At 62.0% G+C, this 54,754-nt stretch carries 59 protein-coding genes (2 of these 59 cut by a window edge); 31 read left to right on the forward strand and 28 right to left on the reverse strand.

Annotated elements, in window-relative coordinates:
- From ispH to CUJ84_RS03330, 4 genes are all read left to right on the forward strand, one after another.
- Positions 1–508, forward strand: the 3' portion of a protein-coding gene (gene ispH / locus CUJ84_RS03315; RefSeq protein ID WP_003545997.1) for a 4-hydroxy-3-methylbut-2-enyl diphosphate reductase. Its footprint begins 494 nt before the window's first position; the window shows 508 of its 1,002 coding nt (coding positions 495–1,002); the start codon falls outside the window, past its left edge; it ends in the stop codon at positions 506–508.
- A gap of 70 nt (positions 509–578) precedes the next feature.
- A complete protein-coding gene (locus CUJ84_RS03320; RefSeq protein WP_105005167.1) occupies positions 579–1,544 on the forward strand; it encodes a homoserine kinase in 966 nt (321 codons plus the stop codon).
- Positions 1,541–1,996 carry a ribonuclease HI gene (gene rnhA / locus CUJ84_RS03325; protein ID WP_105005168.1) on the forward strand — a complete coding sequence of 152 codons (456 nt, stop codon included), beginning with the start codon at positions 1,541–1,543 and terminating at the stop codon, positions 1,994–1,996. Before CUJ84_RS03320 ends, rnhA begins: the two co-directional genes overlap by 4 nt.
- Positions 1,997–2,078: 82 nt before the next feature.
- Positions 2,079–2,465: a hypothetical protein gene (locus CUJ84_RS03330; RefSeq protein WP_105005169.1), complete on the forward strand. Its 387-nt coding sequence runs from the start codon at positions 2,079–2,081 to the stop codon at positions 2,463–2,465.
- Between the two features lie 180 nt (positions 2,466–2,645).
- Here the strand turns inward: CUJ84_RS03330 and CUJ84_RS03335 are convergent, their stop codons facing one another.
- From CUJ84_RS03335 to CUJ84_RS03345, 3 genes are all read right to left on the reverse strand, one after another.
- Positions 2,646–3,731 (reverse strand): zinc-binding metallopeptidase family protein, encoded by a 1,086-nt coding sequence (locus CUJ84_RS03335; RefSeq protein ID WP_105005170.1) that lies wholly within the window; start codon positions 3,729–3,731, stop codon positions 2,646–2,648.
- A 148-nt stretch (positions 3,732–3,879) separates the two neighbouring features.
- On the reverse strand, positions 3,880–4,071 hold the full coding sequence (locus CUJ84_RS03340) for a CsbD family protein (protein WP_105005171.1): 192 nt from the start codon (positions 4,069–4,071) through the stop codon (positions 3,880–3,882).
- Positions 4,072–4,169: 98 nt separating this feature from the next.
- A complete protein-coding gene (locus tag CUJ84_RS03345; protein WP_105005172.1) occupies positions 4,170–4,775 on the reverse strand; it encodes a YqgE/AlgH family protein in 606 nt (201 codons plus the stop codon).
- Positions 4,776–4,916: 141 nt separating this feature from the next.
- Between CUJ84_RS03345 and CUJ84_RS03350 the strand changes: the two genes are divergently transcribed.
- The gene (locus tag CUJ84_RS03350; protein WP_105005173.1) at positions 4,917–5,780 is read left to right on the forward strand and encodes a protein-disulfide reductase DsbD domain-containing protein; all 864 of its coding nucleotides are present in this window, start codon (positions 4,917–4,919) and stop codon (positions 5,778–5,780) included.
- A gap of 86 nt (positions 5,781–5,866) precedes the next feature.
- Positions 5,867–6,352 (forward strand): peroxiredoxin, encoded by a 486-nt coding sequence (locus tag CUJ84_RS03355; protein ID WP_011650769.1) that lies wholly within the window; start codon positions 5,867–5,869, stop codon positions 6,350–6,352.
- A gap of 242 nt (positions 6,353–6,594) precedes the next feature.
- Here CUJ84_RS03355 and CUJ84_RS03360 read toward each other — a convergent pair whose 3' ends face one another.
- From CUJ84_RS03360 to CUJ84_RS03370, 3 genes are all read right to left on the reverse strand, one after another.
- Positions 6,595–7,059 (reverse strand): nuclear transport factor 2 family protein, encoded by a 465-nt coding sequence (locus CUJ84_RS03360; protein ID WP_105005174.1) that lies wholly within the window; start codon positions 7,057–7,059, stop codon positions 6,595–6,597.
- Between the two features lie 40 nt (positions 7,060–7,099).
- On the reverse strand, positions 7,100–8,575 hold the full coding sequence (locus CUJ84_RS03365) for an MFS transporter (protein WP_105005175.1): 1,476 nt from the start codon (positions 8,573–8,575) through the stop codon (positions 7,100–7,102).
- A 113-nt stretch (positions 8,576–8,688) separates the two neighbouring features.
- Positions 8,689–9,597 carry a LysR family transcriptional regulator gene (locus tag CUJ84_RS03370; protein ID WP_105005176.1) on the reverse strand — a complete coding sequence of 303 codons (909 nt, stop codon included), beginning with the start codon at positions 9,595–9,597 and terminating at the stop codon, positions 8,689–8,691.
- Positions 9,598–9,717: 120 nt separating this feature from the next.
- Between CUJ84_RS03370 and CUJ84_RS03375 the strand changes: the two genes are divergently transcribed.
- Both CUJ84_RS03375 and CUJ84_RS03380 read left to right on the forward strand, forming a co-directional pair.
- Positions 9,718–10,101, forward strand: coding sequence for a nuclear transport factor 2 family protein (locus tag CUJ84_RS03375; RefSeq protein ID WP_158686900.1), 384 nt, complete (start codon positions 9,718–9,720; stop codon positions 10,099–10,101).
- A gap of 11 nt (positions 10,102–10,112) precedes the next feature.
- Positions 10,113–10,697, forward strand: coding sequence for an NAD(P)H-binding protein (locus CUJ84_RS03380; protein ID WP_105005178.1), 585 nt, complete (start codon positions 10,113–10,115; stop codon positions 10,695–10,697).
- A gap of 43 nt (positions 10,698–10,740) precedes the next feature.
- Here the strand turns inward: CUJ84_RS03380 and CUJ84_RS03385 are convergent, their stop codons facing one another.
- Both CUJ84_RS03385 and CUJ84_RS03390 read right to left on the reverse strand, forming a co-directional pair.
- Positions 10,741–11,316: a peroxidase-related enzyme gene (locus tag CUJ84_RS03385; RefSeq protein ID WP_105005179.1), complete on the reverse strand. Its 576-nt coding sequence runs from the start codon at positions 11,314–11,316 to the stop codon at positions 10,741–10,743.
- A complete protein-coding gene (locus CUJ84_RS03390) occupies positions 11,313–11,795 on the reverse strand; it encodes a CMD domain-containing protein (protein WP_105005180.1) in 483 nt (160 codons plus the stop codon). Before CUJ84_RS03390 ends, CUJ84_RS03385 begins: the two co-directional genes overlap by 4 nt.
- A gap of 160 nt (positions 11,796–11,955) precedes the next feature.
- Here CUJ84_RS03390 and CUJ84_RS03395 point away from each other — a divergent pair, with 160 nt between their 5' ends.
- The 10 genes from CUJ84_RS03395 to CUJ84_RS03435 all read left to right on the forward strand — a co-directional run bounded on the left by CUJ84_RS03395 (position 11,956) and on the right by CUJ84_RS03435 (position 20,666).
- The gene (locus CUJ84_RS03395; protein WP_105005181.1) at positions 11,956–12,954 is read left to right on the forward strand and encodes a LysR family transcriptional regulator; all 999 of its coding nucleotides are present in this window, start codon (positions 11,956–11,958) and stop codon (positions 12,952–12,954) included.
- The gene (locus CUJ84_RS03400; RefSeq protein ID WP_105005182.1) at positions 12,951–14,441 is read left to right on the forward strand and encodes an NAD(P)-binding domain-containing protein; all 1,491 of its coding nucleotides are present in this window, start codon (positions 12,951–12,953) and stop codon (positions 14,439–14,441) included. Before CUJ84_RS03395 ends, CUJ84_RS03400 begins: the two co-directional genes overlap by 4 nt.
- Positions 14,434–15,174: an amino acid ABC transporter ATP-binding protein gene (locus tag CUJ84_RS03405; RefSeq protein WP_105005183.1), complete on the forward strand. Its 741-nt coding sequence runs from the start codon at positions 14,434–14,436 to the stop codon at positions 15,172–15,174. Before CUJ84_RS03400 ends, CUJ84_RS03405 begins: the two co-directional genes overlap by 8 nt.
- A 16-nt stretch (positions 15,175–15,190) precedes the next feature.
- The gene (locus CUJ84_RS03410) at positions 15,191–16,015 is read left to right on the forward strand and encodes an amino acid ABC transporter substrate-binding protein (protein WP_105005184.1); all 825 of its coding nucleotides are present in this window, start codon (positions 15,191–15,193) and stop codon (positions 16,013–16,015) included.
- Between the two features lie 53 nt (positions 16,016–16,068).
- Positions 16,069–16,776 carry an amino acid ABC transporter permease gene (locus CUJ84_RS03415; RefSeq protein WP_105005185.1) on the forward strand — a complete coding sequence of 236 codons (708 nt, stop codon included), beginning with the start codon at positions 16,069–16,071 and terminating at the stop codon, positions 16,774–16,776.
- Between the two features lie 19 nt (positions 16,777–16,795).
- The gene (locus CUJ84_RS03420) at positions 16,796–17,488 is read left to right on the forward strand and encodes an amino acid ABC transporter permease (protein WP_105005186.1); all 693 of its coding nucleotides are present in this window, start codon (positions 16,796–16,798) and stop codon (positions 17,486–17,488) included.
- Between the two features lie 518 nt (positions 17,489–18,006).
- The gene (locus tag CUJ84_RS39155; RefSeq protein WP_012756348.1) at positions 18,007–18,135 is read left to right on the forward strand and encodes a hypothetical protein; all 129 of its coding nucleotides are present in this window, start codon (positions 18,007–18,009) and stop codon (positions 18,133–18,135) included.
- On the forward strand, positions 18,132–18,881 hold the full coding sequence (locus tag CUJ84_RS03425; protein ID WP_105005187.1) for a metal ABC transporter ATP-binding protein: 750 nt from the start codon (positions 18,132–18,134) through the stop codon (positions 18,879–18,881). The genes CUJ84_RS39155 and CUJ84_RS03425 overlap by 4 nt, the downstream gene beginning before the upstream one ends.
- Positions 18,878–19,750, forward strand: a complete 873-nt coding sequence (locus tag CUJ84_RS03430) for a metal ABC transporter permease (protein ID WP_105005188.1) — start codon at positions 18,878–18,880, stop codon at positions 19,748–19,750. Before CUJ84_RS03425 ends, CUJ84_RS03430 begins: the two co-directional genes overlap by 4 nt.
- Before the next feature lie 16 nt (positions 19,751–19,766).
- The gene (locus CUJ84_RS03435; RefSeq protein ID WP_105005189.1) at positions 19,767–20,666 is read left to right on the forward strand and encodes a metal ABC transporter substrate-binding protein; all 900 of its coding nucleotides are present in this window, start codon (positions 19,767–19,769) and stop codon (positions 20,664–20,666) included.
- Positions 20,667–20,702: 36 nt separating this feature from the next.
- On the opposite strand, the gene CUJ84_RS03440 is transcribed toward CUJ84_RS03435, so the two are convergent.
- From CUJ84_RS03440 to thrC, 6 genes are all read right to left on the reverse strand, one after another.
- Positions 20,703–21,011 carry a Dabb family protein gene (locus CUJ84_RS03440; RefSeq protein ID WP_105005190.1) on the reverse strand — a complete coding sequence of 103 codons (309 nt, stop codon included), beginning with the start codon at positions 21,009–21,011 and terminating at the stop codon, positions 20,703–20,705.
- Positions 21,012–21,148: 137 nt separating this feature from the next.
- Complete coding sequence (locus CUJ84_RS03445; protein ID WP_105005191.1) at positions 21,149–21,574, reverse strand: hypothetical protein; 426 nt, start codon at positions 21,572–21,574, stop codon at positions 21,149–21,151.
- Between the two features lie 473 nt (positions 21,575–22,047).
- Positions 22,048–24,960 carry a sensor domain-containing phosphodiesterase gene (locus tag CUJ84_RS03455; RefSeq protein ID WP_027685703.1) on the reverse strand — a complete coding sequence of 971 codons (2,913 nt, stop codon included), beginning with the start codon at positions 24,958–24,960 and terminating at the stop codon, positions 22,048–22,050.
- Positions 24,957–25,571, reverse strand: a complete 615-nt coding sequence (locus CUJ84_RS03460) for a GNAT family N-acetyltransferase (protein WP_027685702.1) — start codon at positions 25,569–25,571, stop codon at positions 24,957–24,959. The genes CUJ84_RS03455 and CUJ84_RS03460 overlap by 4 nt, the downstream gene beginning before the upstream one ends.
- Before the next feature lie 29 nt (positions 25,572–25,600).
- Complete coding sequence (locus CUJ84_RS03465) at positions 25,601–26,899, reverse strand: M16 family metallopeptidase (RefSeq protein WP_105005192.1); 1,299 nt, start codon at positions 26,897–26,899, stop codon at positions 25,601–25,603.
- 3 nt (positions 26,900–26,902) lie between these two features.
- Entirely contained in the window at positions 26,903–28,327 is a 1,425-nt protein-coding gene (thrC, locus tag CUJ84_RS03470) for a threonine synthase (RefSeq protein WP_105005193.1), read from the reverse strand.
- A 275-nt stretch (positions 28,328–28,602) separates the two neighbouring features.
- Between thrC and CUJ84_RS03475 the strand changes: the two genes are divergently transcribed.
- Positions 28,603–29,250, forward strand: coding sequence for a hypothetical protein (locus CUJ84_RS03475; RefSeq protein WP_105005194.1), 648 nt, complete (start codon positions 28,603–28,605; stop codon positions 29,248–29,250).
- Positions 29,251–29,295: 45 nt separating this feature from the next.
- On the opposite strand, the gene CUJ84_RS03480 is transcribed toward CUJ84_RS03475, so the two are convergent.
- The 7 genes from CUJ84_RS03480 to CUJ84_RS03510 form a co-directional block, all read right to left on the reverse strand.
- Complete coding sequence (locus CUJ84_RS03480) at positions 29,296–29,880, reverse strand: hypothetical protein (RefSeq protein WP_105005195.1); 585 nt, start codon at positions 29,878–29,880, stop codon at positions 29,296–29,298.
- A 106-nt stretch (positions 29,881–29,986) separates the two neighbouring features.
- On the reverse strand, positions 29,987–30,349 hold the full coding sequence (locus CUJ84_RS03485) for a pentapeptide repeat-containing protein (protein ID WP_105005196.1): 363 nt from the start codon (positions 30,347–30,349) through the stop codon (positions 29,987–29,989).
- Positions 30,350–30,526: 177 nt separating this feature from the next.
- Positions 30,527–31,216, reverse strand: a complete 690-nt coding sequence (locus CUJ84_RS03490; protein WP_105005197.1) for an HAD family hydrolase — start codon at positions 31,214–31,216, stop codon at positions 30,527–30,529.
- A 187-nt stretch (positions 31,217–31,403) separates the two neighbouring features.
- Positions 31,404–33,236: a methyl-accepting chemotaxis protein gene (locus CUJ84_RS03495; protein WP_105005198.1), complete on the reverse strand. Its 1,833-nt coding sequence runs from the start codon at positions 33,234–33,236 to the stop codon at positions 31,404–31,406.
- Positions 33,237–33,471: 235 nt separating this feature from the next.
- Complete coding sequence (locus CUJ84_RS03500; RefSeq protein WP_105005199.1) at positions 33,472–33,915, reverse strand: hypothetical protein; 444 nt, start codon at positions 33,913–33,915, stop codon at positions 33,472–33,474.
- 9 nt (positions 33,916–33,924) lie between these two features.
- Positions 33,925–34,269 (reverse strand): hypothetical protein, encoded by a 345-nt coding sequence (locus CUJ84_RS03505; RefSeq protein WP_105005200.1) that lies wholly within the window; start codon positions 34,267–34,269, stop codon positions 33,925–33,927.
- A gap of 52 nt (positions 34,270–34,321) precedes the next feature.
- Positions 34,322–34,789 (reverse strand): hypothetical protein, encoded by a 468-nt coding sequence (locus tag CUJ84_RS03510; RefSeq protein WP_105005201.1) that lies wholly within the window; start codon positions 34,787–34,789, stop codon positions 34,322–34,324.
- Positions 34,790–35,162: 373 nt separating this feature from the next.
- On the opposite strand from CUJ84_RS03510, the gene CUJ84_RS03515 reads away from it, so the two are divergent.
- Together CUJ84_RS03515 and CUJ84_RS03520 are read left to right on the forward strand one after the other, a co-directional pair.
- A complete protein-coding gene (locus CUJ84_RS03515) occupies positions 35,163–35,594 on the forward strand; it encodes a hypothetical protein (RefSeq protein WP_245457515.1) in 432 nt (143 codons plus the stop codon).
- An 813-nt stretch (positions 35,595–36,407) separates the two neighbouring features.
- Complete coding sequence (locus CUJ84_RS03520) at positions 36,408–38,720, forward strand: autotransporter outer membrane beta-barrel domain-containing protein (protein ID WP_105008077.1); 2,313 nt, start codon at positions 36,408–36,410, stop codon at positions 38,718–38,720.
- Positions 38,721–38,723: 3 nt separating this feature from the next.
- On the opposite strand, the gene CUJ84_RS03525 is transcribed toward CUJ84_RS03520, so the two are convergent.
- The gene (locus CUJ84_RS03525; RefSeq protein ID WP_105005203.1) at positions 38,724–39,410 is read right to left on the reverse strand and encodes an ArsR/SmtB family transcription factor; all 687 of its coding nucleotides are present in this window, start codon (positions 39,408–39,410) and stop codon (positions 38,724–38,726) included.
- A gap of 72 nt (positions 39,411–39,482) precedes the next feature.
- Between CUJ84_RS03525 and CUJ84_RS03530 the strand changes: the two genes are divergently transcribed.
- From CUJ84_RS03530 to CUJ84_RS03545, 4 genes are all read left to right on the forward strand, one after another.
- Positions 39,483–39,812 carry an NIPSNAP family protein gene (locus tag CUJ84_RS03530; RefSeq protein WP_075224706.1) on the forward strand — a complete coding sequence of 110 codons (330 nt, stop codon included), beginning with the start codon at positions 39,483–39,485 and terminating at the stop codon, positions 39,810–39,812.
- Positions 39,809–40,159 (forward strand): antibiotic biosynthesis monooxygenase family protein, encoded by a 351-nt coding sequence (locus tag CUJ84_RS03535; protein WP_105005204.1) that lies wholly within the window; start codon positions 39,809–39,811, stop codon positions 40,157–40,159. The genes CUJ84_RS03530 and CUJ84_RS03535 overlap by 4 nt, the downstream gene beginning before the upstream one ends.
- Positions 40,160–40,474: 315 nt before the next feature.
- On the forward strand, positions 40,475–40,732 hold the full coding sequence (locus CUJ84_RS03540; protein WP_226532118.1) for a hypothetical protein: 258 nt from the start codon (positions 40,475–40,477) through the stop codon (positions 40,730–40,732).
- Positions 40,733–40,911: 179 nt separating this feature from the next.
- Positions 40,912–42,054, forward strand: a complete 1,143-nt coding sequence (locus CUJ84_RS03545; RefSeq protein WP_075224704.1) for a site-specific DNA-methyltransferase — start codon at positions 40,912–40,914, stop codon at positions 42,052–42,054.
- 157 nt (positions 42,055–42,211) lie between these two features.
- Here CUJ84_RS03545 and CUJ84_RS03550 read toward each other — a convergent pair whose 3' ends face one another.
- The 3 genes from CUJ84_RS03550 to mutY are packed head-to-tail and all read right to left on the reverse strand — an operon-like array spanning position 42,212 to position 44,303.
- Positions 42,212–42,577 (reverse strand): nuclear transport factor 2 family protein, encoded by a 366-nt coding sequence (locus CUJ84_RS03550; RefSeq protein ID WP_105005205.1) that lies wholly within the window; start codon positions 42,575–42,577, stop codon positions 42,212–42,214.
- Between the two features lie 5 nt (positions 42,578–42,582).
- Positions 42,583–43,197, reverse strand: coding sequence for an HAD family hydrolase (locus CUJ84_RS03555; RefSeq protein WP_105005206.1), 615 nt, complete (start codon positions 43,195–43,197; stop codon positions 42,583–42,585).
- Between the two features lie 2 nt (positions 43,198–43,199).
- Positions 43,200–44,303 carry an A/G-specific adenine glycosylase gene (gene mutY, locus CUJ84_RS03560; RefSeq protein ID WP_105005207.1) on the reverse strand — a complete coding sequence of 368 codons (1,104 nt, stop codon included), beginning with the start codon at positions 44,301–44,303 and terminating at the stop codon, positions 43,200–43,202.
- 108 nt (positions 44,304–44,411) lie between these two features.
- Between mutY and CUJ84_RS03565 the strand changes: the two genes are divergently transcribed.
- On the forward strand, positions 44,412–44,909 hold the full coding sequence (locus tag CUJ84_RS03565) for a DUF721 domain-containing protein (RefSeq protein ID WP_105005208.1): 498 nt from the start codon (positions 44,412–44,414) through the stop codon (positions 44,907–44,909).
- A 27-nt stretch (positions 44,910–44,936) separates the two neighbouring features.
- Here CUJ84_RS03565 and CUJ84_RS03570 read toward each other — a convergent pair whose 3' ends face one another.
- Positions 44,937–45,302 carry a hypothetical protein gene (locus tag CUJ84_RS03570; RefSeq protein WP_105005209.1) on the reverse strand — a complete coding sequence of 122 codons (366 nt, stop codon included), beginning with the start codon at positions 45,300–45,302 and terminating at the stop codon, positions 44,937–44,939.
- Positions 45,303–45,360: 58 nt separating this feature from the next.
- Here CUJ84_RS03570 and relB point away from each other — a divergent pair, with 58 nt between their 5' ends.
- From relB to ppdK, 4 genes are all read left to right on the forward strand, one after another.
- Complete coding sequence (relB, locus tag CUJ84_RS03575) at positions 45,361–45,585, forward strand: type II toxin-antitoxin system RelB family antitoxin (RefSeq protein ID WP_105005210.1); 225 nt, start codon at positions 45,361–45,363, stop codon at positions 45,583–45,585.
- Positions 45,586–45,798: 213 nt separating this feature from the next.
- Positions 45,799–46,569, forward strand: a complete 771-nt coding sequence (locus CUJ84_RS03580) for a DsbA family protein (RefSeq protein WP_432444905.1) — start codon at positions 45,799–45,801, stop codon at positions 46,567–46,569.
- A 96-nt stretch (positions 46,570–46,665) separates the two neighbouring features.
- Positions 46,666–50,127: a chromosome segregation SMC family protein gene (locus tag CUJ84_RS03585; protein WP_105005212.1), complete on the forward strand. Its 3,462-nt coding sequence runs from the start codon at positions 46,666–46,668 to the stop codon at positions 50,125–50,127.
- Between the two features lie 903 nt (positions 50,128–51,030).
- The gene (gene ppdK / locus CUJ84_RS03595; protein WP_105005214.1) at positions 51,031–53,736 is read left to right on the forward strand and encodes a pyruvate, phosphate dikinase; all 2,706 of its coding nucleotides are present in this window, start codon (positions 51,031–51,033) and stop codon (positions 53,734–53,736) included.
- A 37-nt stretch (positions 53,737–53,773) separates the two neighbouring features.
- Here ppdK and CUJ84_RS03600 read toward each other — a convergent pair whose 3' ends face one another.
- A complete protein-coding gene (locus CUJ84_RS03600; RefSeq protein ID WP_105005215.1) occupies positions 53,774–54,052 on the reverse strand; it encodes a hypothetical protein in 279 nt (92 codons plus the stop codon).
- A 264-nt stretch (positions 54,053–54,316) separates the two neighbouring features.
- Positions 54,317–54,514 carry a hypothetical protein gene (locus tag CUJ84_RS03605; protein WP_003546062.1) on the reverse strand — a complete coding sequence of 66 codons (198 nt, stop codon included), beginning with the start codon at positions 54,512–54,514 and terminating at the stop codon, positions 54,317–54,319.
- Positions 54,515–54,669: 155 nt separating this feature from the next.
- Here CUJ84_RS03605 and CUJ84_RS03610 point away from each other — a divergent pair, with 155 nt between their 5' ends.
- Positions 54,670–54,754, forward strand: the beginning of a protein-coding gene (locus tag CUJ84_RS03610) for a hypothetical protein (RefSeq protein ID WP_003557210.1). It continues 161 nt past the right edge of the window; the window shows 85 of its 246 coding nt (coding positions 1–85); the start codon lies at positions 54,670–54,672; its stop codon lies beyond the right edge, outside the window.

Consider the following 54,754-nt stretch of genomic DNA (forward strand, 5'->3'; position numbering starts at 1 on the left):
TGATCCCGATAATCTCGGCTATGTCACCCAGACGACGCTGTCGGTTGACGACACGGCCGGCGTCATCACCCGCCTGCACGAGCGCTTCCCGAACCTGACGGCGCCGGCAGCGGACTCGATCTGTTATGCGACGACCAACCGGCAGGAAGTGGTGAAGCAGGCAGCTCCCGGCTGTGATCTCTTCATCATTGTCGGCGCGCCGAACTCTTCCAATTCCAAGCGCCTCGTTGAAGTGGCGCTCAGGGCAGGGGCGAAGAAATCCATCCTCGTGCAGCGCGCCGCCGAGCTCGACTGGGACGAGATCGGCGCGATTTCGACGCTCGGCCTCTCCGCCGGCGCCTCCGCACCCGAAGTCATCGTCAACGAGATCATCGAGGCTTTCCGCGCCCGCTTCGACGCCCGCGTCGAACTGGCCGAAACGGTGCAGGAAACCGAAAATTTCCTCGTCAACCGCGAACTGCGTAGCATCGAGCTGACGGCGGCCGACATGGCTTTCGTCAACGGCTAGATCGGCCTTTCGGCCTGGCGTCCACTCCGGCAAATCCAATATCAACAAGGCATGAAGGGCGAGACCTCACTTGGCAGTCTATACCGATATCGCCGAAGACGATCTGAAGTGGTTCCTGACGGAATATGACGCAGGCACGCTGCTCTCCTACAAGGGGATCGCCGAAGGCGTCGAAAACTCCAACTTCCTGCTTCACACCTCCAAGGATCCGCTGATTCTGACGCTCTATGAGAAGCGCGTGGAAAAGAGCGACCTGCCTTTCTTCCTCGGCCTGATGCAGCATCTTGCCGCCCGCGGTCTGTCCTGCCCGCTGCCGCTGCCGCGCCGGGATGGCGCGCTGCTCGGCTCACTCTCCGGCCGTCCGGCGGCGCTGATCTCCTTCCTCGAAGGCATGTGGCTGAGAAAGCCGGAAGCAAAGCACTGCCGCGAAGTCGGCAGGGCGCTCGCCGAGATGCATGTGGCCGGCGATGGTTTCGAGTTGAAGCGGGCGAATGCACTGTCGATCGACGGCTGGCGGGGGCTCTGGGAGAAATCCGAGGCGCGCGCCGGCGAGGTCGAGCCCGGCCTGCAGACCGAGATCCGCAACGAACTCGATTTCCTCTCCACTGCCTGGCCGAGTGGCCTGCCGGCCGGCGTCATCCACGCCGACCTCTTCCCCGACAACGTCTTCTTCCTCGGCGACCAGCTCTCCGGCCTGATCGATTTCTATTTCGCCTGCAACGACCTGCTCGCCTATGACGTCTCGATCTGCCTGAATGCCTGGTGCTTCGAGAAGGACGGCGCCTACAACATCACCAAGGGCACGGCGATGCTCGAGGGTTACCAGAGCGTCCGGCCGTTGAGCGACGCCGAAATCGCTGCCTTGCCGGTACTGTCGCGCGGATCCGCGCTGCGCTTCTTCCTGACCCGGCTCTATGACTGGCTGACGACGCCGGAAGGCGCCATGGTCACCAAGAAGGACCCGCTCGAATATCTCCGCAAGCTGCGCTTCCACCGCCAGATCAAATCGCCCGCCGAATATGGATTGAGCCTATGAAACACGTCGATATCTTCACCGACGGCGCATGCTCCGGCAATCCCGGCCCCGGCGGCTGGGGCGCGGTGCTGCGTTATGGCGCTGTCGAAAAGGAGCTTTGCGGCGGCGAGGCGGACACGACGAACAATCGCATGGAACTGCTGGCGGCGATCTCGGCGCTGTCGGCCTTGAAGAGCCCTTGCGAGGTCGATCTCTATACCGACAGCGCCTATGTCAAGGACGGCATCTCCAAGTGGATATTCGGCTGGAAGAAGAACGGCTGGAAAACCGCGGACAAGAAGCCGGTGAAGAATGCCGAGCTCTGGCAGGCGCTGGAGGCGGCCCGTGACCGCCATAAGGTGACGCTGCACTGGGTCAAGGGCCACGCCGGCCATCCGGAAAACGAACGCGCCGACGAACTCGCCCGCAGGGGCATGGAGCCGTTCAAGAAGGGCAAGGCGGTTTCGTTTTAAGTCAGTTCGCATTTTACCCGAGTTCGAAAGCCTGCCGAAATTTCCATCGGATATAGTATGGATCCGACACAGGGGTTGGCTGATGACGCTTGGTGGCCTTTTCGGGCGCATTGCCCTTCAGATGTTTTTCGGCTTTGTGCTCGTTCTTTTCGCCGGGGGAGGCTTGTACTGGATACTCGCCTTCTTTCTCGCGGTGCCGGCCATCGGATTGTCACTCGTTATCTTTGCACCTGTGGAGTATCTTTCAGCAAGGTTGGGTGTCCGTTGGCTTGCCTGGATCGCCATACCCTTCGTGGGCGCGCTATGCCCGCGGCTCGTCGCGCTTGTCGACTCGAATCCGAACTTTGCCGCTGGCGTTCACGACCTCTCATATCTCTCCACCATGGCAGGCGTCTTTTGGACCCTATCTTCTGTGATAGTCGCATATCTTCAACTTCCGATCGTGCCCGACAAACGGCTTTTTGATTAGTTCGAGCTGAAAACGCGATTGCGTGCCGGCGCATGGATCGCTGTGATGCGGTCAAAGCTAGCCGATCTTGCATTGACTCTTTCACCGCGCCGACGCGCGGTGGCTGGATTCCTGTGACGAGCACAGGAATGAGGGTGGAGATATTGTGACGCCTCACGATAGCGACAGCTTTCCAGCTCCTCAAGCCGCCTGTTGCTGCGGTGCCGTCGCGGCGCCCTGGATCAGCCGGTGCAGATATTCGAGCTTTGCCACGACAGTCGAGGACAGCACGAAGGGGTAGGAGTCCGGCTGTCCCATGCTGCGCTGGATGGCGTTGATCGCCAGGCTGAGCGGCACCCAGGCGCTGACCAGCTGTTCGGCGCTTCTTGCCCGGTAAGGGATGAAATCCACCTCGCCGGCGATTTCCTCATGGCCGCGCGGATCGATGGCGATGCCGAAGGCACGCGCCGTTTCGAGCGTATCGACGATATGGAGGTAATGCGCGAAGCATTCGGCGAAATCCTCCCAGGGGTGCGACGCCGCATAGGCGCTGATGAAATTGTCCTGCCATCCCGAGGGCGCGCCGCCGGCATAATGGTTCTGGAGGGCTGTCGCATAGTCCTGCCGTTCGTCGCCGAAGACGGCGCGGAAATCGGCAAGGCCGCCCCGATCGCGCACCAGCTTGTTCCAGATGAAATGGCCGGCCTCGTGGCGGAAATGGCCAAGCAGCGTGCGATAGGGTTCGTTCATCGAGCTGCGCGCCTGTTCGCGCGTCGCATCGTCGGCCTCTGCGGCGCGGATGGTGATCAGGCCTTCCTCATGGCCGGTCATGGCCGGCACGATATAACCGTTGCTCTCTATCGAATCCTCGAGGAAATCGAAGACCAGGCCGCCCTGCGGGTCTTGCGCCCGATCGGGATGCGGCAGCTTCCAGCGCAGCAGCGAATAAAACAGATGGCGCTGGGCCTGGCTGATGCGCCGCCAGCGATCGATACCGTCCTGGGTATCGGTGTTCGGAACCAGCCGGTTATGGCGGCAGGCAACGCAGAATTCGCTCTCGCCGTCACCGTCCACCAGCCAGTTGCAGATGTCGAGGCTGGCATTGGCGCAGAAGCGGACGTCGCGATCGGGATTGGAAACGAGCTGCCAGAGTGTCTCGTCGCGCGGCTCCAGCGCATGCATCGCCAGATCGCCGGGCAGGAAGCCAAGGCGATGATTGCAGCGCACGCATCGACGGTTGTCGAAGTGGACGACCTGATCGCAGTTATCGCAGGCAAAAAGCTTCATCGTATCTATCTCTGCAGAGCATGAGGGTGACGGATTAAAAATGCCTGCCGCGCGAGGGCGCAGCAGGCATGGTGATAAAGGATGAGCGTCGACTGCGCATTCCTTAAATCGGAAGCACAGCGTCCTTTGCGCGTCTTAGTGCTGTCGCTCAGAGCCGATCGACGGCGCCCTTGAGCTTGTCCTTGACCTTGCCGGTTGCGACCTGTCCCTTGCCCTTGGCTTCCTGGACGGCGCCCTTGGCCTGCATCTCGCGATCGTCCGTCGCCTTGCCGACGGCCTTTTTGGTCTTGCCGGCAATTTCGTTTGCCTTACCGGAAATCTTGTCGCTGGTGCTACCCATGTGTGATGTCTCCTTGGTCGGCATGGGCCTTTTGTCCATGCTTGCCGAAATGAAACGTCACTCTTGGCTATTCGTTCCCGCTGCCGTCAGGCCAGCTTTCAGGCATGGCCGGCTTCGGCCGAAAGCATCGCAGCGGTTACGCCCATGCCAGCGAGCGCCCGCTCGTATTTGTCGTCGAGGCTGCGGTCGAAGATCAACTCCTCGTTGGCCGGGCAGGTGAGCCAGCCATTGTTGACGACCTCGCTTTCGAGCTGGCCGGCCGACCAGGAGGAATAGCCGAGCAGCATCGTCGCCCGCGTCGGCCCATTTCCCTTGGAGATGGCGCGCACGATATCGAGCGTCGCCGTCAGGCAGATGTCGTCGCTGACGGGAATGCTGGAGTCGCTGGAATAATCGTCCGAATGCAGCACGAAACCACGGCCGCTTTCCACCGGGCCGCCGGTCTGGATCGGGAATTCGCGCGCCCGCTTTGGCAGCACGATCGAATCTTCCTGCTTGATCATGTCGAGATGCAGCAGCACATCGGTGAAGGTGAGGCTCTGTGGCCGGTTGATGACGAAGCCCATGGCGCCGGCATCCGAATGCGCGCAGATGTAAATCACGGTGCGCGCAAAATTGCGGTCTTCCATGCCCGGCATGGCGATGAGGAACTGGCCATCGAAGAAGCCACGTTCCCGTCTGTTCTTCAGGGTCAATAAGGACATCGTTCCTCCTGCTGCTAGACCGCACCAAGGCCTCGACAAAAGAAACATGGGCCAATGTCACACATCAATCAACTGAAAATGAAGATTTAAATCGCCGCGACTTCTGGCGGCCAAACACCACATTCGGTAAACCTTTGTTCCATGATGATTATTTCCTCAGGCCCGCGCAGGCTTTTAATGGCGGTTGTGTCGGTGGCCGCAGCCCTTGTGCCATTTTATTCCGCCCATGCGGAAATGAGCGCCTGGGCGGACAACGAGGGCGGGCGCATGCGCCTCGTGGCGCTCGCACCCGATGCCGCCGGCAAAATCCGCGCCGCCCTTCAGATCGAGCCGAAATCCGGCTGGATCACCTATTGGAAAGAGCCCGGCGGCAATGGCATTCCGCCCCAGATCACCATCGCGGCGGAGAGTGGCGTCACGCTCGATGCCATCGCCTATCCCGTTCCCAAGCATTTTTTCAACGGGACGATCGAGGATATCGCCTATGACGCGCCGGTGACGCTGCCGCTGTCGCTGACGGCGGCCGGCAAAGGCCCGGTTGCGATCGACGCTGCCGCCTTCATCGGCATCTGCAAGGATATCTGCATTCCTTTCCAGGCGAATTTTCAGCTGAAGCTTGGCCCCGCCATCCAGTCGCACCCGCAAGAGGAGGCGATCCTTCAGGCCGCCGATGCGAGCCTGCCGAAGCCGCCATCGCAGGATTTCGACGTAATCGCGCATGCGATGTCGCCCGATAGAAAGACGCTGTCGTTGACGCTGGCTTTGCCGGGTGAGGGGCCGGGCGAGGGGCCGAGCGAAGGGAAGGCCGCGCCGGATATCATCGTCACCGGCCCGAGCGGCCATGCCTTCACCAAGCAGATCGGCGGCAAGCGCGACGGCGCCACCTTCAAGGTCGATGTCGCTATCGGCAAACTGCCTAAGAATTACGACATATCCGGCAAGCGCTGGGGCGTGCTGGTCATCGACGGCGAAAGGGCCATGGAGACCACTCTTGCCTTTCAATGATGGGCTCCTATAGTCGCCGCAGATCCCCTGCGGCGCCCGCCGCCGCCAAGCCGGAATTCCCAAAGCCAGAACTCAAGGAGAAAACCATGACCATCGCGATCGGCGACAAGCTTCCTGCCGCCACCTTCAAGGAAAAGACGGCTGACGGCCCGGTCGAAATCACCACCGATCAGCTCTTCGCCGGCAAGCGCGTCGTGCTCTTTGCCGTGCCGGGCGCGTTTACGCCCACCTGCTCGCTGAACCACCTGCCGGGTTATCTCGAAAACCGCGACACCATCCTTGGCAAGGGCGTCGACGACATCGCCGTCGTCGCCGTCAACGACTGGCACGTGATGGGCGCCTGGGCGCAATCATCCGGCGGCATGGGCAAGATCCACTTCCTCGCCGATTGGGATGCCGGCTTCACCAAGGCCGTCGGCCTCGACGCCGACCTCTCCGCCGGCGGCCTCGGCCTCCGCTCCAAGCGTTATTCGATGCTGGTGGAAGACGGCGTGGTGAAAGCCCTCAACGTCGAGGAAAGCCCCGGCCAGGCAACCGTCTCGGGCGCTGCCGCGATGCTGGAACAGCTCTGAGCGTTCGAACAAGATCTGCCCCTCACCCTAACCCTCTCCCCGTAAACGGGGCGAGGGGACGTGCCCTGCGAGGGGCCGGTGGGGAACAGAGAGGTCGCGGCATTGTCCCTTCTCCCCGCAGGCGGGGGTCCGAAGGACGGGTCGAGACCCGTGGCTCGCCCCTGGTTGGTGGCGGCAGTCGGATGAGGAGCGGGGCCCAACGGTGTCGATACAGCCAGGCGCGTCGGCACCCTCTATCTCGGTCAGGCAGTGACCATCTCCATCGTGTCACGCCATGTGAAATGCGACGTGCGCTTCGAGATCAGCCACCGACCATCCTGGCGCACATACTCGTCATTATAATAAACGCCGTTGGTATTTCTGATCTTTTTGCCATCGACTGTGTTGACGAGGACAACCAGGCAATAGTGCACTGCCGTTGCGCGGTCTCCGTCAATTTCGGCGGTATGCTGACCATTGATATGGTAGGCCGTCTCGAAATTGGCCATGAAGCCGGTAAAGGTCTCCTGAATCTCCTTGCGGCCTTTGAGCGACGCAAAAAGCTGTCCTTCGAAGTAGGTGTCGACGACGGCGTCTTCGGCAAAGAGCAGGGACTGAGTGGCCAAATCTTTCTGGTCGGCGAGATTGGCGAAAGTGTCGACGAGTGCTTTGAGGGCGACCTTGTCTTCGAGGGTCTGGATGCGCTGTTCCAGAGTATTGTTCTGCATGGAAATCTCCTTGAGTTGGAACGGATTGGCGGATCGCGCTTCAGGCGACGTCGACCGACTCGTCGGCGACTGGGACGATGATCGAGACGGGGCGGCGCTGCCGGACGATCAGGGCAAGGACGAGAACAAGCGCGAGCGCCATCATCGCGGCCGAGCCCGTCAACGCCATCGTCACGCGATGGGCGAGAAGTTGGATGCCTTCCAGGCCGCTCGTGCCGAAAGCCGTGACGGCGACCAGGATCGCAAGACCAAGGGAATTGCCGAGCTGGTGGGCGACGTTGACCACACCTGAGGCGGCGCCGGCATCGGCCCCGGAGACGCCTGATATGCCCGAGGCTGTCAGGGGGCTCAGGACGAAACCCTGGCCCCAGCCGATCAGGACCATCGGCAAGGCAATGTCACTCAGATAGTCCACATTGGTGGAGACACGGCTGAGCCAGGTCATTCCGATAAGGGTCAGGACAAAACCCGTGGCAAGCAGGCGGGCGTTGCCGAACCGCTTCGTCAGCTGCGGCACGGCCATTGCCGATGCAAAGTTCACGAGTGTCGCGGGCAGGAAAGCCAATCCGGTGGCGGCAGCGCTGTATCCAAGAACACTCTGCAAGAACTGCGTCGTGAAGAAAAAGAAGCCGATCATTCCGCCGAGGAAGAGCATTCGCGAGGAATAGGCCCCGACGCGTTCGCGACTGGCGAAGAGACGCAGGGGCATGATCGGTTGCCGAGCACTCCGTTCGATGGCAACAAAGACCACCAGCAGCAATAGGGAGGCCGCGATAAGGCCGATGGTCAGGCTATCATGCCAGCCATGGGTCGCCGAACGGATCAGGCTGTAGACAAGCGCCACCATGCCGATCGTCGAGGTCAGGCCTCCGGCAATATCGAGCCGCCCCGACTGCCGTGGCGTCTCCGGAACGAAGCGGATGGCGGCGAGGATCATGCCGAAGCCAATCGGCAGATTGATGAAAAAGCCCACACGCCACGACAGCCACTCGGCCAATACACCGCCGAGCACGAGGCCGACGCTGGCTGCAATGCCGGCGACGGCGCTGTAATAGGAAACTGCGCGGGTGCGCTCACCCCCTTCGGCGAAGGTCGTCTGCAGCAAGGCCAGTGTGGCCGGCGCAAGAATAGCGCCGCCAATCCCCTGGACGGCACGCGCGCCGATCATCCAGGCCGGCGTCTCGGCAAGACCGATGGCGAGCGAAGACGCGGTGAAGAGAGCGAGGCCGATGGTGAGCATGCGCTTGCGGCCGAGAATGTCGCCCGCTCTTGCCCCCAGAAGCAGGAAGCCTCCGAAGGTGAGGGTATAGGCGCTCTGCACCCAGGCGAGCTCAGGATCGGAAAAGCCAAGTTCACGATGAATGCTCGGAAGCCCCGTCAGCACGATCGACGTGTCGAGCACGAGCATCACGTAGCTGGTGAGGATGATGGTCAGGATCGCGGTCTTGTTGACCGCGTGCGATAAAGGGTTTGCCTCTCGGCTGGAGGGCCGGCTGGCCTGTGGGGGTGATCTCATGGCGCTCTCCGGAACCGTCATTGCGGCGATTGCCGCGGATGTCCCGAGAGATAGCACCCGGCTATTCTGCCGATTAGATTGCTATTCCTGCATGCGCTTTTGAGGAATTCTCATCAATGATCGGAACGTGATGTTCGGTATCGCAGCGCGTCGACCAGCACGCTGAAGGCCGGAGACATCTGGCGGCGGCTCGGATAGTAGAGGAAGTAACCATCGAACAGCGGGTTCCAGTCGTCGAGAACGGTGACAAGCCGCCCGCTCTCGATTTCATCTCGTGCATGATCCTCGAACAGGTAGGCAAGTCCGACGCCCCCGAGCGCCGCTCTCATCACCATCTGCGTGTTGTTGAAAGCCAACGGGCCATCGACACGGACACGAACCTCGCGGCCGTCCTTTTCGAACTCCCAAACCAGATAGCCTCCATAGGTCGGCAGTCTGAGATTGATGCAGGCATGGGCAGTCAGGTCCTGCGGCGTCGACGGTTTTGGGTGGCGCGCGAAATAGTCTGGCGAACCAACGACCACCATTCTCATCTCAGGTCCGATCCGCACGGCGATCATATCGCCGTTCAGCTGTTCGCCGAGCCGAATTCCCGCATCGTAGCGCTCCGCGACAATATCGGTGAGCGCCCCGTCCACCGTGATTTCAAACTTGATATCCGGATATTCCGGAAGAAGTCGCTCTATCGCCGGCCAGAGGATCGATGTCGTCGGATGCTCGCCGGCGGTGATCCGAACCGTGCCTGCGGGTTTGTCGCGCAGTTCTGTGAGAGCCGCCAGTGCGGTATCAATGCCGTCGAAGTGCGGCTCGATCGAGTGCAGCAACCGCTCCCCGGCATCGGTCACGGAGACGCGCCGGGTCGTTCTCGTCAGCAACCGAACGCCGAGCCGCTCTTCGAGCAGCCGCATCGAATGGCTGAGCGCCGAAGGCGAGACGCCAAGCTTTGCCGCTGCTCTCGTGAAGCTCTGTTCTCGCGCAACTGCCAGGAAGACAGTGAGGTCGTTGATGCTGTCTCGGGACATTTTTGAATTCTGCTCAATACCGAATGCGGATTTTGCAGCCTAATCGTCTTTTCGCCCATGGGCTAGATGATGGGGGCAGGCAGTGGCCCAAGCACATCTCGACCAGAAAGGCTGTTCTCGATGAACCACGCAGCATCAGGAAGCGCCGAGGAGGAGATCATTGCCCTGTCGCTGGACAAATTCCGTTGGAAGACATCCGGCCGTATCGATCTGGTCGAGGCGCTTTTCGACGACGATCTGCACTTCGTCCACATCACCGGGCATGTGTCTTCGAAGCGAGAATGGATCGAAGAGCTGCGATCGGGCCGCTTTGTCTACAACCGCATCGAGCCGTGGGGCGCTTCGGTTGCGGTCGAGGGCGATCGAGCCACACTCCGAGGCAAGGCCGTTTTCACGGTGACCATGGGGGGACACCGAGGACAGTATCGTCTGGCTTTCACCGAAGTCTATGTCCGTAAACCCGCCGGGTGGAGGCTCGTGGAGCTTCTCACCTCGACCTACTGAGGGAAATCAGCATGACCAACATCCTTATACTCGGCGCCAACGGGCAGTTGGCGCGCAACACGACGCGGATGCTCCTCGACAGGACGGACGCCAATCTCACCCTTTATCTGCGCCGGGCGAGCCGCCTCGCCAACCCGGCACCTGAAAGAGTGAGAATCGTTGACGGCGACGTTCTCGACAGCGACGCACTCCGGTTGGCGATGGCAAAGCAGGACGTCGTCTATGCCAACCTGTCCGGAGATATGGCTCGCCAAGCACAGTCGATCATCGACGCCATGCATGCGGCGGGGCTGAAGCGGCTGATCTTCATCAGTTCGATGGGCATCTACGGCGAAGTCCCAGGCGAGAAATATCGCAGTGTCCTCGATCCATATCGAGATTCTGCCGCACTGATCGAGCAGTCGGACCTCGACTATACCATCCTGCGGCCGGGTTGGTTCACGCACGACGCTGAGATCAGCTATCAGCTCACCAGAAAGGGCGAGCTCTTCAAGGGACACGACGTCTCGCTAAACAGCCTGTCGGACCTGATCGTGAAGCTCGCCTTCGATCCCGCATTGCATGCTCGCCAGAGCCTTGGCGTCAGCAACGGCTGAACCCGCATTCTGGTATTCATGTTGTCGCTCCCGAGGAAACACTTCAGTCCTTCATCGGCTCGCCGAGCGTATGCATCAGGCGGTTCGCCCAGCCGAAGATCGCCGACGAGAGGACGAGATCGAGAGCCTCCAACTCGTCGAGCCCGACGTCCGCCAGCGCCTGCGCGTCGGCCGCGACCGCCTCGGGCGGCGTGGTCGACAGTCGGGCCGAAAAGTTGAAGATTGCCTGGAGATGCTCGTCGAGCGTCGCTTCGAGACCATCGGCGAGCACGGCTTCGATGACATCAGTGCGTTTTGTCAGGTTGTTGAACCGGGATGCATGGACGGCGGCGCAGTAGACGCAGCGGTTGACGACGGAGGCGGCGACGGCACCGAGTTCGCGCTCGCTGGCCGCCAGTCCGTCCTTGCCGTACATGATCAGGTTGAACAGCGGCGAGCGGACCGCGAGCGTTTCGGGATCGTGCGCCAGGGTCAGCACATAGGGCGAGATGCCCTTGTTCGACGGCGTCGTCTGCATTGCTGCATGCTGCTCGTCGGTGGCGGTCGCGAAATCGACCGGAACGACATAGGGCTGCCAGCGCGGCACCGTGGTGGTGAAGGTGTGGACGACCTCGCTCATCGCATTTCTCCCAGCAGCTTCAGGCCGGCGAGAACCCGCACCTGGTAATTGACGAAAGCCGCAAGCTCCGCGAGCCGGACGATGTCAGCATCGGTTACGCCGACCTGACGCAATGCCTCCACATGGCCGCGCGTGGCATCGCGCGGCGCGACCGTGAGCCGGTCGGCATGACGAACGATCTCGGCGGTGCGCGGATCCGACACGTTCGTGCCCGGCTCGGCGAGCAAGGCTGTCGCCGGTTCGTCGGCGCGGCCAACGAGCGTATCGTAGTGGCTTGCCAGCGCCGGGCTGCGGTTGTGCCGCGCCATGCGGGCGGCGAGTGCTGCCCTCAGGCCGTGCGACAATCCGCCGGGATCGCGTGGCAGAAGCACTGCGTCGTGGGCCGCTTCACTGAGGCGCAGGATCTCGGCGCGTTTGCCCATGGCTTCCGCGAGCGCGGAACCCGGCCTCACAGAGGCAAGAGTTTCGATGAGTGTCAAAACAAGCTCCTCAATACATCGCGGACATAAGCTCTAGGTAGGCCGGACCTCTCATTATGTCAAACTGGAATGCTAAACAGATATTGATGTGAATTTTTTATCTACTGCCAGTCGTCAAATGAGAATTGTCATGCTTTACTGACATGAAGGAGAGTGTTTGATGTCCATTATGCATTCTAACTCTTTCGATATCCGGCAACTTGAAGCCTTCGCAGCGGTGATGTCGGCCGGCAGTGTGACCGGGGCGGCAAGGCTGCTCGGCCGATCGCAGCCGGCGGTCACGCGTCTCATCCAGGATCTGGAGGCCGATATCGGCTATGCCCTGCTTCATCGAAGCGGCCCGCGCATCAGCCCGACCGCGCGCGGTCTGCTCTTTCACGCCGAGGTGGAACGCCATCTTGCCAGCCTCGCCCACATCCGCGAGCGGGCGAACGCCATCGGTCTCGATGAACCGCCGTCGCTGACGATCGCCGCCACCCCGTCGCTTGCTGCCGGCGTTCTGCCCCAGGCGATCTCGGCCGTCGCGCCGGACCTGATACCGCGTCATCTCCATGTGCAGGCGCTGGCGGCCGAGAACGTCGTGCAGGCCGTGCTCGCCCGCTCAGCGGACTGCGGGATCTCAAGCCTGCCGCTGGAACATCCCGGCCTCGACGTGCACTGGATTGCCGAAGCGCCGTGTGTCGTCGCTCTTGCCGCGAACGATCCGCTGGCCAATGATGAGATGGTGCGTCTCTCCGATCTTGCCGAGCGCCGCATCATCACGCTCGCCAACCCCTACCGCCTGCGGCACCGTATCGACGAGGCCCTGGAACGGGCGGGGGTGGCGCCGCAACGGATGATCGACGTCAACGCCTCGCTGACGGCCCTGACGATGGTCCGGGCCGGATTGGGCGTCGCCATCGTCGAGCCGGCGACGGTCTGCGGCGTTCCGCTCGAGGGGATCGTGATGCGCGTCCTCGACCACACCATCCCCTTCCTGTTCGGCGCCATCTCGCCTGCCGCGATGCCGCTGACCCCGACGGTCGCCGCCGTGATCGATGCGGCGCGCGCCGTGGCGCTCGCGATGCCCGGTTGCCGGCTGCATGACGCAGGCGGCGTCGAAGCCTTGGCCGACACCGTCTACGGCGGCAGCCCGATCACCGAGGAAGTGCCGTCATGAGCGACCTCTCGACCTTTCCGAACAATCTCGAAGCGCTCGAGGCACGCCTGCGCCAGGACCTTGCCTGGCTGGAGCTGCCGGCCAAGTCCTGGGTTCCGCCCCGCGTCGTCGATGGCGAAGGGGTCGTCGACGTCGTGATCATCGGTGCGGGCATGGCCGGGCTCGTGGCCTCCGCCATGCTGAAGCGGCTCGGCGTCGCCAATCATATCGTTCTCGACAAGGCGCCTGCCGGAAGCGAGGGTCCCTGGGTCACCTTTGCCAGGATGCGAACCCTACGCTCTCCCAAGCAACTGACCGGGCCGGCAATGGGCCTGCCGGCGCTGACCTTCCGCGCCTATTACGAGGCGCGTCATGGCCGCGATGCCTGGACCGCGCTCGACAGGGCGCCGCGTGAGACATGGATGGACTACCTGGTCTGGTACCGGCGCGTGCTTGACCTGCCGGTGCGCAATGGGGTCGCGGTCGATGCCATTCGTCCGCGCGCCGACGGCCTGCTCGATGTCGTCTACCGTCACGATGGCCGGTCCGAAACGACGATCGCGCGCCACGTGGTGCTGGCAACCGGCCGCGACGGCCTCGGCGGTCCCTTCGTACCGTCGATCGCCCACGGCATCGAGCGCAAGTTCTGGGCTCATACCGCCGACCCTATCGATTTCGCCGCATTGCGCGGCAAGCGGGTCGGCGTCGTCGGAGCCGGCGCCTCGGCGATGGACAACGCCGCCACCGCCCTCGAGGCAGGTGCTGCCCGGCTTGACCTGTTCGTGCGCAGGACCGACCTGCCACGGATCAACAAGTTCACCGGCATCGGCAGCCAGGGCGTGGTGCACGGCTTCGCCGGTCTGCCGGATGACTGGAAGTGGCGCTTTCTCGATTATGCCATGCGCGCGCAGACGCCGCCTCCGCGCCCGAGCGTCTTGCGTGTCAGCGCATTCCCGCAGGCCCATCTTCATCTCGGAAGCCCGATCGATCGATTGCAGCAGCAAGGCGTCCATATCGCTGTGACGACGCCGAAAAGCAGCTATCCCGTCGATTTCCTGATCTTCGGCACCGGCTTCAAGGTCGACCTGACGAACCGGCCGGAACTCGCCGCCGTCGCATCGCATATCCGCCTCTGGCGCGACCGCTTTCCTGTGCCCGCGGACATGCGAAACGACGAGCTTGAAACCTCGCCCGATCTCGGCGACGCGTTCGAATTCCTCGAGGCCGAGCCCGGCGCTTGCCCGGCGCTGGCCCGTATCCACTGCTTCAACTTCCCCGCCACGCTCAGCCACGGCAAGCTCACGGGCGACATTCCCGCGATCAGCGAAGGCGCCGACCGGCTCGCCCGCGGGATCGTCAGGGCGCTCTTCGTCGCCGACCGCGAGCGTCATTTCGCCGATCTGCAGGCCTTCGACACGCCCGAATTGCTCGGAGACGAGTGGGCCGACGACGAGACCGCGACGTTTTCCGATCTATCTGCCGAAAGGACACCGACCCGAAATGCTTGAGATCAAAAACCTAAAGCTGTCCTACGGAAACACGCAGGTCCTCAACGGCGTCGATCTCTCGGTGAACCGCGGCGACGTGGTGTCGATCATCGGCCCCAGCGGTACCGGCAAGACGACGTTGCTGAAGTGCATCAACTATCTGGCCAGGCCGGCCTCCGGCACGATCGCCTTCGATCAGGTCAGGATGGACTACCGGAAGCCGGACAACACGGCGGTCCAGGCGATCCGGCTGCGGACGGCGATGGTCTTCCAGCAGTTCAACGTCTTCAAGAACATGACCGTCATTCAGAATGTGATGGATCCGCTTGTGGTCGTGCAGCGCAAGTCGAAGGACGAGGCGCGTTCGATCGCTTTGCAGGAGCTTGAGCGAGTCGGCCTTTCGAACAAGATCGACAGCTACCCGTCCCAGCTTTCCGGCGGCCAGCTGCAGCGGACCGGCATTGCGCGTGCGCTAGCCGTCAAGCCGGATGTCATGCTCTTCGACGAACCGACGTCGTCGCTCGACCCCGAACTGGTCGGCGAGGTTTTGAAGGTGATCAGGGACGTCACGTCATCCGGCATCACCTCGCTCCTCGTCACCCACGAGATGCAGTTCGCAAAGAACATCTCGAACCGCATCGTCTTCATGGATCGGGGCGTCGTCGCCGCTCAAGGCAGCCCTGCCGAGATCTTCGACACGCCCTCCAACCCGCGCCTTGCCCAGTTCCTGAGTTCCGAACACTCCATCCAGTAAAGAAAGGATGCCTGACATGTCTTCCATCAAGTCGACTTCCCGCCGCACCTTCGGCCTCGCTGTAGCCGGCGTTGCCTTTGCCCTCGCAACCGCGGGCCTATCGCATGCCGAGGACGTGCGCACCGTCAAGATCGCGACGGCTGCCGAATCCAAGCCGCTCTCCTGGGGTGCCATCGGCGTCGAGCCGCAGGGTTACGAGCCCGACGTCCTGAAAGCGATCAACGCCAAGCTACCGCAGTACAAATTCGTGATGGAGGGTGCTGCCGACATCGCTCAGGAGACCGGCCTTGCCACCGGCAAGTACGACATCGCGACCGGCGGCTACTACCGGGCGCCTGCTCGCGAAAAGCAGTTCCTCATTCCGGAGAGCCCGATCGGCGCCAGCCTGATCAAGATCTACAGCCGCAAGGACAGCGGCATCAACGAGATGAAGGATCTCGTCGGCAAGAAGATCGTGCCCGTGACGGCCGGCGGCGGCATCTACAAGTTCGCCACTGCCTGGCAGGAAAAGAACCCCGACTTTAAAATCGAGATCACCGCGTCCAGCGCCGGCATTCCCTATCCGGATCGCCTGAAGGAAGTCGAGAACGGCAAATACGACGCGCTGGTTCTGCCGTCGAACCTCGGCGAGCAGACGGTCATCGACCAGCAGAAGCTGGACGTCAAGGCGAGCGAGCCGGTCGCGATCAACAACACCTTCGTCCTGATCCATCGCTCCGAGGAGAACAAGGCGCTCTCCGAAGACATCGACAAGGCTCTGAAGGAGCTGAAGGCCGACGGCACGCTCGCCAAGCTCTCGCAGAAATGGTTCGGCGAGGACATCACCACCTACATGAAGTAACGCCGGCCAACGATCGGCGATCAGGCCAAGACTGAAACAAGGAGTGTTCCGAAGTGGACCTATCCATCATGATCCCTGAGCTGCTCAAGGCGCTGCCGCTGACGCTTGCGATCACGTTCACGGCCATGATCGCCGGCTTCCTGCTGGCCCTGATTGCGACGACGTTCCGGGTGCGCAGGATACCGGTTCTCAGCCAACTGGCCGACCTCTACGTCTCCTATGCCCGGAGCGTCCCCGTCGTGCTCCAACTGTTCGTCGCCTTCTACGGGCTGCCGCTGGTCGTCGCCTTGTTCGAGGTCGAGGACTTCGTGTCCCCGAACGTCGCGGCGATCGTCGGCCTCAGCCTCTACCATGGAGGCTATCTTTCCGAGGTTCTGCGGCCAGCCTACCTCGCCGTAGAACGCGGCCAGCACGACGCCGCCGACAGTCTCGGATACACCTTCCTTCAGAAGATCCTTCGGGTCGTCGGACCCCAGGCGGTGCACATCGCCCTGCCAGGCTACGGCAACTCGATCATCTACCTCATCCACAACGTCGCACTCGTGATGTACATCGGCGCCGCTGATGTCATGGCGACCGCCCATCTCGTCATGGAGCGCGACTACAACCAGTACCAGTTCGAGACCTACCTTGTGCTGGCGGTGATCTATTCGCTGCTATGCCTCGTGGCATGGATCGTCGTGCGCTTTTTCGAAACGCGAAACGCAAAGTTCGCGCCCAATACCGCACCGGCCAAGGCCACGATGATGGCAAGCGTCTGATCGAATAGGAGGTCATCACATGTTCGATTCCGAAGTCCTTCTTCCCGATCTCTGGGATATCCTCGGCGCGGTCCCGGTGACGCTCGCCATGGCGCTTGGAATCTTCGTCTTCTCCACGATCGTCGGCAGCCTTTTCGCGATGGTGGAATATCGGCGGGTCCCGGTGCTTCGGGAACTGGTCATCGCCTACAAGGTCGTCTTCAAGGGCGTTCCGATGGTGATCGTGATCTTCCTCGCCTATTACGGCCTGCCGCCGACGCTGCAGTTCCTGACCTCGCTCGTCGGCATCGACTATAACGGTCACTCGACGCCGAACTGGATCACGCTCATCGTCGCCCTGACCGCCTGCGTCGCAGCCTTCCAGGCGGAGGTCGTGAAGGGCGCACTCAACTCCTTCGACAACGGTCAGGCCGATGCGGCCTATTCCCTGGGCTACAAGCGCAGCCAGGTGTTCCGCCGGGTGATGCTGCCTCAGGTCATCGTCGCGGCCATCCCGGATCTTGCCAACTCCATCATGGTGATCATGAAGGCGCTGTCGCTGGGATTTGCAATCGAGGTCGTCGACATCTTCGCGCAGTCGCAGCTGACCGCGGCACTGAACTTCTACTACCTCGAAGCCTTCCTGATCGCAGTCGTCATCTACATGGTGATCGCCTATATCGTCACCTACGCCGCCGACCGGATGGAACGGGCTCTGAGGGTATGGGCCTAGGGGCACTTCGCCCTTCCTCGGAGCACGATGCACGGGATCAGGATTTCCACAGTCGTTTCGGCATGTAGCGGCCATCGCTTTCGAGGTGATGCGGGTTGGCTGATGTCCAACAGCGAGCGATCTCGGGCGTGCGTTTAGGCGGTGCCAACCGATGCAAATGAGAACCCCGACTGAACTGCGCCACAAAAGACTATGCCGATGATCGCCGCCTGCGGGCCGGCGGGGAGTTTGGGAGAAACGCGCCCCAAACCTCCGTCATCCCAGGCCCTGAGCCTGGGATCCATGCCCGGTGCCAATGGAGGCGAGAGTGGATCCTCGGGTCAAGCCCGAGGAAGACGGAGGGTGGGGTGGCTTCTGGAGCAAGGACAGCGGAGCGCTGCAACTACGAGCATCCTGACAGGTAAAGGGCGGCCATTCGGTCGCCCTTTTCAATTGTGTGAATAACTGCCAAGTCCCGCCTCAATCTCGCCGCAATTGTTATAACATAACCGTAATGTTATTACATTGTAGGATGCGCCATGCCCCCGAGCCCCGATCGCCCCTCCGTCAGCCTGCTGGGACAGTCGGCTTTTTCAAGGGTGATCGGCATGGCGCTGGTCATTACCGTGCTTTGGCTGGCGATCCACTGGGCGGTTCTCTTGCCATGACGCCGCTGATCCGTCTCGAGAATCTGACCGTCGCTTATAACCGGCACCCTGCCGTCCATCATGTCTCAGGCGCCTTCGCCTCGGGCAGCCTGACGGCGATTGCCGGGCCGAACGGGGCGGGCAAGTCGACGCTGCTGAAGGCGATCATGGGCGAGCTTCGTCCCGCCGAAGGCAGGGTCGAGCACCGGCTGGGACGGGCGGAATTCGGTTATCTCCCGCAGGCGGCCGAGATCGACCGGCGCTTCCCGATCTCGGTCATCGACACCGTCATGCTCGGCGCCTGGAAGAAGACGGGCGCCTTCGGCCGCATCGCGGCCAGTGAGGTGAAGAGGGCAGGCGAGGCGCTCTCGGCCGTCGGCCTCGAAGGCTTCGGCCGCCGCCATGTCGGGTCGCTGTCGGCCGGCCAGTTTCAGCGTGTGCTCTTTGCCCGCCTGCTGCTGCAGGATGCCGGCATCATCCTGCTCGACGAGCCGTTTACGGCAATCGATGCCCGCACCACCAGGGACCTCATCGATATCGTCACCCGCTGGCATGGCGAGGGCCGCACGGTGATCGCCGTGCTGCACGATTTCGAGCTCGTCCGCGCCCATTTCCCGCAAACCCTGCTGCTCGCCCGCGAGCTTGTCGGCTGGGGTGCGACCGCAGACGTCATGTCATCCGTCAATCTCCTGAAAGCGCGCGCCATGGCCGAGCGCTGGGATGAGGATGCGAATGCCTGCGCACCTGAAGAGGCGCCGGCGGCATGACGGCTTACGATCTCTTCCTGGCACCCTTTGCCGATTACGGTTTCATGCGCCGGGCGCTCGTCGCCTGCCTCTGCCTCGGGCTCGGCTCCGGACCGATCGGCGTCTTCTTGATGCTGCGGCGCATGAGCCTGATGGGCGACGCGATGAGCCATGCCGTGCTGCCGGGGGCGGCCATCGGTTACCTCGTCGCCGGTTCGCTGTCGTTGACGGCGATGGGCCTTGGCGGCCTCATTGCCGGCCTGTCGGTGGCACTGCTTTCCGGCGCCGTCAGCCGGATGACCGTGCTGCAGGAGGATGCGAGCTTTGCCAGCTTCTATCTCGCGTCGCTGGCGCTCGGCGTGTTGATCGTCTCGCTGCGCGGCTCGAACATCGATCTGTTGCATGTGCTCTTCGGCACCATCCTGGCGATCGATGCACCGGCCCTTTATCTGATCGGCGCGATCACTTCGCTGACCCTCGTCATCCTCGCCTTCATCTACCGGCCGCTGGTGGCCGAATGTTTCGATCCGGGGTTCCTGCGCGCCGTCGGCGGGCGCGGGCCGGTCTATCACGTCCTCTTCCTGCTGCTCGTGGTGCTGAACCTCGTCGCCAGCTTCCAGGCGCTCGGCACGCTGATGGCGGTCGGCCTGATGATGCTGCCGGCAGCCATCGCCCAGCTCTGGTCGCGCAGTCTGCCTGTCATGATGGCGATAGCAGCAGTCAGTGCCGCCGCCTCCGGCTATCTCGGCCTGATCGCCTCCTACCATCTCGAACTCGCCTCCGGCCCGACGATCATCATGACGGCGGCGATCCTCTACGGCTTTTCTATTCTTTTCGCGCCCTCCGGCCTGGCCCGGCGCTTCTTTCCCCGCCCGCATTTGAAGGGCTGATCCCAAGGAGACTTCGATGACATCGCACAGACTGCTTCTCTCCGCAGCAATCCCCGCTTTGATGACGCTGTCGGCCATGCCCGCCTCCGCCGAAACGCTGAAGGTTGTGGCCTCCTTCACCGTGCTTGCCGATGTCGTCAAACAGGTCGGCGGCGAACACGTCAAGGTGACGAGCCTCGTCGGGCCGAATGGCGATCCCCACGAATTCGAGCCGTCGCCGGCCGACGCGAAGAATTTGAACACCGCTCAAGTGACCTTCGTCAGCGGCGAGGGGCTGGAAGGCTGGATGGACCGGCTGATCACCGCCTCGGGCTATAAGGGCAAGCCGGTCACCGTTTCCGAAGGCATCAACACCCGCACCATGGAAGAGGACGGCGAAAAAATCACCGATCCGCATGTCTGGAACAGCCCCGTCAACGTCAAGATCTGGGTCGCCAATATCGAAAAGGCGCTGTCATCGGCCGATCCCACGGACGCCGCCGCCTTCAAGGCCAATGCCGAGAAGTACACCAGGACGCTGGATGAATTGAACGCCTACGCTCATGCGAAATTCGACAAGGTAGCCGACGATCGCCGCAAGGTGCTGACCAGCCATGACGCCTTCGGTTATTTCGGCCGCGAATATAATGTCAGCTTCCTGGCGCCGTTTGGTCTGTCCACCGAAAGCGAGGCATCGGCCGCCGACGTCGCCAAGCTGATCGAGCAGATCAAGGGCGAGCATGTGAAGGCCTATTTCTTCGAGAATTCCAACGACCCGCGCCTGGTCAAGCAGGTCGCCAAGGCAACGGGTGCCGAGCCCGGCGGCGAGCTCTACGTCGAATCCCTGTCCGACGCCAAGGGGCCGGCGCCGACCTATGAGAAGATGTTCAAGTACAATGTCGACCAGCTCGCCGCCGCCATGGCGAAATCGAGCTGAGGATCGAGGGGGCTGCGGGGTTTGACCCCGCAGTCTTCACAAATTGAGGTCGAAGACCAGGATGCCGGCAAGGCCTCCATCGGTCGACGAGACGATGCGCTCGCCCACAGTCACGTGCTCGGGATGGATGAGATAGGCATCCCGGGCCTCGGCGCTTTCAAAGGTCACGGCAAAACCGTCGACAAAGCCGCCATGCAGCCCCTCGGGCGAAACATTTGGCCCGTATTTGATATCCAATATGCCGGGAATGACCTGTTTCAGGGCGACGATTGCCGCAAACAGCGACTGCTTTTCGTCGTTCGTCACCGCGGTCTTCAGCCGCAGGAATACGCAGTGCAGGATCATCCGTGGTCCTCCCGATTTTCTTTGGCCGATTTTCTTTGGCCCGATTTTCTTTGGGTGGAGAATAGCGGCGAAAGCCGGGAGAGCAATGAGATTTATTTTCACGCAGGCGTTGCGGCGCGAGCCGGGGCTCGGGCAGATTACATCTGGTCGGTCTTAACCAGGGGCCGCTTGTAGATCTTCTGGACGAGATCGCTCGCCAACGCGCGGGCTTCGTCTTTCTCAGCCGCCGTCATCGGCCGGCAGGTGTTCCGGGTGTTTGAACTGTCGAGCACTGTCGTGGAGCCGGAATTGGCGATGACGAGATGCCAGCTGCAGGAGGCGACCTTGTCGATGGCGACGGCACCATGGCAGCCGGTGGACAAGCAGAAGGCAACGGTCACCTGCGCCCCGTGATCGCCTTTATAGGCCAGCTCGACGGCTTTCTTAATATCCTGGACCCATCGCTCGCATTGCGCCTGTTTTGGCCCCGGCTCGCAGCTCTTGGTGACGGGAGTGAGGTCGCCGGCCTGAAGCGGCGATACGCAAAAAACACCCATCGAGAGGGCGAGCAGAAACTTGAGCATGGGATTTTCCTTTTGCAAGGAATGAGAGGCGCACATCGCAGGCGGTTGGTCAATGGCCCTCGATGGAAGGGAAGGGTAGCCTGACAGACGTTCGCGTACCATCGGGAAAACCCGAAATTGTGTCGCCAATGCTACGGGCCTTTTCCCGCAACTCAGACTGGTCGGATCGCGCCGCGAGCGCACATTAACTAAACAACCAGATAAATTATCCGCCAACCCAGGAGACTTAAGCAAAGTCCAGCAAGAGCGCCCACAGGCACGAACATGAGAACGCCGAGTATCCCTGCGATTTCATAGCCTAACCATGCACCAAGGAGCAGCCCCACGATGCTCAGCAAGGTTGTTATCGTCTCGTGCAGTTTGACCATGAATTGAACGTAGACACGGAAATGGCCATGTTCAATGGCGGCAATGGGCCAAAGGTGGCCTTTCCAACCCAATGCCGGCAAAACCGACGAGACCAGCCGCTCCGCTCACGCCCGTTTCGTCAGCGGAAAGCGGTCGCGCAGCAGCCGCAGCACCGATTCCGAAGGGATCGGCGGCCCGAAAAGGTAGCTCTGCCCGTAGCTGCAGCCCATCTTGGCGAGCTCGATCGCATCTTCGTTGGATTCGATCCCCTCCGCCACCACCTTCATCTCAAGCTCTCGCGCCATCGCGATCACCGATTTGAGCACGGTCGCCTTCTTGTCGCTGCTGTCGCGCACCAGCGCCTTGTCGAGCTTGATCATGTCGAAGGGGAAGCGGGTGAGATAGGCGAGCGACGAATATCCGGTGCCGAAATCGTCGAGCGCCAGCCCGATGCCGGCTTCCTTCAGCTTCTGCAGCACAAGGCGGGCCTGTTCCGGATTTTCCATCACCATGGATTCCGTCAGTTCGAGCTTGAGGCGCGAGGGGTTGCAATGCGTCTTGGCGAGAACCGAACGCACGTCGTCATAGAGCTCGTTGTTGAGCAGCTGCACGCTCGACAGGTTGATCGAGACGAAGATCGGCAGTTCGCCGGTCTGGTGCTGCCAGCTCATCAGATCGTTGGTCGCCTGTTCCAGCGCGAACATGCCGAGCGGGCCGATAAGATCGGAGGCCTCGGCGATCGGAATGAATTCGGACGGCTGGATATTGCCGCGCTTGGGATGTTCCCAGCGCATCAATGCCTCGAAGCCGGCGATCTCGACATCCTCCAGCCTTGCGATCGGCTGGTAGACCATCGACAATTCCTTGCGTTCGATGGCGCGGCGCAGATCCGTTTCGAGCTGCAGCCGGTCGGTGCCGAAGTCGCGGAAGGCCGGCTGGAATGGCTCGACACGGTTGCCGCCGGCCCGTTTTGCCCGGTACATCGCAAGCTCGGCGTCGCTGAGCAGGCCGGTGGCGCTCTCCTGCCGGTCGACCCAGGAGGCAAGGCCGACCGAGGCCGTCAGGATGATCTCGCGATTGGCGAAGTTGATCGGCACCATGATTGCCTTGCTGATCGCATCGGCAAAATCGGCGACCTTGGCCGGATTATGCTCGGAAACCAGGATAAGGCCGAACTGGTCGCCGGCAAGCCGCGCCAGCGTGTCCTGCGGTTTCAAGAGCCGGCGGAGCCGCCGCGTCAGCGCGATGAGGATGTTGTCGCCGGCGGCAACGCCGAGCGAATCATTGACCAGCTTGTAGCGGTCGATGTCGATCACCATCACCGTCGGGCGCAGCGTATCGCCACCCGGCGCCAGCGCCAGCACCGACTGAAGCCGGTCGAGGAAGACCTGCCGGTTCGGCAGGCCGGTCAGATTGTCGTGCAGCGCATCATGCAGCAGCCGCTCGACGGAATTCTTCTGCTCGGTCACGTCGACGATCGTGCCGACGCAGCGGATGATTTCGCCGTTCGAGCCGAGCACCGGCCGGGCGCGGATCAAGAGCCAGTGGAAATGCCCGTCCTCGGCGCGGATGCGGAACTCGTGGTTCAACCGCCCGCGGCGATGTTCGAGCAGCACGTCGAGCGTGGCGCGGAAGCGGTCGCGGTCGTCGGGGTGCAGCCGCGGCAGCCAGTTGCGCGCCGCGCCATGCATGGCGCCGGGCGACATGCCGAGCTTTGTCGAGACGTCGGGAATGGTGACGACGCGGTCGCGCGCCACGTCCCAATCCCAGACCATGTCGCCGGAGCCGGTGAGCGCCAGCGATTGCCGCTCGAGATCGGAAAACAGCCCCTGCTGGAAGGCGCCGCCGGCAAACGCATGCTGCATGACGGTGAAGCCGATCAAAAGCACGATGAGCACCAGGCCGCCGCCGAGCGCGGGCTGGATGATGTCGTTGTCGAGCCGTCCGGTGACCGTCAGCCACGCCCCGAACAGCCAGACGAGGATCAACGCCCAGGCCGGCACCAGCAGGATGGCGCGGTCATAGCGGTTGAAGCCGAGATAGATGATCAAAAGCAGCCCCATCGTCGCCGTCAGCGCGAAGGAAAGCCTGGCGATGCCGGCGGCAATCGACGGATCGTAGATCGCCACGCCAAAGAGCAGGGCAAGGCCGAGCACCCAGGCAAGCGTGGCGTAACCCAGATGCGCATGCCAGCGGTTGAGGTTGAGATAGGTGAAGAGGAAGATGACGAAACTCGACGCCAGCGCCACCTCCGCGCAGGCGCGCCATATTCGCTGGTCGGCCGAGGCGACGCTGATCAGCTTGCCGAGAAAACCGAAATCGACGCAGATATAGCCGAGCACCGCCCAGGCAAGGGCCGCCGTTGCTGGCAGCATCGAGGTGCCCTTGACGACGAAAAGGATGGTCAGGAACACGGCGAGCAGGCCGGCAATGCCGAGCACGATGCCGCGATAGAGCGTGAAGGCGTTGATCGTGTCCTTGTAGGCGTCCGGTTCCCAGAGATAGATCTGCGGCAGTTCCGGCGACGACAGTTCGGCGACGAAGGTGATGACGGCGCCGGGGTTCAGCGTGATGCGGAAGACGTCGGCCTCGTCGCTCGGCTGCCGGTCGAGCGCGAAGCCTTCGCTGGGCGTAATCGCGCTGATGCGCTGCGAGCCGAGATCCGGCCAGAACAGCTTGGAATTGACCAGACGGAAATGCGGCGCGACGATGACGCGCTCGAGCTGTTCTTCCGAAACGTTGGCGAGCGCAAACACTGCCCAGTCGCCCTGATGGTTCTCCGAGCTTGCCCTGACCTCGATGCGGCGGCGGATGCCGTCGGCGCCGGCCGCCGTCGAAACCTGGAAGGCCTCGCCCTGGTTGGCGTAGATCTCGGTCGTCGCGGTCAGGTCGAGCGCGGTATCGTCACGGGAAATTTTTACAGGTTCGGCCGCCTGGGCAACACCCGCCACGAAGGCGAAGGCCGCCAGGAAAAGGGCTGCGATCACCGCGATCACTCGTCCGGACGGTGACTTGGGCAGCATGCGGTCTCTTGTCATCGGCTGTCGGTTTTCCTGCCTTTATCCGTATCGGTGGCGAGACGTGAAAACATCACATGGTCATGCCACTGACCGTTGATCTTTAAATATCCGCGCAGATAGCCTTCCTGTTGAAACCCGGCTTTTTCAAGCAGACGAATGCTGCGCGCGTTATCTGGAATACAGGCTGCTTCGATACGGTGCAACTCAAGCCCGGCGAAGATGTAAGGAATAACCAATTGAAGGGCGGCGAACATATGCCCCTGGCCGGCATGGCGTTCGCCCATCCAGTAGCCGATCATGCAGCTTTGTGCCGCACCCCTTCTGATGTAGCCGATGGTGACGCCGCCGACGAGCGTCATGTCGCCTTTCAGGAAAATGAACAGCGGCACCGCCTGGCCCGAGGCATATTCCTGCTTGCCGCGGATGACGCGGGCGCGGTAGGCGCCCTCCGTCAGCTCGTCGCGCCGCCAGGTCGGCTCCCAGGGTTCCAGGAACTTGCGGCTTTCGGCGCGCAGCCGGTGCCACTGGTTGAAATCCTGATAGCGCGGCAGGCGCAGGAGATATCTGTCGTTCTCCAGCTCCACCGCTTCCGGCTGCCGCGACAGGAACCGAAAAACCGATTTTGGCATCGATCACTCCCGGCAAGACAGACGTCGGCTCAGCGGCTTGCCTGCAGCGTCTTCGACGCCGGGACCGAAAGCGAGGCGGTGATGTCTTCCATCGGTGCGAGCCGTTCCAGCGGACCGATCGCCGAAAGCGTCGGCACCGTGTCATAGAACAGCCGGCCGGCGAGGTCGGTCAGCCGCTCGATGGTGATGCCCTCCAGCCGCTCCATCATCTCCGGATTGGAGATCGGCCGGCCGTAGAGCATCATCTGCCTGGCGATCTGGCCGGCGCGGGCCGCCGGGCTTTCCGCACCCATCAACAGCTGGGCGCGGATCTGGGCGCGGGCGCGCTCGATTTCCTTCTGGTGGATCGCATCGGCGGATTTGTGCAGCTCGTCGATGATGACGGGTACCAGCTCCGGCAGGTTTTCGCCGCCGGTCGCGGCATGAATGCCGAAGATGCCGGTGTCGGAAAAGCCCCAGTGGAAGGCATAGACGGAATAACAGAGGCCGCGGAACTCGCGCACTTCCTGGAAGAGCCTGGAAGACATGCCGCCGCCAAGGATATTGGCGAGGATCTGCGAGCAGTAGAAATCGCGGGCGTGGTAAGGCTTGCCTTCGAAGCCGAGCAGGATCTGCGCGTCCATCAGGTCGCGCGGTTCTCGCACGCTGCCGCCGATATAACGCGCCGGTTCCATGACGGGCGGCGCGGAAGGAGCCGTCGGCAGGCTCGCGAAACGATCCTCGACCATGCGCAGGAATTCTTCATGCTCGACGGCGCCGGTGGCGACCACGAACATGCGGTCGGTCGTGTAGTTGCGGCTGAGATAGCCACGGATCTGCTGCGGGGTGAAGGAGACGACGGTCTCCGGCGTGCCGAGGATCGCCCGGCCGAGCGTCTGGTCGCGATAGGCGACCTCGGAGAACCGGTCGAACACCACGTCGTCGGGCGTGTCGTTGGCGGCGTTGATCTCCTGCAGGATCACCTGCTTCTCGCGCTCCAGCTCCTCTTCCTCGAAGGCCGACTCCGTCAGGATGTCGGCGAGGATGTCGACGGCGAGCGGCACGTAGTCCTTGAGCACGCGGGCATAATAGGAGGTCGTCTCGGTCGAGGTCGCGGCATTGACTTCGCCGCCGACATCCTCGATCTCCTCGGCAATCTGGCGGGCCGTGCGGCGCGCCGTGCCCTTGAAGGCCATGTGTTCGAGCAGATGAGCGATGCCGTGCTCGTTATCCGTCTCGTTACGCGATCCCGATTTGATCCAGACTCCGAGCGCAACGCTTTCAAGATGCGGCATGGTCTCTGTGACTACTGTCAGCCCGGATTTCAGCCGGGTGCACTCAACTGTCATTGGCTATCTTTCTGCGCCTGCTGTCGTCTCGCCGCGGGCATGCTTGCCGATAAAAGTCTCAACGGCTTTCAGCTCCGGTTTGATGATCTGGAAACGCTCCTCCCTGTGCATCAGATCAGCAAGCCACGTCGGAAGCGCCGGGTCAATACCGCAGGCGGATTTTACGGCGGCGGGGAATTTCGCCGGATGCGCGGTCGAAAGCGTCACCATCGGCGTATTCGGCTTTTCTTTCTTCTGCGCGACGAAGACGCCGATCGCCGAATGCGGATCGAGCAGATAGCCGGTCTCGGCATGGGTCTGGCGGATCGTTTCGGCCACCTGTTTCTCGCTGGCGCGCCCGGCGCGGAAGTCGCGGCGGATCGCCTTCAGCGCTTGCGCACCGATCTCGAAGCCGTTGGATTGCTTGAGGCTTTCCATCGCCGCGCGCACCTTCGAGGCGTCGCGGTCATAGGCTTCGAACAGCAGCCGTTCGAAGTTCGAGGAGATCTGGATGTCCATCGACGGCGAACTCGTCGCCTTGACCGCCTTCATGTCGTAGCGGCCGGTCTTCAGCGCCCGCGCCAGAATGTCGTTCTCGTTGGTGGCGATCACCAGCCGGTCGATCGGCAGGCCCATGCGCTTGGCGCAGTAGCCGGCGAAAATATCGCCGAAATTGCCTGTGGGCACCGTGAACGAGATCTTCCGGTCCGGTCCGCCGAGTGCGACCGCCGCCGTGAAATAATAGACGATCTGGGCCATGATGCGCGCCCAGTTGATCGAGTTGACCCCGGACAGCCGGACCCTGTCGCGGAAAGCCACGTCGTTGAACATCGCCTTCACCAGGTTCTGGCAATCGTCGAAATTGCCCTCGACGGCAAGCGCATGCACATTTGGCGACGACGAGGTGGTCATCTGCCGCTGCTGCACCGGCGAGACCTTGCCGTGCGGGAAGAGGATGAAGATGTCGGTGCGCTCGCGGCCGGCGAAGGCATCGATCGCCGCCCCGCCGGTGTCGCCCGAGGTGGCGCCGACGATCGTCGCCCGCTCGCCGCGCTTCTCGAGCGCATAGTCCATCAGCCGGGCGAGCAGCTGCATCGCCACGTCCTTGAAGGCGAGCGTCGTGCCGTGGAACAGCTCCATGACGAAGCTGTTCGGCCCGGTCTGGACGAGCGGCGCGATCGCCGGGTGGCGGAAGGTGCCATAGGCCTCGTCGATCATCGCCCGGAAGGTGTCGTCGGGGATCTCGCCATTGGTGAAGGGCGACAGGATGGTGAAGGCGATCTCCTGATAGGTCTTGCCCCTAAGCGCCCGGATCTCCTTCTTGGAAAAGCTCGGCCATTTGGAGGGAACGTAGAGCCCGCCGTCGCGCGCCAGCCCCGTCAAGAGGGCGTCGCAAAAGCCGAGGGAAGGGGCCTCGCCGCGGGTCGAGATATAGTCCACGTTCGTCATCCTTGATCTATCGCTGGAGGAAATCCGGCCGGGCGTCGCCATGGCCGCTCTGCCGGAAATCTGGGCCGGAAATCGAAAACGGGCCGCCCTGCCGGCAGGGCTTTGCTTGTATGCTTTTGAAGTTGCCCGCATTCGGCGTCGAAAAGTGCATCAAAACGGCGCTTACCCAATCGATTTTTGTTTGCGCCGCTGATATAGACCATCGCAAACCGTCATGAAAGGCCTCGCGAAAAAGACATGGGGCCTCCAAGAAACGCTTGTACAAGGGATGGAATATGGTGCTCGGCAAGGTCTCGCGTCTCATCGTCTCCGCATCTTTTCTTGCCCTGCTTACCGGTTGCAACTCGCTCGGCATAGGCGGTGACAGCAAGTCGTCGGCGCCGCCGGCCCAGCCGAACGGCACCGCCCAGATCATGCCGCTGGCGCCCGCCAACCCCTCCTCGAACAATCCCTCGATCGGCACCGGCACGACGGCGCAGGGCACGGTCGCCCCCGTCGTCCAGGGCGCCTGCCCGCAGATCTTCATGCGTGACCAGGACGCGATCTTCCGCACTTATGCCAAGGGCAAGAAGGATGATCCGCAGCAGATCGTCTACCAGGCCTCCTTCGGCGATTACACCCGCCAGTGCACGCTGAGCGACACGAACCTGACGATGACGGTCGTCGCCCAGCTGCGCCTGATCACCGGCCCGGCCGGCGCGCCAGGCCCGCTGACGCTGCCGATCCGCATCTCCGTCGTCGACGGCGAGACCGTGCTCTATTCCGAAGTCACCAAGTTCCCGACCGAAATCCCGGCGGGTGCGCCGGGCACGCAGGTCATCTTCCGCAAGGACGGCATCAAGATGCCGGTCGGCTCCGGCGCCCTGGTGCGCGTCAATATCGGCTTCGACACCCAGCCGGCAAAGACCAAGAAGAGCAGCTAACACGGATACCGTTGGGATGATGCCGAAGGCGACGTGCGAGGCCGCTTAGTGAATGATTGGCGCCTCGGCCGAACAGTGAAATCGCGCTTGCGCGGCAGCGATAATAATCTGCAAATCTTCAGTGAATTCGTCAAATTCAATAGCAAATGGGTCTGCCAGGATTTGCCTGAGGCCTAAAATCTCGATCAGGCTAAATCGAGCAGATAAGCGATCCTGATCGTTCTCAGTCATCATGATTTCCAGCAACTTGCAACCGATCGCATTATCATGGAGTTTTTCGAGATACACATCGGCAAGATGTATCGCCGTCATTCGGCTATTTTGCCATCCAATATCCTCGTCGGACATGATCAGGGCGCGCAACAGATCTTTGTAGGCATCGATAAGGCCCATATATCGGCATAATATTTTGAGCGCCAATTCTCCGTAGACATCACGTTCCTCGCCAAAGAGATATGGTTCGACCAACCGTGCATCAGTCGGCTCACCGCATAGCCCGACGACATACAGTGCGGCGCTAATATTTCCCTTCGCAGCAGAAAGGATTTCTCTGGCGTATTCGATCTCACGGGTAGTCACTTCTCCCGGCTTTACTCCCTGCGCGCGGTTGCGGATGTCAGCAATATCCATAAACCTCTCCGCTATTGATTTGGTTACGGCTCTTTCGAGCGCCGTCCCGAGAAGTTCGCTTGATTCAGGTCATGAACTCATGAACCACTCGACGGATTCCGTACAATCAGCGCGGCGGTAATTCGCCCCTGCCGAAAACATATCCGAAAGCGCTGGCCTCTTCGAAAGTGGTGCCTGTTAAATCCGCACTATCGAAGATGGCAGCATCGATTGCCGATCCGAAAAATGTTGCCGATGCTAGATTCGCTCGCGAGAAGTCGGACGCTTTGACGTTGCAATGGGAGAAGTCTGCGCACTCCAGGTTGGCCTCCCTAAAGCTTGCAAAAAAGTGATTTCCAGAAAAAACGGCGCCACGAAGATCAGAATGGCTGAAATCGTAAGTGCCGTCGTCACGGTCCAAGTCCCGAAAAATGCGTTCTCCAGTCGCATAACGCGCAAGGATTTTTTCCGATTTGATGTCGCGGTTCATATCAACAAGTAAAACAGTAAATGTCCTTCGCAGGTCAACAGGTCAGAACATTCAGACACAGTACGAGACCTGGTTGCCTTCAATCGATATGATCTGGCTGACTTTGAATGGCACCTTCTGGTTTTTAGGAAATGCTCTCTGCATAGCCCGCGACCGCGGCCTCAAAACCTAAAGCGTTCAGAGAACATTGTCCCAGGCCGCCAGTGCGGCGACGACGCCTGGCAGGTCGCTCATGCGGGAGATCGCCGTTTCGGCGCCGGCATCCGTCAGCTTGTCGGCATGGGCGGGATAGGTGTGCGAGGCGCCGGTAAAGCCGATGACGCGCATGCCGGCGGCGCGCGCCGCATGCACGCCGTGCACGGAATCCTCGACCACGACAACCTTGTCAGGCGAAACACCCATCTGGCTTGCGCCATGCAGGAAGATGTCGGGCTTCGGCTTGGCGCGGTCGGGGCCAAGGTCCTTGGCGGAAAAGATGTTCGGCGCAAACAGCGGCTTCAGGCCCACCTTGGTCAGCATCATCTCGAGCCGCTTGGTGCTCGAATTCGAGCAGATGCAGCGCTTGATCGGCAGCCTGGAGACGGCGAATTCGACGCCCGGAATGGCCTCGACGTCCTGCGCCAGCCTGAGGTCGAGCATATGCTCCGACTTGTCCAGCAGCGAGGCCGAAAACGGGATGCTCGCCTCACGCTCGATCTGCAGCAGGATGTTGCGCCATGTCATGCCGGCGAAGCGCTCGCCCATTTCTTCGACGCCGATCGGATATCCGGCCTCTGTCAGAAGCGCGGATTCGACTTCCGCCGCGATGATTTCCGAATCGACGAGAACGCCGTCGCAATCGAAGATGATGAGGTCGAAGCCGTCCATATGTTCACGCCTTGCTGAAAGTCTGGGCCTTGTCCGGGAATGCTGCGGCTTTACACGATGCCCGGCCAAAGCTCAACCTGATCTCAAGCATGGCTGCGATGCGGCAGACGACCGGCTCCGGCATTGCTGCCGGATCGGTCGTGTCGGGTTGGCGTAGGAATGAACAATGGCGAGCAGATACCAGCCGTCAGGCCGCCAGCTGCCCACCCCGGCGTCCGGCTGCAGATTGCGTCGAAGCCGTCGGCCGAAGCCTGAACCGGGAAACCAGTTCACGCAGCTTTGCCGCTTCCTGTGCAAGCTGGCCGGATGCCGCGGTGGATTGCTCCACCATCGCCGCGTTCTGCTGGGTCACCTGGTCCATGGAATTGACGGCGGTGTTGACTTCGGCAAGGCCGGTCGACTGCTCTCTGGCCGATACGGCGATTGCATCCATGTGCTGATTGATGCGGGCAATCTGCTCGCTGATCGCCTTCAGAACCTGGCTGGTGTCGAGAACCAGTTTGACGCCGCTATCTACTTCCACCGACGATTTCTGGATGTGGCCTTTGATTTCCTTTGCCGCCTGAGCCGATCTCTGGGCGAGCTCGCGGACTTCCTGGGCTACCACCGCAAAACCCTTGCCTGCGTCTCCGGCGCGTGCCGCTTCGACGCCGGCGTTCAGCGCCAGCAGATTGGTCTGGAAGGCGATCTCGTCGATCACGCCGATAATGCTGGAAATCTGCTGGGACGAAGCCTCGATGCGGCGCATGGCTTCTTCGGCATGCGACACGACTTCCGAAGACTTGGCGGCATTGCGGTTTGCATCGGTCGCTTCAGTGCGTGCCTCATCGGTCCGCTTGCTCGAGTTCGAGACATTGGCGGTGATCTGATCGAGCGCTGCGGCGGTTTCTTCGAGAGAGGCTGCCTGCTGTTCGGTTCGTTTCGACAGATCGCCGGCCCCGGAGGCGATTTCCCTGGTGCCTTCGTCGATCGCGGCAATGGCGGTCGCAATCGCGCTGAGCGTCTGATCGAGCTGCCTGATCGACATGTTGAAATCATGCCGGAGGCCCTCGAAATCGGGCGCAAACGGCTCGTCGATCTGGAACGCGAGATCGCCGGATGCAAGCCGCTTCAAGCCTGCGGCGAGCCCCGATGTCGCCGCCCGCAGCCGTTCGGCTGCATCTTCGTCGGCCTGCTTGCGCGCCGTGACCCGCTCGGCTTCGCCCTGCAATCGGGCTGCCTCGGCGTCTTGCTCGAGTTGCTTATTGGCAATCGCCGCCTGGCGGAAGATTTCGACGGCCGATGCCATCGATCCGATTTCATCGGTGCGGCCGATCCCGGTGCAGGCAATGGCCGTGTCACCGCCGGCAAGCTTTTGCATGTCATTGGAAAGCGAAAGGATCGGCTTGGTGACGGTCTTGCGGGTCAGGAAATAGAGGCCGAGCGCAAACAGCGCGGCCGCAGCCAGAAGTGCCTTCAGAACAATATCGACCGAAGCTTTTATCTCGGCGCTATGCTTGGAAATATCGTCCGACGCCGCCGTGATCTGGTCCCCGGTCTGTTCCATGGCCGTTTCCAGCGTCGAGAACTGCGCCATGAATTCCGGTAATGCCTTCAACGCCGCGGTGGGATCCTTGCCGGCGAGATCGACCATCGCAGTGGCGCTTTCCATATAGGCAAGGAGGGGACGTTCGACGCCGGTAAGGATCGTTTTGGTCTTTTCGTCGGAGGCAAGCGCCTTGTTGGCGTCGATCATCTCGCGGAAAGACGCCTCGTGCTCCACCAGATCTGCCTTCACCGCGTCAGCGGCGATGCCTGCTGCCGGGTTGGATGCCAGCATCGACGCGAGCACGTCCGCGCGCAGCGCGTCATGCATCATGTCGGCCTGCATGTGATTGCGCAGAATTTGCGCTGACTGGCTGACATCGGCGCTGTTTGCAGAAAGGATGGAGGCGGACCAGATACCGACGCCTGTGGCGCCGCCCGCCAACCCGAAAATCGCAATGCTCGCGATGATGATCTTATGCTGGATCGATGCCATGACAGGGTTCTCACGTTAATTCAGAACGTGAGAGTAGCCGAACATGCTTAATTATTTTCTCAGCACCATGTGGCTTAGCGGCGCAAAAACAACAGGTTGTGGTTGATATTTCATTCTCGACAAATGGTTGAGATCTTTGCGCGCCGAGCGGATGCGTCGGTGCCGCACCTCACGGCGCCGAAGATGCAATAGGGGTGGGGCTCGTCCATGTTTGCGATGCACGAGCCCCATCCGACTATTCTTCCGGCAGGATGATCTTCCGATTGGTTGTGTTCTTCACCGGCTTTTCGCCAGGGACATGCGACATGGTGCGAGTCGTGCTTTCCAGCGTGCTGCCGTCGGTGCTGGTCTTGGTGCGGGACTTGCTGAACGTTCCCTTGTCCACCGCCTGAGCCTTGGTCTGCGCCTTAAGCTTATCGCCATTGTCGTTGATATGAGTCTTGCTTTGCGCGTTGCCGTCGGTGGTGGCGGCACTTCCGCCCGATCCGATCGAAGATGTCGTGCCACCGTCGGTTCGACAGTTGCCTGCGGTTCCGACCGAGCTGGCAGACGTTCCTCCGGCCGAAGCGCTCCCGCCTGTTTCGACCGTTCCGGCCGCATTGCACTCTTCGGCAAGAACGGCTGGGCTCGACGCGAGCAGCGCGATCGAGGCGGCTGCGATAAGGTTGATGTGTTTCATTGCCATCTCCTATTTCTTCGGCTTGGTGATGGAGCAGGTTCCATCCGACCGTTTCGTAATCACGGTGCCGTCAGGCCGGGTGACGCTCGCGGTCGAATAACTGTCCACGCTTCCCGATCCGGCAGATGAACCGGCTGAGGCGGACGACGAAGAGGAACCGGTCGATCCGCCGCCGGTCGTGGTCGATGAGGAAACATGTCCGTTGCCAGCCGTCACGGTGGTGGACATATCCCCCGCCTGGGACCGGACGACGGTGCATGTCGTTCCGTCATCGAGCTTGATCTCCTCGGACATTGCCTGTCCGACGATCAGGGCGAGTGAAGCCCCCAGTGCGATTGTGGAAAAGTTTGCCATTGGTTTATCTCCGAGGGCTTGGCCGACGCCATCAAGGCGCCGGCCGACATCGTCAGCAGCCTTTGGTGCCGGCGGCGTCCTTCTTGACCTGTCCGGGTGCACAGCCCTTCTTGCCCTTGCTGTCGTGAGAGCTTCCCGCAGCACTGCTGCCGGTGCCGACAGTGCTGCCGGTCTTGTCTCCGTCGGCGGACGAGGCACCCGTTCCGACGCTCGAGGCGGAATTCGCATCGCCCGAACCTGCGGCAGAGCCGCCGGTACCGACCGTGCTGCTCGAGGTGCCGCCGCCGGCTGATGAGCCGCCGGTGCCGACCGTCGAGGACGAGCCGGATTTGCAATTGGTCGCGCCAGCAGGGCAGTCGCCCCCGGCAGAGCTGCCACCAGTACCGATCGTGCTGCTCGCAGTTCCGCCGCCGGCCGACGAACCGCCAGTGCCAACGGTGCTTGACGATTGTGCGAAACCGGAAACAGCCGTGCCAGCCAAAAGGGCGGCCGCCAAGGCCAGATGTGTTGCCTTCATCATGGTGTATTCCTCCGTTTGTTGTTGCCTGCTTTCGCATCCGGAGCGGATGGATAGCTGGGTGACAAACTTCGGTTTCGACCCACTGTTCCTGCCTTAGGCACTCAGTCGGATGGCCTTCGGACCTTGGTCTGGCTTGGTCGCCATCGCTTACGATCGAGCGTGATGAGACGGTTTCATGTCCGCGCTCTAGGTTGGAACCAGTATTCCGAGCTTCACCGAGATCGATCAAATCCGCGTCATGCCAGACTAACCGCAGCCCGGGGACTACCTTTGGCAAACTCATGCACTAGATGGCGATCGAGGAGGACGCCACCGCCGCTCTTGGGAGGAGAACAAGCGGCATGCCTAGAGAATGGATGAAGAGGAAGACTGCATGACGATCGAGGACATCATCGAAACCCTGGAAAAGACTGACATGCCCGACAGCCGGATCGACGCCTTCATCACCTGTGCCTTTCTGTTGAAGCAATTCCGGCCGGCCGAGCCCAACGATTTCGACGGTCCTAACGATTATCTGCCGAGCAGTATCAAGTCAGAGCACGGCTTCCTGATGGCGCGGCCCTTCACACACGACGTCAATCACGCCATCGATCTGTGCCGGGAAGTCCGGCCGGATGCGGTTTGGCACCTTGCCCGCAGCCGCCAGACAGCGGACGAGTCGCTCTACGGCGCGCAGCTGCGCGAGATCCGGGAGGACGAAAATGTCGTCGGTGAAGCCGAGAGCAATCACGCGGCGCTGGCCCTTACGCTTGCGGCACTGCGGGCGCATGTGCGGCAGGAAGATGAAAAGAGGGCAGGTGCGTGAGCGCTCGGGAAGCTGGGGCGGCGCGCGCGTAAGCGGCGTGAACGGGCAAGATCCGCGGGCAAGGGGACGGCTCCAAAAAGGGTTCACATCGCAATCTCACTTTTGATCACTTGTCGCGGAATGGTTGAACGAATGGGGCGCGACATTGCATCTGCTTCGCATGCGATCTCGGGGGACATGCGCCGTTGGAATGAGATCGAGATCGTGGCGGCTGTCACAGCCAAAGGCCTATGCTCGAATTCGCGCTTCAATGTATGGCGCAATCCATCGCCGGCGGCACTTTTGACTGTCGCCTGGCGGTTTGCTTGAACTGAGCGGACGCCCAAGGACCGAACTCATCTTGCGAGCTGGGTCGATCTTTCGGGACCTTACAACTTGCCTGAAATTGGCAAGGAATGTTCAAGCTTTAGGAGCATTTAGTAGAGCCGGCAGGTTGTCATCCTTCTGCGCCTCACCTACCGTATTGTTCCGTAAACGATTCCGGGGACGATCATGAGCCGCAATATGCTGGGAGGTGCCATCAACAAGATGGCCGCCACGTCTCTGACTCTGCGAGGTCTGTTGATCGGTGCCTTGGGGGCGGCGCTGGTGGCACTCTCCGCAGGAGCGGCATCGGCCCAAGTCGCTCTTTGGACCGGCGCGTCAAGCAGTGACTGGACGAACGGCAGCAACTGGTCGACCGGGACCGCTCCGGTGGCAGGTCAAACTGTCAACATCGGCGGAGCGGGTGCAACGCGGCCGGATACAGTCCTCGGGATAGGCGGGCCAAGCGTCGTTTCGATAGGCGCCATAAACGTGGGCCAAGTCGCCGGTGTGTCTGGCGCACTCACGATCCAGAACGGCAGCCGTTTGACCAGCACAAGCATCGCCCGGCTTGCGATCGTAGCCGGAAGCTCCGGGACCGTCACAGTCACCGGCTCAGGATCGCAATGGAACATACCCGCTGGAACTTTTTATGTCGGCTTTCAAGGCACAGGCACGCTCAACATTGAAAATGGCGGGCAAGTCACCACGGGATCCAATACAATCTTGGGCGGCGGTGCCGCGTCGTCGGGCACGCTCAACATCGGCAGCGGCGGCACCTTGCAGACGCTATCCCTCCGGGGCGGCCCCGGCGCGAGCCAGGCCAATTTCGACGACGGCATTCTGCGCGCGTCGGCCGCCAACGCGACTTTCATCAACGGATTTTCCGGCACCGAACTCAACCTGCTCTCCGGCGGGCTGACGATCGACACCGCAGGCTTTGCCGTAGGAACCGACGCAACGTCTGGCTTTTCAGGCGTCGGTGGCCTGACCGTCACCGGTGGCGGTGTCTTCAGCCTCCTGGCTAGCAGCATCTATACCGGCGAGACGCAGATCGACTTCGGCAGCAGCCTCACGCTATCCGGCGCCGGCGCCATCGCCAATTCCAGCCGGGTTGTCGCGGATGGCATCTTCAACGTTTCGGCCGCCACGACGCCGACCATCCAGAGCCTGGCGGGCAGCGGTAGCGTGCTGCTCGGCGCCCAAACTCTGACGATCACCAATGCCAACGACACCTTCGGCGGCGTCATCGGCGGCACGGGCGGACTGACCGTCTCTGGTGGCAATCAGGCGCTATCGGGCGTCAACACCTATACCGGCGCGACGGCTGTGAGCGGTGGCCGGCTTGCCGTCAATGGTTCGATCACCAGCCCGGTCACGACATCGGGCACCGGCATTCTCGGCGGCATCGGCACGATCTTCGGCGATGTGACCAATGCCGGCGTGGTGGCACCCGGCAATTCGATCGGCACGCTGACGATCGCAGGCAACTATACCGGCAGTGGCGGCGTCCTCGAGATCGAAACAATCCTCGGCGGCGATGCCTCTCCATCCGACCGTCTGGTGGTGACGGGCAATACAGCGGGCACGACTGATGTCACGGTCACCAATCTCGGTGGTGGCGGGGCGCAGACGGTCGAAGGCATCAAGATCATCGATGTCGGCGGCATATCCGCAGGCAACTTCTCGCTGCTCGGCGACTATGTGTTCGAGGGTGATCAGGCCGTGGTCGGCGGCGCATATGCCTATCGCCTCTACCAGGGCGGCGTCAGCACGCCTGCCGATGGCGACTGGTATCTCCGATCGACCGAGCTCGATGCCGCAGGCGTCGCGATCGGACCGATCTATGCGCCCGGTGTGCCGGTCTACGAGGCCTATGCCGGCGTGCTGCAAAGCCTCAACCAGTTCGGCACGCTACGCCAGCGCACCGGGGGCTGGATGCTCGACGGTGATCGATCCGAAGACCAGGACGGCAACACCGCAGCCACCGGGATCCAGACCCGCATCGGCGGTGTCCGTTCGCACTTCGAGCCGGAAAGCTCGACCACCGGCACCGACTATGAGGTCAGCAGTTGGACGCTGCAGGCGGGTGTCGACGGAATGCTGCGCGAAAGCGAGGCCGGTGCTCTGATCGGCGGGATCAACTTTCATATGAACACCGCTTCGGCCGACATCTCCTCGCGCTTCGGCAAGGGCGACATCGACACAACGGGTTATGGCTTCGACGGCACCTTGACCTGGTACGGCAAGAGCGGCTTTTACATCGACACGCAGGCTGCCGTCACCTGGTATGACAGCGATCTCAAATCGTCGACACTTCAAACTTCGCTTGCCGACGGCAATGACGGCCTCGGTTATGGGTTCAGCGTCGAAGCCGGACAGAAGATCGCTCTGACTAGCCAGTGGTCGCTGACGCCGCAGGCGCAACTCGCCTATTCCTCGGTGCGCTTCGACAGCTTCACCGATGCCTTTGGCGCCGATGTATCGCTCGATGATGGTGACAGCCTGACCGGTCGCCTCGGCATTTCGGCCGATTTTGACAGCGATTGGAAGGATGCCTCCGGAAAGACCAGCCACTCGACGGTCTACGGCATCGCCAATCTCTATTATGACTTCCTCGACGGCTCGGAAGTCGATGTCTCTGGGACCAGCGTCGTCAGCGAAAACCAAGCCCTCTGGGGCGGTCTTGGCCTGGGCGGTTCACTCAGTTGGGCCGATGAGCGTTATGCAGCCCACGGCGAAGCCTTTGCCAGCACCAGCCTCAAGGACTTCGGCGACAGCAACACCATCGGCGCAAAGATCGGATTCAGCGTGAAATGGTAGCGATCAGCCCTCGACCGGAAAAAGCCTCAGGAACTGCCGGTCGCCTTCCGGGGAAAACAGGATCGAGCGGCTCTCGGCCGTGCGCCGCGCCCAGCCTTTGTCGAGGAAGCTTGAAAGCAGGGCCTTGCCGAGGCTGCCGGCGAGGTGGGCGCGTCTTTCGCTCCAATCGAGGCAGGAGCGGCAGAGCGGGCGGCGCGACGATCTGAGGTCGCCGACATCGATGCCGATGCGTTTGAGATCGCCTTCGCCCTTTTCCGTCAGCGCCAGGCCGTCGCCGACTGCGTCGATCGAGCCGGAGGCAATCAGGCTGTCGAGCATGCGCACGCCGTAATCGCCGGCAAGGTGATCGTAGCAAATGCGCGCCTTGCGCAGCGCCGGCTCCTTCGGTCCCGGCTGGTGGCGCAGATGGCCGCGTCCGGCGGCAAAGCCCATCATGCTTTCGATCAGCCGGGCGACGGCCTCGTCAGCCAGCGTGAAATAACGGTGGCGGCCCTGCTTGCGCTGGGCAAGCAGCCCGCCGGCCTCAAGCTTGGCAAGATGCGTGCTCGCCGTCTGCACGGTGATGCCGCCGACGCCGGCAAGCTCGGTCGCCGTCAGCGCCCGGCCGCCGGTCAGTGCCGCCAGCATGTTGGCGCGGGCGGGATCGCCGATCAGCGCGCCGATCTGCGCAATGTCTGGACCTTCCTTCATACTTCGATCGTAACCGAAGCATCGCCGTCAGGCAATGTGCGAAAACGGGTGAGCAGCCAAAGGAGAAACTATATGATCACCTGCTTCATCCGCTATCAGATCGACCCCTTCAAGAAGGAGGCGTTTGCCGAATATGCCCGCAACTGGGGCCAGGCGATTCCGAAGAATGGCGCCGACCTGATCGGCTATTACGGTCCGCATGAGGGCTCGGCAACGACGGCCTACGGCGTCTACAATATCGAAAGCCTTGCCGCCTACGAAGCCTATCGCGCACGGCTGGCTTCCGACCCGCTCGGCCGCGAGAATTACGAATTTGCCAGACGCGAAGGCTTCATCCTGAAGGAGGATCGCATCTTCCTCAAAAATGTCTCCGCTCCTCACGCCAAGCTGGTGCTGTCATGATCGCCGTCATCTTCGAAGTCGTGCCCTATATGGGCGAACGCCACAAATATCTGGATCTCGCCGGCGAGCTGCGCGCCGAGCTCGAAAAGATCGACGGCTTCATTTCGATCGAGCGTTTCGAGAGCCTGACGACCCGCGGCAAGCTGCTGTCGCTCTCGTTTTTCCGCGACGAGGCGGCGGTCAAGGAATGGCGTAATCTCGAGGCGCACCGGGCAGCCCAGCAGGCCGGACGCGGCGGCATCTTCGCCGATTATCGCCTGCGGATTGCCAGTGTCGTTCGCGATTACGGCATGTTCGAACGCGACGAGGCGCCGGCCGACAGCCGCAGCGTCCACGATGCGGCGTGACGCATGGCGTCCAATCCACGCTGTCCACGGGCGCCCTGAAAGCTGCTTGTTGATCTTGAAAATATGGAGAAGAACCTAACACCCTTCGTTGGCATTCTCGCGGTCACGCAACTGGCGCAACCGGTTTGAACTATGGGCGTGACAACGAATTTATTTCATCTATCAAATTGAAGGAAATGCTATCTACGGTCTAAATCTCAAACTGGACGGGAAATCCAAATCGTGTGGGCTTCAAGGATAATCAAATTTACTTGGGCCGCCATATTTTCTTTTATTTTCATTGTCTTAGCGCTCCTGATAATTTCGACGATTATCATGTTCATCCAGAATCCTGATCGCATTGGAGTTACATTCCCAGAACGGGCAATCTCGGATGCTGCGCGCTTGACCCACCGCAGTCAAAACGAAATCGATGGAGAATGCAGCATAAAGGGCAGCTATTTTGAGAAGAGCGTTAGCTGCGAGATGACAAGAACTCAGGATGGTAAAATAACAGACACTATATTGTTGGAATATACGCTGATGTTTGACTCGATAACGAGTATTGCCGATACCCGGGAAAATCTTGAATAGAAAGATGGCTGACGCCGTCGAACCTCAATTCAGCCGCGACGGGCTCAGGCCATCTCACCCCGGTTGCCCGACTGCCAGCCGAATAAATTCCCGAAATCGGCCACCGCTTCAGGCTTTGGTAACTAAGTTGCGTAACCATAACGGACAGTTAAGCGTAGAGCGTATGAGTGAGTATCAGAATGGCATCAGTTTTTCCGCTTGCCGACCTCAAGGCTTCCGTCAAGTCGGATTCCCGGCCGGGCTCTTGGGTCGACACGATCATCAAGGGCGATTGCGTCAGCGCCCTTGAAGCCTTGCCCAGCCACTCCGTCGATATCATCTTTGCCGATCCGCCGTATAATCTCCAGCTCGGCGGAACGCTGCATCGTCCCGACCAGTCGCTGGTCGATGCAGTCGACGACGAATGGGATCAGTTCGCCTCCTTCGAGGCCTATGACGCCTTTACCCGCGCCTGGCTGCTGGCCTGCCGGCGTGTGCTGAAGCCGACCGGCTCGATCTGGGTGATCGGCTCCTATCACAATATCTTCCGCGTCGGCGCCACGCTGCAGGATCTGAATTTCTGGATCCTCAACGATATCATCTGGCGCAAGACCAACCCGATGCCGAATTTCAAGGGCCGCCGTTTCCAGAACGCCCATGAGACGATGATCTGGGCAAGCCCCAGCGCCAAGGCCAAGGGCTATACCTTCAATTACGATGCGCTGAAGGCCGCCAATGACGACGTGCAGATGCGCTCCGACTGGCTCTTTCCGATCTGCAACGGCAGCGAGCGGCTGAAGGGCGAGGACGGCAAGAAGGCCCATCCGACGCAGAAGCCGGAAGCGCTGCTCGCCCGCGTCATCATGGCCTCGACCAAGCCTGGCGATATCGTTCTCGATCCCTTCTTCGGCTCGGGAACGACGGGCGCCGTCGCCAAGCGTCTCGGCCGTCACTTCGTCGGCATCGAGCGCGAACAGGATTATATCGATGCGGCCTCGGCCCGCATCGCCGCCGTCGAGCCGCTCGGCAAGGCGGAACTGACCGTCATGACCGGCAAGAAGGCCGAAGTCCGCGTCGCCTTCAACGTGCTTGTTGAAAGCGGCCTGATCAAGCCCGGCCAAGTGCTGACCGACGCCAAGCGCCGCTATAGCGCCATCGTCCGCGCCGACGGCACGGTCGCTTCAGGCGGCGAGGCCGGCTCTATTCATCGTCTCGGCGCCAAGGTGCAGGGGCTCGATGCATGCAACGGATGGACCTTCTGGCATTTCGAAGACGGGCAGTCCCTGCGCCCGATCGACGATCTCAGGTCCGTCATCCGCAGTGATCTGGCAAAGGCGGAGTGAGCAGCGCCTCTAACGGATCGAAACGACCTTCTTCCGATTTCCCTCCAGTTGCGGAAGAAGACCAAAGCGCCCGGGGTCAAACCCCGGGCGTCCTCTTTTTGTTTTTGCGCAATTCCGGACGCAAAACCGCTCTACACTTTTGCTGGAATTGCTCCAGTCAGAAGTCCTGATAATCGGTGACGTCGACCCGCGTGACGCGCCCTTCCGCATTGAAGGTGATCGTCTCCTCACCCTCGCGGATCAGCGGCTTGCCTGATTTGCTGTGGGTGGCGCGCACCGACCAGACCGATCGGCCGGAGAGCGGCGTCAACGTTTCCACCAGCGAATTTTCCGCCGTCTGATCGGGATAGTCGTCGAAATAACGCCGGAAGGCAGCCATGATCTCGGCGCGGCCGGTGAGATCGCCGACGCCGTTCGAGACATAGGTCGCGTCCTCGGCGAAATAGGCCTCGATGACGGGAAAATCGAGGGCGTTGATGGCGGCGTGAAAGCGTTCGATCTCTTCTGCGGGGTCGAATGCCATGGATCTCAGACCTTCAATCCGTAAGCGGCGAGATCGCTGCGCAGCTTCTCAGGCCCCGAAAACAGCACCGCATTCCAGCCATAGGCCTTGGCGCCTTCGACATTGACCGGCGCGTCGTCGATGAAGATCGTCGCAGCGGGATCGAGGCCGAAACTTTTCGTATGCGTCTCGTAGATCGCGACATCGGGCTTGATCAGGCCGACATCGCCGGAAACGGTGACGCCGCGTGGTCGGTTGAGGAAGGGGAAGCGCGCCTGCGCCTCGCGGAAGGTGTCGGAGGCGAAGTTGGTGAGCATCGTCACATCACGCCCCTCGGCAATCAGCCCCTCCATGATCGCGACGCTGTCGTCATAGGCGTGCGGCACCATCTCGTGCCAATATTTGCGGAAGGCGCGGATCTGTTCTTCACGCGCCGGGTGCTGTTCGATCAGCAGCGCTTCGGCTTCCGCCCATGTCCGGCCGCGGTCCTGCTCGATGTTCCAGTCATGGGTGCAGACATTGGCGAAGAACCAGTTGCGCTCCGTTTCATCAGGGATGAGGCGGCTGAAGGGAAGATGCGGATCGTAATGAATAAGGACTTTGCCAATGTCGAAAACGATATGTCTTATGTCGGTGGTCATGGTCATCCCTTGGATGTTTTAAACGCGAGAGGAATAGCCGCTGCGATCGCTTTTTTCATGATGGTCGGCAAGGCCTGGGCTTCAAGATTTGTAACCGGCTCCCACCATCCGTCATTCGTGCCGTCATCCATGGCGACCTTGGCAGCGATTGCCGTACGCCAGATCGAAAGCCTGAGCTCGAAATGGGTGAAGACGTGGATGACGGTGCCAGAGGCCTGCCATGCCGCATGGAAGGGGGCGGCGCTCGCCGAGGTCTCGCCGTCGATGCGCGCCGTCCACGCCGTCGTCGGCACCTCGGTCATGCCGCCGAGCAGGCCGCTGTCGACGCGCCGCCGCAGCAGGATCTCGCCATCACCGGTTACCGCGATGAAGGCCGCGCCATATCTGACCGGCTTCTCCTTCTTTGCCGCCTTGACCGGAAAGAGCTCGGGATCGGAAAATTTGAGCGCCTCGCAGGCACCCCGGAACGGACAGAGCGAACAGGCCGGCCGCTTCGGTGTGCAGATCGTCGCCCCGAGATCCATCATCGCCTGGGCGAAATCGCCGGGCCGATCGGCAGGCGTCAACAGCGCCACCTTCTGCTTCATCGCGGGCTTGGCGGCTGGAAGCGGCGTGGCGATCGCATAAAGCCTGGAGATCACCCGCTCGACATTGCCGTCCATGACAGCCGCCTGCCGGTTGAAGGCGATGGCTGCGACGGCGGCGGCCGTATAATCGCCGATGCCGGGGAGCGACTTGAGACCCTCTTCGGTGTCGGGAAAGACGCCGCCATGCTCGTTCGCCACCGCTTCGGCGCATTTCTTCAGGTTGCGGGCCCGCGCGTAGTAGCCAAGCCCTGCCCAGGCGGCCATCACCGCGTCGTTTTCAGCTGCGGCAAGATCGGTCACCTCGGGCCAGCGCTTGAGAAACCGTTCGAAATAGGGTTTGACCGCCTGCACCGTCGTCTGCTGCAGCATCACCTCGGACAACCAGACGCGATAGGGATCGGCCTTGACGCCGCGGGCCGCCATGCCGGGCGCCACACGCCAGGGCAGGTCGCGGTGGTGGCGATCGTACCAGTCGAGCAGGGGCTTTGCTGAGGGCGTGTCGAGTGTGGTGATCGTCATGATTTGCCGCGATAGGGGGAAGTGCCTATACTTGGCGAAGCAATGCCGCGCGATCAAGTCGCCAATACGAATTGGCATGCGAATTGGCGGCGTCGCTGAAGGGTTTCGATGAGTTATCCACGCAAAGGTGCAAAGCAGATCTCCGAGCTGGCGAACGGGCTGATCGATCCGGTTCTTGCCCGGCGCGCCGGCATCAGCACGGCTCTGCTCGGCTCGTGGAGCGAAATCGCCGGCGAGGATTTCGCCGATTGCACCCGACCGGAGAAGATCGCCTGGGCCCGCGGCGGCAATGAGGTCGGCGGCTTCCGCCCCGGCGTGCTGACCATTGCCTGCGAAGGCGCGCGTGCACTCTTCCTCACCCATGCCCAGGGCGAACTCATCCAGCGCATCAACAGCTTCTTCGGCTTTGCCGCCGTCCACCAGATCCGCATCGTCCAGAAGCCGGTCTCACAACCCATCCGCCGCTCCCGCACCCCGCCGCCGCTGAAAGGCGAAGCCGCCCGCAAGCTCGAAGGCATGATGGAGGGCATCGAGAACGACAAGCTGCGCCAGGCAATCCAGCGCTTGGGCACCGCGGTGATGGGCAAGCGGGGGAATCAACGCTGATCAGCAAAACGCCCTATCTCCGCATGCTCAGTTTTTTGATCCCGCTTCGATAAGCTCGCGCGTAACAGCGAATTCCATCCTGCCCGAGATCGAGCTATAAGGCTCGCACTGCGTGATCGCATCAGCGATCAACGGGGCTGCCGTTTTTTCCCATTCGGATGGTGGTGTGCGGAAGTTGACGGATAAAAAGTCGGCAGATCCGTCTTTGATGACCGCCACAATCAGGAAGTTATAAGCACTCGGCGCGTCCGCGGGCAGCTTTAGACATCTAAGCATCTGATTGAAAACAATATTGCCGCCGTCTTCAGAGGCGTGCGCGCTCGTGACGTTCATGGCCAATGCGACCGAGGCAATAAGCACATAATAGAGAAAAGCCTTCGTCAAAGAATGCATTAAAATATACCTCTGAATAGCCGTCTGCTATACTTCTATAGCAGACGGGAGAAAAGTCATGCTGGTCTTGCAATTGCCCCCTGATATCGAAGCGCGGCTGATTGAGCTTTCCAAGCGTACGGGCCGCAGCAAGAGCTTCTATGTTCGTCAAGCCATCCTCGCGCATCTCGACGATCTGGAAGATGTCTATCTTGCCGAAAGGCGCCTCGAAGAACTTCGCCGCGACGAGGGCGATACCGTGCCGCTGGCCGAGCTGACGGCGCGTTACGGGTTGGACGACTGAGTTTCATCGACCAGCCGATACGGGCTGGCAGCCCCCGCGATACCTACCGGCAGAATTCGCAGACGGACCAATCTCGCAATTTTTGGTCTAGTCGTCTTCCCGCGGTCACAATTCTTTGAAGGAAGTTGGCGAACCGTGCCTTGTGAGTGGCCGCAAGCCGTTATATCGCACAGTCACGCCGTCAATCTCATTAGTTATGGGGAATCCATGCAGATGTCCGAAATGCAACTGACGAAACGCCGCCTGCTCAGCGGTATCGCCATCGCCGCAGCTGCCGTGGCGCTTGTCGCCTGCAACGACAGCAAGGACGCTGCCGATGCTTCGTCCTCCGGCAAGACCATGGCCGACGGCACCAATGTTGACACCATGCAGACGGCGGCCACAGCGGCAACCGAAATGCCGGAGTCCGACGGCGATGTCGACATGGCAGAAGTGCTGAAGCCCGGCACGCTGCCGGAGATGGCGCTCGGGAAGGCTGACGCCCCGGTCAAGATCGTCGAATATATGTCGATGACCTGCCCGCATTGCGCTCATTTCCACAACACCACCTTCGACACGATCAAGCAGAAATATGTCGACAGCGGCAAGGTGCAGTTCATCATCCGCGAATTCCCCTTCGACCCGCGCGCCGCCGCAGCCTTCATGCTCGCCCGCTGCAGCGCCTCCAATCCGGAGCAGTTGAGCACGCCGGAACAGTATTTCCCGATGGTTTCCATGCTCTTCAAGCAGCAGCAGATCTGGGCCGCCGCCGATGATGGCCGCGCCGCACTGCTGCAGATGTCGAAGCTTGCCGGATTTACTGAGGATAGCTTCACGAAATGCTTGACGAACCAGAAGCTTCTGGATGAAGTGAATGCCACGCGGGAAAGAGGTTCCAAGGATTTTGGCGTCAATGCCACCCCGACTTTCCTGATCAATGGCAAGCGCTACTCTGGAGACATGCCGGTTGAAACCTTGTCGAAGCTCATCGACAGCCTGCTCTGAACCGGATCGTTTCGATAGAACGGGCGCCGGCGAAAGCCGTGCGCCCGTTTTTTTGTGGCTGCGTGACAAGCCCGTCCCGCGCTGCGGAGCGGCTGCATGAAGTTCAACAAGCTGCGCCTGGTCGGCTTCAAATCCTTCGTCGAGCCGACGGAATTCATCATCGAGCGGGGACTGACCGGCGTCGTCGGCCCGAACGGCTGCGGCAAGTCGAACCTCGTCGAAGCGCTGCGCTGGGTGATGGGCGAGAATTCCTACAAGAACATGCGTGCCTCCGGCATGGACGACGTGATCTTCTCGGGCTCGGGAAACCGCCCGGCGCGCAACACCGCCGAAGTGGCGCTCTATCTCGACAATGGCGAGCGCACCGCGCCTGCCGCCTTCAACGACAGCGACGAGATCCAGGTCACCCGCCGCATCGAGCGTGAACAGGGCTCGCTCTATCGCATCAACGGCAAGGAAAGCCGCGCCAAGGACGTGCAGCTGCTGTTTGCCGACGCCTCCACCGGCGCGCGTTCGCCCTCGATGGTCGGGCAGGGGCGTATCGGCGAGCTGATCCAGGCCAAGCCGCAGGCCCGCCGCCAGCTGCTCGAAGAGGCGGCCGGCATATCCGGCCTGCATTCCCGCCGCCACGAGGCCGAACTGCGGCTGCGCGCCGCCGAAGGCAATCTCGAGCGTCTCGACGACGTCACCTCGCAGCTCGAAAGCCAGATCGAGAGCCTGAAGCGCCAGGCCCGCCAGGCAAACCGCTTCAAGACGCTGTCTGCCGATATCCGCGCCCGCGAAGCGATGCTTTTACATATCCGCTGGGTGCAGGCCAAGGAAGCCGAGGCCGAGGCCGACAGCGCGCTGAACCAGGCGACCTCCGTCGTTGCCGAAAAGGCGCAGATGCAGATGGAGGCGGCGAAGAACCAGGGCATCGCCAGTCTGAAACTGCCGGAACTGCGCGAGGGCGAGGCGCGTGCCGCTGCCGCCCTGCAGCGCCTGCAGATCGCCAGAAGCCAGCTGGAGGAAGATGCCGGCCGCATCCTGCGCCGCCGCGACGAGCTGACCCGCCGTCTCGCCCAGCTTGCGGAGGATATCAGCCGCGAGGAGCGGCTGGTGGCCGACAATGCCGTCATCCTGGCGAGGCTCGATGCCGAAGAGGCGGAGATTTTAGAAATCCTCGCCGATTCCGGCCGCTATGCCGAGGAAACCCGCGAGGCCTTTGAGGAGGCGGCGGCAAAACTTGCCGACAGCGAGCGCATCTTCACCCAGCTGACAGCCGAGCGCGCCGAGGCCGCTGCCGGCCGCAACCAGCTGGAACGCGCCATCCGTGATCTCACGGACCGCCGGATGCGCCTCGAACGCCAGATGGATGAGGCAAACCAGGAACTGTCAGCCGTCGGCGAGAAGATCGCCGGCCTGCCCGATCCCGACGAAAAACGCGCCATCGTCGAGGCCGGCGAGATCGCCGTCGCCGACGCGGAAGCCGCCGTTCAGGTGGTCGACCAGGCACTTGCGAGCGCCCGCCAGACCGAGGCGCTGTCGCGCGCGCCGGTCGATCAGGCCCGTTCGAGCCTGAATGCGCTGGAGACCGAGGCGCGCACCATTTCCCGCATGCTGGCCGCTGGTGCCGCGGCTGGGAAGTTTCCGCCGGTTGCCGACGAGCTGAAGGTCGATCGCGGTTTTGAGACCGCACTCGGTGCTGCCCTCGGCGACGATCTGGAATCGCCGCTCGATGCCGAGGCGCCGGCCCATTGGTCGGACAATGGTGATGGCGCCGCCGATCCGGCATTGCCATCAGGTGTTGCGCCGCTGCTGACCCATGTTCGCGCCCCCGCCGCACTCACCCGCCGCCTGCGCCAGATCGGCCTTGTCGCGGAAGGGGAGGCGCAGTCGCTGATGGCGGCGCTGAAGCCCGGCCAGCGGCTGGTGACCAAAGAGGGCGCGGTCTATCGCTGGGATGGCCACGTCACCGGTGCCGATGCCCCGAGTGCGGCGGCGCTCCGCCTTGCCCAGAAGAACCGCCTGGCCGAGCTCGAAAGCGAAGCAGCCCTTGCCCGCGACGTGCTTGCCGAAGCCGAAGAGCGGCAGGCAGCCGCCGCCGAAGCAATCCGCGCTGAGGAGCGCCGGCTTGCCGAGGCCCGCGACATGAGCCGCCTGTCGGCGCGTCATCTCGCCGAAGCGCGCGATGCGCTTGCCGCCGCCGAGCGTGCCTCCGGCGATCTCATTCGCCGCCGCGATGTCGTCAGCGAGGCCGCCAGCCAGCTGCGCGCGCAGCTGGAGGAGATCGCCGTCCAGGAAGAGAATGCCCGCATCGAGCTGGAAGACGCGCCCGATCTGACTGCGATCGACGAGCGGCTGCGGTTCCAGCAGGCGGAAGTTGCGACCGATCGCGGCGCGCTGGCCGAAAGCCGCGCACGCCACGAAAGCCTGGCGAGGGAAAACGAAGCCCGCCAGCGCCGCATCATGGCGATCGGCCAGGAGCGCGACACCTGGCGCCAGCGGGCGGCAAGCGCCGAAGATCATGTCGCGACGCTGCGCGAACGCGAGGAAGAGGCGCGCGAAGAGGCAGCCGAGCTCGAACTGGCGCCGGACGAATTCGACGATAAGCGCCGCGCCCTGCTCAGCGAATTGCAAAAGGCCGAGGAGGCGCGCCGCCAGGCCAGCGATCTTCTGGCCGAGGCCGAACGCATCCAGCGCGAGGCCGACCAAAAGGCGACGACGGCACTGTCGGAACTTGCCGAACGCCGTGAACGCCGCGGCCGTGCCGAGGAGCGTCTCGTCTCCGCCCGCGAGAAGCGGCAGGAAAGCGAAGGCCGCATCCGCGAGGTCCTGAACGTCGCGCCGCACGAGGCGCTGCAGCTGACCGGGCGCCCGACCATGCAGGCGCTTCCCGATCCGCGCGAAGTTGAGCGCGAGCTGGAGCGCCTGAGGATCGAGCGCGAGCGGCTCGGCGCCGTCAACCTGCGCGCCGACGAGGAACAGAAGGAGCTGAGCGAGAAGCTCGAAGCGCTGATCAAGGAACGCGACGACGTCATCGATGCGATCCGCAAGCTGCGCGGCGCCATCCAGAGCCTCAACCGCGAGGGCCGCGAACGGCTGATCGCCGCCTTCGACATCGTCAACGCCCAGTTCCAGCGGCTGTTCACCCATCTTTTCGGCGGCGGCACCGCCGAGCTGCAGCTGATCGAATCCGACGATCCGCTCGAAGCCGGCCTCGAAATCCTCGCCCGTCCGCCCGGCAAGAAGCCGCAGACCATGACGCTGCTCTCCGGCGGCGAACAGGCGCTGACGGCAATGGCGCTGATCTTTGCCGTCTTCCTCACCAATCCGGCGCCGATCTGCGTGCTCGACGAAGTGGACGCGCCGCTCGACGACCATAATGTCGAGCGCTACTGCAATCTGATGGACGAAATGGCGGCCTCCACCGAAACCCGCTTCGTCATCATCACCCACAATCCGATCACCATGGCCCGCATGAACCGCCTCTTCGGCGTCACCATGGCCGAACAGGGCGTCTCCCAACTCGTCTCCGTCGACCTGCAAATGGCCGAGCGCCTGCGCGAGATTGCCTGAGGTTTTCGACGAACGCGTTTTCTGCGTCGGGGAAGGGCTGGCTGTCACTGGACATCCCGGCCCAGGGGATTGGCGAGAGCAGCCCCTCATCCGCCTGCCGGCACCAGCCGGGGTCGAGCCACGGGTCTCGACCCGTCCTTCGGACCCCCGTAAACGGGGCGAAGGGACATGCCGCGCGCTCTCCGTTCCCACCTCGCTCTCGCAAGGCACGTCCCCTCGCCCCGCGAGCGGGGAGAGGGTTAGGGTGAGGGGCAAGCCGTTAGCTCCAACCGGACAGCAGTGGGCTTGACCCGAGCATCCATGGAGCCGCCGAGCGCAGGCGCAATTTCAGCAAAGGTGCGGCGCGGTTTTGCGTCCATAAATTGCGTAAAATCAAGGGCCGAGCAATAAACACCAAAAAAGGTCGGCTCTCTTGTCGCTTGTACCCCATTTGGGTGATGCTCTTTTCGCTGACTTGCATTAGAAGTTGTTTCAACGCAACCTAATTACTCCGCTGGAAAGCGGGCGACCAAAGGTTGCGCATTGTCGAATTTGCGTGCGGTTTTCCGGGCGAGGGCAAGAACCGGAAACCGAGAGCAAATCTTGGGAAGTAGCGATCTATTTTCTCAGGAATTGCGTATGACGAGGTCAGAGCGGTTCTGTTTTACAAAAAGCTGAGCCGTTCCTGGGTTGAGGGACCCCCCGTCCGGTTTTCCTGGCCGGACGGAAACAAGGCTTTGCGGGACATTGTTGCAGTCCCGCAAAGCTTTTTTTGTGCCTTGTTTTCTGTTTGGGCGCCTTTCAACCGTTTCGATGCCGGCCGCGGCCAAGATTTATTGTGCAGCGCAACATTCTGCCGCATTTGTCGATTTTCATTTCAACACCAACGGATTAAGCTGATCCCGATTTGGTGTTGGGGGGAAGATGACCAAGTGGGTCTATAGGTTCGGCGACGGGCAGGCTGAGGGCCGGGCGCGCGATCACGAGATTCTGGGCGGCAAGGGCGCCAATCTGGCGGAAATGTGCGCCCTGGGATTGCCGGTGCCGCCGGGACTGACGATCGTCAGCGACGCCTGCAACACCTATTACAAGAATGGCCGCCATATCGAGGATGCGGTGAAGGCTGAGGTGCGCGCCGGCATATCGGCGATCGAGGCGGTCACCGGCCGTCACTTCGGTTCCGTCAGCCAGCCGCTGCTGCTCTCGGTGCGCTCCGGCGCCCGCGTCTCGATGCCCGGGATGATGGATACGGTGCTCAATCTCGGCCTCAACGACGAGACGGTGCAGGCGCTGGGCCACGATGCCGGCGACGCGCGTTTTGCCTGGGACAGCTATCGCCGTTTCATCCAGATGTATGCCGATGTCGTCATGGGTCTCGGCAACGACGCCTTCGAGGAGATCCTGGAAGACGAAAAGGCCAAGCTCGGCCATGAATTCGATACCGAACTCAGCGCCTCGGAATGGCAGCATATCGTCTCGCTCTACAAGAAGCTGATCGAGGAGGAGCTGGAGCAGGAATTCCCGCAGGATCCCGAAGTTCAGCTCTGGGGCGCGGTCGGCGCCGTCTTTTCCAGCTGGATGAGCGCGCGCGCCGTCACCTACCGCCAGCTCCACAATATTCCGGAAGGCTGGGGCACGGCGATCAACATCCAGGCGATGGTCTTCGGCAATCTCGGCAATGCGTCTGCCACCGGCGTTGCCTTCACCCGCAACCCCTCGACCGGCGAAAGCGCGCTTTACGGCGAATTCCTGGTCAATGCCCAGGGCGAGGATGTGGTGGCCGGCATCCGCACGCCGCAAAGCATCACCGAGGAGGGGCGGATTTCCTCCGGCTCCGAAAAGCCCTCGATGGAAAAGCTGATGCCGGAGGCGTTTCGCGAGCTCTGCCGCATCTGCACCGAGCTCGAGATCCATTACCGCGACATGCAGGATATCGAATTCACCATCGAGCGCGGCAGGCTGTGGATGCTGCAGACCCGTTCAGGCAAGCGCTCGACCCGGGCGGCAATGAAGATCGCCGTCGACATGGTCGACGAGGGAGTGATCACCGAAGACGAGGCGGTGCTGCGCATCGAGCCTTCGAGCCTCGACCAGCTCTTGCATCCGACAATCGATCCGCGCGTCACCCGCCAGGTGATCGGCACCGGGCTGCCGGCTTCGCCGGGCGCTGCCACCGGCGCCATCGTCTTCACGGCGGAAGAGGCCGTCGAGGCGGAATCCGAAGGCCGCAAGGTCATCCTGCTCAGGGTTGAGACCAGCCCCGAGGATATTCACGGCATGCATGCCGCCGAAGGCATCCTCACCACCCGCGGCGGCATGACCAGCCATGCGGCGGTCGTTGCCCGCGGCATGGGCATCCCCTGCGTTGTCGGCGCCGGCACCATGCGCATCGATCAACGCAACGAGCGGCTGCTCGGCGTCGGCGTCACCCTCAAGAAGGGCGATATCATCACCATCGACGGCTCGGCCGGCCAGGTGCTGAAGGGCGAGGTGCCGATGATCCAGCCGGCGCTGTCGGGCGATTTCGGCCGCATCATGGGCTGGGCCGACCGCGCCCGGCGCATGACGGTGCGCACCAATGCCGATACGCCGGCCGATGCGCTCGCCGCCCGCTCCTTCGGCGCCGAAGGCATCGGCCTTTGCCGCACCGAACACATGTTCTTCGAGGGTGAGCGCATCCATGTCATGCGCGAGATGATCCTGGCCGTCGATGAAAAGGGCAGGCGGGTGGCGCTCGACAAGCTGCTGCCGATGCAGCGGCTGGATTTCACCGGCCTCTTCACCGTCATGCACGGCCTGCCGGTGACGATCCGCCTGCTCGATCCGCCGCTGCACGAATTCCTACCGAAGACCGATGACGAGGTGGCCGAGGTCGCCTTCGCCATGGGCATGGAGGCATCCGTGCTTCGCCAGCGCGTCGATGCGCTGCACGAGTTCAATCCGATGCTCGGCCATCGCGGCTGCCGGCTGGCGATCTCCTATCCCGAAATCGTCGAGATGCAGGCCCGCGCCATCTTCGAAGCGGCGATTGCCGCGGCCCAGGAGACCGGGGCTGCCGTCGTGCCGGAGATCATGGTGCCGCTCGTCGGCCTCCGCTCCGAGCTCGATTACGTCAAGGCGCGCATCGATGACGTCGCCGGCGACGTGATGAGCGAGGCCGGCATGAAGATCGATTATCTCGTCGGCACGATGATCGAGCTGCCGCGCGCAGCCCTTCGCGCCCATGTGATTGCCGAAGTCGCCGAATTCTTCTCCTTCGGCACCAACGACCTGACGCAGACCACCTTCGGCATCTCGCGCGACGACGCCTCGGCCTTCATCCCTACTTATCAGCGCAAGGGCATCATCGAGCACGATCCCTTCATCTCGCTCGATTTCGACGGTGTCGGCGAATTGATCAGCATCGCCGCCGAACGCGGCAGGCGGACCCGCAACGACATGAAGCTCGGCATCTGCGGCGAACATGGCGGCGACCCGGCCTCGATCCGATTCTGCGAGACGATCGGCCTCGATTATGTCTCGTGTTCGCCGTTCCGCGTGCCGATCGCGAGGTTGGCGGCGGCGCAGGCGGTGATTTCAGGTCTGGAAGAGATCCGCCGGGGTCCGAAAGACCTGCGGGGAAGCTTGTAAGATATTCGGTGGAGTCTGGGGCAGGGTGCTCGAGGGCTCAGTGATGCCGCCGCCAGCGATCGCGGTAGATATAAGGCCCGTTCAGCTCCCAGGCCATGTTGTTCATCATCTCAGCGCTTTGCGCCCGCGATTCGGCGCGCCGGTCGAGATCGATGCGCTGCAGGCAGGTGGCAAAACCATCCGTGCCGCGCCGGAAGCCGTAGCTCAGGCACCGCTGCTCATCCGCCGCCCGCCGCTCCTCCGGCGTCATCGTCTGGCAGGCGGAAAGCCCGGCGACGATCGTGGCCATGACGGTGATGAGAAGACGAATGCGCATTGGTGTGTTCCTTGGAATGCATTTTCCCCGAGGAAAGGCCATTCGGGCGAGGGCGTCAAGCCGTCCTTGGCCTGGGAGATCGCTGAGGCCAGCCCCTCATCCGGCTGCCGCCACCTTCTCCCCGCTCGCGGGGCGAAGGGACCATGCCGCGACCTCTCCGTTCCCCTTCCACCTCTCGCGTGGCACGTCCCCTCGCCCCGTTTACGGGGAGAGGGTTAGGGTGAGGGGCAGCCATCGGCACGAACTAACAGCAGCGGTGACGCTCTACGCCGCCCCCGCCGGATCCCCGATCGGCAGCAGCGCCGGATTGAGCGGCGGATCCTGCGGGTTCTTCGTATCGGCCGGATCTTGCGCTGGTGTCAGCGGCGGTTTTTGCTGGATGGGGTCGGGAATGCCGGGGGTCGGCGTTGGGCCGCGCGGCGTATCGGCATTGGGTGTCGGGATCGGGTCTCTGTTGGGCATGATCGCCTCCTTTTCGAAAAAGGAACGGCAGCCTCGGCACTTGGTTCCACTTTCGCCGGCCAACCTTTCTATGCATGAGGGGCATTCCTATGTATGAGGCCTTGTATGAGGAAAGCATGGCCGCTCCCTGAGAGGCCGGAAGCAGTGGAACGAGCATGGCCCTTCGCGATCGATTTTCGAAAAAACTGAGCTGTCCGCAATGCGGCAATGAGGGCTTTGCCGAAGCCTCGGAAGTTGATG

It is taken from the genome of Rhizobium leguminosarum (genome assembly GCF_002953715.1).
Taxonomy (GTDB): domain Bacteria; phylum Pseudomonadota; class Alphaproteobacteria; order Rhizobiales; family Rhizobiaceae; genus Rhizobium; species Rhizobium leguminosarum_V.

Bases quoted from the DNA above. Each gene is read 5' to 3' on its own strand.
- CUJ84_RS39155 (WP_012756348.1), top strand. From the start codon at position 18,007: ATGCCCCCGAGCCCCGATCGCCCCTCCGTCAGCCTGCTGGGACAGTCG.
- rnhA (WP_105005168.1), top strand. From the start codon at position 1,541: ATGAAACACGTCGATATCTTCACCGACGGCGCATGCTCCGGCAATCCC.
- CUJ84_RS03510 (WP_105005201.1), bottom strand. From the start codon at position 34,789: ATGATGAAGGCAACACATCTGGCCTTGGCGGCCGCCCTTTTGGCTGGC.
- CUJ84_RS03505 (WP_105005200.1), bottom strand. From the start codon at position 34,269: ATGGCAAACTTTTCCACAATCGCACTGGGGGCTTCACTCGCCCTGATC.
- CUJ84_RS03355 (WP_011650769.1), top strand. From the start codon at position 5,867: ATGACCATCGCGATCGGCGACAAGCTTCCTGCCGCCACCTTCAAGGAA.
- CUJ84_RS03455 (WP_027685703.1), bottom strand. From the start codon at position 24,960: ATGACAAGAGACCGCATGCTGCCCAAGTCACCGTCCGGACGAGTGATC.
- CUJ84_RS03365 (WP_105005175.1), bottom strand. From the start codon at position 8,575: ATGAGATCACCCCCACAGGCCAGCCGGCCCTCCAGCCGAGAGGCAAAC.
- CUJ84_RS03530 (WP_075224706.1), top strand. From the start codon at position 39,483: ATGATCACCTGCTTCATCCGCTATCAGATCGACCCCTTCAAGAAGGAG.
- CUJ84_RS03330 (WP_105005169.1), top strand. From the start codon at position 2,079: ATGACGCTTGGTGGCCTTTTCGGGCGCATTGCCCTTCAGATGTTTTTC.
- CUJ84_RS03425 (WP_105005187.1), top strand. From the start codon at position 18,132: ATGACGCCGCTGATCCGTCTCGAGAATCTGACCGTCGCTTATAACCGG.
- CUJ84_RS03410 (WP_105005184.1), top strand. From the start codon at position 15,191: ATGTCTTCCATCAAGTCGACTTCCCGCCGCACCTTCGGCCTCGCTGTA.
- CUJ84_RS03465 (WP_105005192.1), bottom strand. From the start codon at position 26,899: ATGACAGTTGAGTGCACCCGGCTGAAATCCGGGCTGACAGTAGTCACA.
- CUJ84_RS03360 (WP_105005174.1), bottom strand. From the start codon at position 7,059: ATGCAGAACAATACTCTGGAACAGCGCATCCAGACCCTCGAAGACAAG.
- CUJ84_RS03565 (WP_105005208.1), top strand. From the start codon at position 44,412: ATGAGTTATCCACGCAAAGGTGCAAAGCAGATCTCCGAGCTGGCGAAC.
- CUJ84_RS03380 (WP_105005178.1), top strand. From the start codon at position 10,113: ATGACCAACATCCTTATACTCGGCGCCAACGGGCAGTTGGCGCGCAAC.
- thrC (WP_105005193.1), bottom strand. From the start codon at position 28,327: ATGACGAACGTGGACTATATCTCGACCCGCGGCGAGGCCCCTTCCCTC.
- CUJ84_RS03585 (WP_105005212.1), top strand. From the start codon at position 46,666: ATGAAGTTCAACAAGCTGCGCCTGGTCGGCTTCAAATCCTTCGTCGAG.
- CUJ84_RS03345 (WP_105005172.1), bottom strand. From the start codon at position 4,775: ATGTCCTTATTGACCCTGAAGAACAGACGGGAACGTGGCTTCTTCGAT.
- CUJ84_RS03420 (WP_105005186.1), top strand. From the start codon at position 16,796: ATGTTCGATTCCGAAGTCCTTCTTCCCGATCTCTGGGATATCCTCGGC.
- CUJ84_RS03525 (WP_105005203.1), bottom strand. From the start codon at position 39,410: ATGAAGGAAGGTCCAGACATTGCGCAGATCGGCGCGCTGATCGGCGAT.
- CUJ84_RS03335 (WP_105005170.1), bottom strand. From the start codon at position 3,731: ATGAAGCTTTTTGCCTGCGATAACTGCGATCAGGTCGTCCACTTCGAC.
- relB (WP_105005210.1), top strand. From the start codon at position 45,361: ATGCTGGTCTTGCAATTGCCCCCTGATATCGAAGCGCGGCTGATTGAG.
- CUJ84_RS03600 (WP_105005215.1), bottom strand. From the start codon at position 54,052: ATGCGCATTCGTCTTCTCATCACCGTCATGGCCACGATCGTCGCCGGG.
- CUJ84_RS03340 (WP_105005171.1), bottom strand. From the start codon at position 4,071: ATGGGTAGCACCAGCGACAAGATTTCCGGTAAGGCAAACGAAATTGCC.
- CUJ84_RS03445 (WP_105005191.1), bottom strand. From the start codon at position 21,574: ATGCTCAAGTTTCTGCTCGCCCTCTCGATGGGTGTTTTTTGCGTATCG.
- CUJ84_RS03480 (WP_105005195.1), bottom strand. From the start codon at position 29,880: ATGGATATTGCTGACATCCGCAACCGCGCGCAGGGAGTAAAGCCGGGA.
- CUJ84_RS03540 (WP_226532118.1), top strand. From the start codon at position 40,475: ATGTTCATCCAGAATCCTGATCGCATTGGAGTTACATTCCCAGAACGG.
- CUJ84_RS03430 (WP_105005188.1), top strand. From the start codon at position 18,878: ATGACGGCTTACGATCTCTTCCTGGCACCCTTTGCCGATTACGGTTTC.
- CUJ84_RS03550 (WP_105005205.1), bottom strand. From the start codon at position 42,577: ATGGCATTCGACCCCGCAGAAGAGATCGAACGCTTTCACGCCGCCATC.
- CUJ84_RS03605 (WP_003546062.1), bottom strand. From the start codon at position 54,514: ATGCCCAACAGAGACCCGATCCCGACACCCAATGCCGATACGCCGCGC.
- CUJ84_RS03555 (WP_105005206.1), bottom strand. From the start codon at position 43,197: ATGACCACCGACATAAGACATATCGTTTTCGACATTGGCAAAGTCCTT.
- CUJ84_RS03545 (WP_075224704.1), top strand. From the start codon at position 40,912: ATGGCATCAGTTTTTCCGCTTGCCGACCTCAAGGCTTCCGTCAAGTCG.
- CUJ84_RS03460 (WP_027685702.1), bottom strand. From the start codon at position 25,571: ATGCCAAAATCGGTTTTTCGGTTCCTGTCGCGGCAGCCGGAAGCGGTG.
- CUJ84_RS03370 (WP_105005176.1), bottom strand. From the start codon at position 9,597: ATGTCCCGAGACAGCATCAACGACCTCACTGTCTTCCTGGCAGTTGCG.
- CUJ84_RS03500 (WP_105005199.1), bottom strand. From the start codon at position 33,915: ATGAAACACATCAACCTTATCGCAGCCGCCTCGATCGCGCTGCTCGCG.
- CUJ84_RS03400 (WP_105005182.1), top strand. From the start codon at position 12,951: ATGAGCGACCTCTCGACCTTTCCGAACAATCTCGAAGCGCTCGAGGCA.
- CUJ84_RS03405 (WP_105005183.1), top strand. From the start codon at position 14,434: ATGCTTGAGATCAAAAACCTAAAGCTGTCCTACGGAAACACGCAGGTC.
- CUJ84_RS03485 (WP_105005196.1), bottom strand. From the start codon at position 30,349: ATGAACCGCGACATCAAATCGGAAAAAATCCTTGCGCGTTATGCGACT.
- ppdK (WP_105005214.1), top strand. From the start codon at position 51,031: ATGACCAAGTGGGTCTATAGGTTCGGCGACGGGCAGGCTGAGGGCCGG.
- CUJ84_RS03580 (WP_432444905.1), top strand. From the start codon at position 45,799: ATGTCCGAAATGCAACTGACGAAACGCCGCCTGCTCAGCGGTATCGCC.
- CUJ84_RS03440 (WP_105005190.1), bottom strand. From the start codon at position 21,011: ATGATCCTGCACTGCGTATTCCTGCGGCTGAAGACCGCGGTGACGAAC.
- CUJ84_RS03385 (WP_105005179.1), bottom strand. From the start codon at position 11,316: ATGAGCGAGGTCGTCCACACCTTCACCACCACGGTGCCGCGCTGGCAG.
- CUJ84_RS03535 (WP_105005204.1), top strand. From the start codon at position 39,809: ATGATCGCCGTCATCTTCGAAGTCGTGCCCTATATGGGCGAACGCCAC.
- CUJ84_RS03395 (WP_105005181.1), top strand. From the start codon at position 11,956: ATGTCCATTATGCATTCTAACTCTTTCGATATCCGGCAACTTGAAGCC.
- CUJ84_RS03475 (WP_105005194.1), top strand. From the start codon at position 28,603: ATGGTGCTCGGCAAGGTCTCGCGTCTCATCGTCTCCGCATCTTTTCTT.
- CUJ84_RS03375 (WP_158686900.1), top strand. From the start codon at position 9,718: ATGAACCACGCAGCATCAGGAAGCGCCGAGGAGGAGATCATTGCCCTG.
- CUJ84_RS03495 (WP_105005198.1), bottom strand. From the start codon at position 33,236: ATGGCATCGATCCAGCATAAGATCATCATCGCGAGCATTGCGATTTTC.
- CUJ84_RS03350 (WP_105005173.1), top strand. From the start codon at position 4,917: ATGATGATTATTTCCTCAGGCCCGCGCAGGCTTTTAATGGCGGTTGTG.
- CUJ84_RS03490 (WP_105005197.1), bottom strand. From the start codon at position 31,216: ATGGACGGCTTCGACCTCATCATCTTCGATTGCGACGGCGTTCTCGTC.
- CUJ84_RS03570 (WP_105005209.1), bottom strand. From the start codon at position 45,302: ATGCATTCTTTGACGAAGGCTTTTCTCTATTATGTGCTTATTGCCTCG.
- CUJ84_RS03515 (WP_245457515.1), top strand. From the start codon at position 35,163: ATGACGATCGAGGACATCATCGAAACCCTGGAAAAGACTGACATGCCC.
- CUJ84_RS03435 (WP_105005189.1), top strand. From the start codon at position 19,767: ATGACATCGCACAGACTGCTTCTCTCCGCAGCAATCCCCGCTTTGATG.
- mutY (WP_105005207.1), bottom strand. From the start codon at position 44,303: ATGACGATCACCACACTCGACACGCCCTCAGCAAAGCCCCTGCTCGAC.